The sequence below is a fragment of the Candidatus Pantoea edessiphila genome (assembly GCF_002933355.1).
Classification (GTDB): Bacteria; Pseudomonadota; Gammaproteobacteria; order Enterobacterales; family Enterobacteriaceae; genus Pantoea_C; species Pantoea_C edessiphila.
On the sequence record NZ_PDKU01000002.1, the window covers coordinates 57,672 to 115,342 of the forward strand.

The 57,671-nt window shown below is 28.2% G+C and carries 41 protein-coding genes and 2 pseudogenes (2 of these 43 cut by a window edge); 31 read left to right on the forward strand and 12 right to left on the reverse strand.

The window, feature by feature from the left end; translation table 11 throughout:
* The 8 genes from serB to dnaJ all read left to right on the forward strand — a co-directional run.
* A protein-coding gene (gene serB, locus CRV10_RS01965) for a phosphoserine phosphatase SerB (protein ID WP_136130145.1) crosses the window boundary here: on the forward strand, positions 1-794 show its 3' portion. Its footprint begins 163 nt before the window's first position; only the last 794 of its 957 coding nucleotides appear in the window; its start codon lies off the left edge, out of view; its stop codon occupies positions 792-794.
* 345 nt (positions 795-1,139) lie between these two features.
* Complete coding sequence (sltY, locus tag CRV10_RS01970; protein WP_136130146.1) at positions 1,140-3,080, forward strand: murein transglycosylase; 1,941 nt, start codon at positions 1,140-1,142, stop codon at positions 3,078-3,080.
* 541 nt (positions 3,081-3,621) lie between these two features.
* Positions 3,622-6,075: a bifunctional aspartate kinase/homoserine dehydrogenase I gene (thrA, locus tag CRV10_RS01975; protein ID WP_136130147.1), complete on the forward strand. Its 2,454-nt coding sequence runs from the start codon at positions 3,622-3,624 to the stop codon at positions 6,073-6,075.
* Positions 6,076-6,092: 17 nt separating this feature from the next.
* Positions 6,093-7,022, forward strand: a complete 930-nt coding sequence (gene thrB, locus CRV10_RS01980) for a homoserine kinase (protein WP_136130148.1) — start codon at positions 6,093-6,095, stop codon at positions 7,020-7,022.
* Positions 7,023-7,026: 4 nt separating this feature from the next.
* Entirely contained in the window at positions 7,027-8,310 is a 1,284-nt protein-coding gene (gene thrC / locus CRV10_RS01985) for a threonine synthase (protein WP_136130149.1), read from the forward strand.
* Positions 8,311-8,533: 223 nt separating this feature from the next.
* On the forward strand, positions 8,534-9,094 hold the full coding sequence (gene mog, locus CRV10_RS01990; RefSeq protein ID WP_136130150.1) for a molybdopterin adenylyltransferase: 561 nt from the start codon (positions 8,534-8,536) through the stop codon (positions 9,092-9,094).
* Between the two features lie 272 nt (positions 9,095-9,366).
* Complete coding sequence (gene dnaK / locus CRV10_RS01995) at positions 9,367-11,274, forward strand: molecular chaperone DnaK (protein ID WP_136130151.1); 1,908 nt, start codon at positions 9,367-9,369, stop codon at positions 11,272-11,274.
* A gap of 100 nt (positions 11,275-11,374) precedes the next feature.
* A complete protein-coding gene (dnaJ, locus tag CRV10_RS02000) occupies positions 11,375-12,487 on the forward strand; it encodes a molecular chaperone DnaJ (protein ID WP_136130152.1) in 1,113 nt (370 codons plus the stop codon).
* Between the two features lie 49 nt (positions 12,488-12,536).
* Here the strand turns inward: dnaJ and rpsT are convergent, their stop codons facing one another.
* Positions 12,537-12,836, reverse strand: coding sequence for a 30S ribosomal protein S20 (rpsT, locus tag CRV10_RS02005; RefSeq protein ID WP_136130153.1), 300 nt, complete (start codon positions 12,834-12,836; stop codon positions 12,537-12,539).
* 234 nt (positions 12,837-13,070) lie between these two features.
* On the opposite strand from rpsT, the gene ribF reads away from it, so the two are divergent.
* From ribF to folA, 8 genes are all read left to right on the forward strand, one after another.
* Positions 13,071-14,006 carry a bifunctional riboflavin kinase/FAD synthetase gene (gene ribF, locus CRV10_RS02010; protein ID WP_136130154.1) on the forward strand — a complete coding sequence of 312 codons (936 nt, stop codon included), beginning with the start codon at positions 13,071-13,073 and terminating at the stop codon, positions 14,004-14,006.
* A 24-nt stretch (positions 14,007-14,030) separates the two neighbouring features.
* Positions 14,031-16,841 carry an isoleucine--tRNA ligase gene (gene ileS, locus CRV10_RS02015; protein WP_136130155.1) on the forward strand — a complete coding sequence of 937 codons (2,811 nt, stop codon included), beginning with the start codon at positions 14,031-14,033 and terminating at the stop codon, positions 16,839-16,841.
* Entirely contained in the window at positions 16,838-17,311 is a 474-nt protein-coding gene (lspA, locus tag CRV10_RS02020; RefSeq protein ID WP_241971812.1) for a signal peptidase II, read from the forward strand. Before ileS ends, lspA begins: the two co-directional genes overlap by 4 nt.
* 41 nt (positions 17,312-17,352) lie before the next feature.
* Positions 17,353-18,273, forward strand: coding sequence for a 4-hydroxy-3-methylbut-2-enyl diphosphate reductase (ispH, locus tag CRV10_RS02025; protein ID WP_136130156.1), 921 nt, complete (start codon positions 17,353-17,355; stop codon positions 18,271-18,273).
* A gap of 88 nt (positions 18,274-18,361) precedes the next feature.
* A complete protein-coding gene (dapB, locus tag CRV10_RS02030; protein ID WP_136130157.1) occupies positions 18,362-19,174 on the forward strand; it encodes a 4-hydroxy-tetrahydrodipicolinate reductase in 813 nt (270 codons plus the stop codon).
* A 201-nt stretch (positions 19,175-19,375) separates the two neighbouring features.
* Positions 19,376-20,524 (forward strand): glutamine-hydrolyzing carbamoyl-phosphate synthase small subunit, encoded by a 1,149-nt coding sequence (gene carA / locus CRV10_RS02035; protein ID WP_136130158.1) that lies wholly within the window; start codon positions 19,376-19,378, stop codon positions 20,522-20,524.
* A 2-nt stretch (positions 20,525-20,526) separates the two neighbouring features.
* A complete protein-coding gene (gene carB, locus CRV10_RS02040; RefSeq protein WP_136130159.1) occupies positions 20,527-23,763 on the forward strand; it encodes a carbamoyl-phosphate synthase large subunit in 3,237 nt (1,078 codons plus the stop codon).
* Positions 23,764-23,878: 115 nt separating this feature from the next.
* Complete coding sequence (gene folA, locus CRV10_RS02045; protein ID WP_136130160.1) at positions 23,879-24,367, forward strand: type 3 dihydrofolate reductase; 489 nt, start codon at positions 23,879-23,881, stop codon at positions 24,365-24,367.
* A gap of 26 nt (positions 24,368-24,393) precedes the next feature.
* On the opposite strand, the gene apaH is transcribed toward folA, so the two are convergent.
* The 8 genes and pseudogenes from apaH to leuA all read right to left on the reverse strand — a co-directional run bounded on the left by apaH (position 24,394) and on the right by leuA (position 33,671).
* Entirely contained in the window at positions 24,394-25,209 is an 816-nt protein-coding gene (gene apaH / locus CRV10_RS02050; protein ID WP_136130161.1) for a bis(5'-nucleosyl)-tetraphosphatase (symmetrical) ApaH, read from the reverse strand.
* Positions 25,210-25,644: 435 nt separating this feature from the next.
* Positions 25,645-26,469 (reverse strand): 16S rRNA (adenine(1518)-N(6)/adenine(1519)-N(6))-dimethyltransferase RsmA, encoded by an 825-nt coding sequence (gene rsmA, locus CRV10_RS02055; RefSeq protein WP_136130162.1) that lies wholly within the window; start codon positions 26,467-26,469, stop codon positions 25,645-25,647.
* Positions 26,462-27,450, reverse strand: a pseudogene (pdxA, locus tag CRV10_RS02060) (4-hydroxythreonine-4-phosphate dehydrogenase PdxA). The gene rsmA and the pseudogene pdxA overlap by 8 nt, the downstream one beginning before the upstream one ends.
* Positions 27,443-28,765, reverse strand: a complete 1,323-nt coding sequence (locus tag CRV10_RS02065) for a peptidylprolyl isomerase (protein WP_338419097.1) — start codon at positions 28,763-28,765, stop codon at positions 27,443-27,445. The pseudogene pdxA and the gene CRV10_RS02065 overlap by 8 nt, the downstream one beginning before the upstream one ends.
* Before the next feature lie 230 nt (positions 28,766-28,995).
* Complete coding sequence (gene leuD / locus CRV10_RS02070) at positions 28,996-29,601, reverse strand: 3-isopropylmalate dehydratase small subunit (RefSeq protein WP_136130164.1); 606 nt, start codon at positions 29,599-29,601, stop codon at positions 28,996-28,998.
* Positions 29,602-29,606: 5 nt separating this feature from the next.
* Positions 29,607-31,013 carry a 3-isopropylmalate dehydratase large subunit gene (leuC, locus tag CRV10_RS02075; protein ID WP_136130165.1) on the reverse strand — a complete coding sequence of 469 codons (1,407 nt, stop codon included), beginning with the start codon at positions 31,011-31,013 and terminating at the stop codon, positions 29,607-29,609.
* 4 nt (positions 31,014-31,017) lie between these two features.
* Entirely contained in the window at positions 31,018-32,106 is a 1,089-nt protein-coding gene (gene leuB, locus CRV10_RS02080; protein ID WP_136130215.1) for a 3-isopropylmalate dehydrogenase, read from the reverse strand.
* Positions 32,107-32,108: 2 nt separating this feature from the next.
* On the reverse strand, positions 32,109-33,671 hold the full coding sequence (leuA, locus tag CRV10_RS02085; RefSeq protein WP_136130166.1) for a 2-isopropylmalate synthase: 1,563 nt from the start codon (positions 33,669-33,671) through the stop codon (positions 32,109-32,111).
* 424 nt (positions 33,672-34,095) lie between these two features.
* Between leuA and ilvI the strand changes: the two genes are divergently transcribed.
* From ilvI to CRV10_RS03740, 13 genes and pseudogenes are all read left to right on the forward strand, one after another.
* Complete coding sequence (gene ilvI, locus CRV10_RS02090) at positions 34,096-35,817, forward strand: acetolactate synthase 3 large subunit (protein WP_136130167.1); 1,722 nt, start codon at positions 34,096-34,098, stop codon at positions 35,815-35,817.
* A 3-nt stretch (positions 35,818-35,820) separates the two neighbouring features.
* Complete coding sequence (gene ilvN / locus CRV10_RS02095) at positions 35,821-36,312, forward strand: acetolactate synthase small subunit (protein ID WP_241971813.1); 492 nt, start codon at positions 35,821-35,823, stop codon at positions 36,310-36,312.
* Between the two features lie 278 nt (positions 36,313-36,590).
* A complete protein-coding gene (gene rsmH, locus CRV10_RS02100; protein WP_136130169.1) occupies positions 36,591-37,547 on the forward strand; it encodes a 16S rRNA (cytosine(1402)-N(4))-methyltransferase RsmH in 957 nt (318 codons plus the stop codon).
* 116 nt (positions 37,548-37,663) lie between these two features.
* Positions 37,664-39,190 (forward strand): UDP-N-acetylmuramoyl-L-alanyl-D-glutamate--2,6-diaminopimelate ligase, encoded by a 1,527-nt coding sequence (murE, locus tag CRV10_RS02105; protein WP_422386883.1) that lies wholly within the window; start codon positions 37,664-37,666, stop codon positions 39,188-39,190.
* Positions 39,150-40,493: a UDP-N-acetylmuramoyl-tripeptide--D-alanyl-D-alanine ligase gene (murF, locus tag CRV10_RS02110; RefSeq protein ID WP_136130171.1), complete on the forward strand. Its 1,344-nt coding sequence runs from the start codon at positions 39,150-39,152 to the stop codon at positions 40,491-40,493. The genes murE and murF overlap by 41 nt, the downstream gene beginning before the upstream one ends.
* An 8-nt stretch (positions 40,494-40,501) precedes the next feature.
* The gene (mraY, locus tag CRV10_RS02115; RefSeq protein WP_136130172.1) at positions 40,502-41,578 is read left to right on the forward strand and encodes a phospho-N-acetylmuramoyl-pentapeptide-transferase; all 1,077 of its coding nucleotides are present in this window, start codon (positions 40,502-40,504) and stop codon (positions 41,576-41,578) included.
* Between the two features lie 2 nt (positions 41,579-41,580).
* Positions 41,581-42,921 carry a UDP-N-acetylmuramoyl-L-alanine--D-glutamate ligase gene (gene murD, locus CRV10_RS02120; protein ID WP_136130173.1) on the forward strand — a complete coding sequence of 447 codons (1,341 nt, stop codon included), beginning with the start codon at positions 41,581-41,583 and terminating at the stop codon, positions 42,919-42,921.
* A 248-nt stretch (positions 42,922-43,169) separates the two neighbouring features.
* Positions 43,170-44,228, forward strand: coding sequence for an undecaprenyldiphospho-muramoylpentapeptide beta-N-acetylglucosaminyltransferase (gene murG, locus CRV10_RS02125; protein ID WP_136130174.1), 1,059 nt, complete (start codon positions 43,170-43,172; stop codon positions 44,226-44,228).
* Between the two features lie 36 nt (positions 44,229-44,264).
* Positions 44,265-45,761 (forward strand): UDP-N-acetylmuramate--L-alanine ligase, encoded by a 1,497-nt coding sequence (gene murC, locus CRV10_RS02130; RefSeq protein ID WP_136130175.1) that lies wholly within the window; start codon positions 44,265-44,267, stop codon positions 45,759-45,761.
* On the forward strand, positions 45,748-46,674 hold the full coding sequence (locus tag CRV10_RS02135; protein ID WP_136130176.1) for a D-alanine--D-alanine ligase: 927 nt from the start codon (positions 45,748-45,750) through the stop codon (positions 46,672-46,674). Before murC ends, CRV10_RS02135 begins: the two co-directional genes overlap by 14 nt.
* 299 nt (positions 46,675-46,973) lie before the next feature.
* Positions 46,974-48,122 carry a cell division protein FtsZ gene (gene ftsZ / locus CRV10_RS02140; RefSeq protein ID WP_136130177.1) on the forward strand — a complete coding sequence of 383 codons (1,149 nt, stop codon included), beginning with the start codon at positions 46,974-46,976 and terminating at the stop codon, positions 48,120-48,122.
* A gap of 533 nt (positions 48,123-48,655) precedes the next feature.
* Positions 48,656-51,161 (forward strand): annotated as a pseudogene (secA, locus tag CRV10_RS02145) (preprotein translocase subunit SecA); the annotation flags it as partial.
* Positions 51,155-51,292, forward strand: coding sequence for an SEC-C metal-binding domain-containing protein (locus CRV10_RS03740; protein WP_422386884.1), 138 nt, complete (start codon positions 51,155-51,157; stop codon positions 51,290-51,292). The pseudogene secA and the gene CRV10_RS03740, both read left to right, overlap by 7 nt.
* Before the next feature lie 143 nt (positions 51,293-51,435).
* On the opposite strand, the gene zapD is transcribed toward CRV10_RS03740, so the two are convergent.
* The 3 genes from zapD to nadC form a co-directional block, all read right to left on the reverse strand.
* On the reverse strand, positions 51,436-52,179 hold the full coding sequence (gene zapD, locus CRV10_RS02150) for a cell division protein ZapD (protein WP_136130179.1): 744 nt from the start codon (positions 52,177-52,179) through the stop codon (positions 51,436-51,438).
* The gene (gene coaE / locus CRV10_RS02155; RefSeq protein WP_136130180.1) at positions 52,172-52,801 is read right to left on the reverse strand and encodes a dephospho-CoA kinase; all 630 of its coding nucleotides are present in this window, start codon (positions 52,799-52,801) and stop codon (positions 52,172-52,174) included. The genes zapD and coaE overlap by 8 nt, the downstream gene beginning before the upstream one ends.
* A 189-nt stretch (positions 52,802-52,990) precedes the next feature.
* Positions 52,991-53,887, reverse strand: coding sequence for a carboxylating nicotinate-nucleotide diphosphorylase (gene nadC, locus CRV10_RS02160; protein WP_136130181.1), 897 nt, complete (start codon positions 53,885-53,887; stop codon positions 52,991-52,993).
* Positions 53,888-54,381: 494 nt separating this feature from the next.
* On the opposite strand from nadC, the gene aceE reads away from it, so the two are divergent.
* Positions 54,382-57,045: a pyruvate dehydrogenase (acetyl-transferring), homodimeric type gene (aceE, locus tag CRV10_RS02165; RefSeq protein ID WP_136130182.1), complete on the forward strand. Its 2,664-nt coding sequence runs from the start codon at positions 54,382-54,384 to the stop codon at positions 57,043-57,045.
* A gap of 14 nt (positions 57,046-57,059) precedes the next feature.
* Positions 57,060-57,671, forward strand: partial view of a 2-oxo acid dehydrogenase subunit E2 gene (locus CRV10_RS03755; RefSeq protein WP_136130183.1) — the 5' end (the start) only. Its footprint extends 711 nt past the window's final position; only the first 612 of its 1,323 coding nucleotides appear in the window; it begins with the start codon at positions 57,060-57,062; its stop codon lies off the right edge, out of view.

The following is a 57,671-nucleotide window of genomic DNA, read 5'->3' on the forward strand; positions in this document are numbered from 1 at the left end:
AAGAACTTAAAATTGATTTAATAGTTACTAATTTTTGGATTATTGATGAATATAAAATAGCTTCTATAGGAGGATTAATTACATTATCTGCTATTATATTGGCAAACAAATTAGGATTAGATATAGCACCACTAATGAATATTCCGAGTTTAAAAAAACCCGGATTATTAGTAATGGATATGGATTCAACAGCAATTCAAATTGAATGTATTGATGAAATTGCTAAATTAGCAGGATGTAGTGATGCGGTTGCTAAAATAACTAAACTTGCAATGCTTGGCAAAATAGATATGATTGAAAGTCTTCATCAACGTGTTGCTATGTTGAAGGGTGTTGATATAAGTATCCTTAAAATAATTTTGGATAATTTACCTTTAACTTCTGGTTTAATACAAATAGTTAATAAATTACATTTATTACATTGGAAAATAGCTATTATATCTAGCGGATTTAAATATTATGCTTCTCATCTAGAAAGCAAACTTAACTTATCATATGTTATAGCTAACAATTTGGAAGTATATAATGGAAAGTTAACTGGGAAAATAATTGGTCCTATAGTTGATTCTAGATATAAACTCATAAGTTTAAAAAAAATCGCTCAAAGGTTACTAATACCTTTAGAACAAACTGTAGCTGTAGGTGATGGTTTTAATGATTTATTAATGATAAAATCTGCAGCTTTAGGTATTGCGTATCATGCAAATTCTATTGTAAACAAACAAGTAGAAACAAAAATCGTTCATTCGGATCTAATGGGTATATTTTGTATACTTAGCAGTACTATACACTAACCAATTCCATTAACATCATTACTGATTTTAAAAATCATCCTATTATTAATAACCTTTTTAAATACTATTACAATACATTTCAATTAATTATTTAATAAAAAGAAAACCATTCTCAAACACCATTTCAAAATATTAATGAATTGATACTATACTACCAATTATAATTAACGCAAATGATTTCTAGATTTAACTCGAGAATTCATTATTATTAATATATTGAGGATTAATTAAATTATACAATACTATGTTAATAATACTAAACTTGATTACCTGTAAATATTTTTATTAATTTACTTGATTTCTATTTTTCATGTTAAACATAAATTAAAAAGGAAATTGTAGCAAGTGAAAAATTTATGTAAATATTTTATTTTATTATATTTTATGATTGTATCTAAACTAGTATATGCTGATTTAATTAATCAACAACGTCAAAATTATGAACAAATTAAAAAAGCTTTTGATAAACATAATATACCTATAGTTATTAAATTATTACCTAAACTAAAAAAATATCCACTGTATCCGGATTTAGAATATGAGTTATTAATACAAAAAATTAAACGAAATACTAATGCATTATTAATAAAACACTCAGTAAGTAAATTTATTAAAAAATATTATGATTTACCTTTATCCCGTATGTTAAATAATCATTTTATAAATTTATTAGCTCAGCAAAAAAATTGGAAAACTCTAAGTGTTTTCACTTCAAAACCACCAAGACAAATACAAGCTTTTTGTAATTGGTACTATGCTAAGTGGTATACCAATCATAAATCTATAAATTTTCATAATTCGACAAAAATATTATTAAAACATATAAGTCTACCATCAGATTGTAATAAATTACTTTTTATTACCAAAAAATATAGTAAGACATTCCCATCAATAATCATTGAAAAAATTCGTCTAGCTATGAAAGCTAATAATCAAAAATCAATAAATTTTTTAATTAATATTTTACCATCTGACTATAAAATGATTTCAAATTTAATTTTAGAATTTAAGAGACATCCATTATCTATTATGGATTACATAAAAAAAGCACCTCCTAGCAATTTTAGTTTACAATCAATTAATTATGCTTTATTACATTTATCGCATAAAAATATGTTATTAGCAAAAAAGATACTTCCAACAATCTTAAATATTTATAAGCTGAAAACAACTGATATTCAATTAATAAAAGAAATTTTAGCAAGCAATATGATGCATGAACATATCAATTCCGAATTAAAAACATGGCGAGACTCAGTAATAATGCATAGTAAATCTGCATCATTAATTGAACGTCGTGTGCGTTTATCTTTAATTAGTAAGGATAATTATGGCTTAAAATTTTGGATATCTCGTTTGCCAAAAATAGTAAAAAACAAAGAAGAATGGCAATATTGGCTTGCCAATATTTATTATTTCCAAAGAAATAATAAAAAAGGTGATGATATTTTGCATAAACTAATTAAGAGAAATAGTTTTTACTCATTAGTGTCAGCACAAAAATTAGGTTTAAGTTATTTATTTAAACATGATATATCTCCTTCACCTGACCATACCATATCAAATCTTAAAGAAATTATTAGAATACGTGAATTAATGCATTGGAAAAAATATGATTTAGCAAGAATTGAATGGCATAATTTAATTTCTAATAAGAAGCATACCATTAAACAGAAGAAAATGCTGGCTCGTTATGCTAACGAACAAAAATGGTGGTATTTTAGCGTGCAAGCAACTATTCAAGCTAAAATCTGGAATAATATTAAAGAACGTTTTCCATTAGGATGGAATGATTTATATAAAAAATATACTAATAATAAATATATTACAAAAAACTATGCTATGGCAATTACAAGACAAGAAAGTAGTTGGGATCCGAAAGCATATTCATTAATGAATGCTATAGGACTGATGCAAATTGAACCAAATACTATGAAAGAAATAATAAAAATATATAATATTAAAAATATTTATAATAGAAATATACTGTTCGATCCGGAAACCAATATTTGGATGGGTACAAATTATTTAGAATACATTTTTAAACAACTTGGAAATAATAGGATTTTAGCTGCGGCGGCATATAATGCAGGCTTATCAAATATAAATAAATGGAAGCGTAGGAGTGCAGGTAGGATAGATGCTATAGCATTTATTGAAGCTATTCCTTTTATAGAAACAAGGCAATATGTTAAAAATATTTTATTATACAACGCTTACTATAATTATCTTACTGGTAAACCCGAAAATATTTTAACTTCACTTGAATGGAACCATCGTTATTAACGAATAAAATACTCTTATTTTTTGTCATAGAATTAACTATGGTGAAAATGTTTAAATAATGTTCATTAGGAATTATAAATATCAAGAAATATTATACTACATATCTTATATAATCATAGATTCTTAGATAGAAGAATTTAACCTTGTAAGATGTTTATTTTTTGTTATTTATTATTGTGCTATTAATTATTAATTGTGGTATTAATTAATATTTAGTAAACATGATCAAATTTATTAGAGTAGTTATAATACAATAACGTTATTTATTGATATTCTCATAATAGTCTTTATTTATTTTTAAATTAGATAACTCAATGGAATTGTATTTTATTTACCTGATTATTTTTATAAAAAATTTTAAAATTATAACATATTAATGAATGATTTGTTAGTCAATCCTAAATATTCAGATTAATTTTTAAACACCATTAGCATCGCTTTTACTACATAATAGAGATATTAACCAGTAGAAAAAGAAAAATCACTTATTTCAAGGATATATTACTTATGTTTTTTATTAAGATTCAGGAGATTTTAAATCATGCGAGTGCTGAAATTTGGTGGAACATCAACAGGCGATGCAGAACTTTTAATTCGTGCAGCCAAAATTCTAGAAGATAATGCGAAACAAGGACAAGTTGTTGCTGTAGTATCTTCACCAAATAAAATTACAAATTATTTACTGAAATTTATTGAATATAAAATTAAAAATCAAAATACTTTATTAAGTGTTAAAGATAGAAAGATAGAATGTATTTTTTCAAACTTACTATTAGATTTAGTTAATATTCAACCGAAATTAAATTTCAATTATTTAAAAAATTTCTTAAAATCAGAGTTTAACAAAATAAAAAAGATATTATATAGCATAAAATTATTTAAGCATTGTCCAGATAAGATATATGCTTCTATATTTTATATTAGCGGTAAAATTTCTGTTGTTATTTTAGAAGAAATACTTAAAGTACATAATCATCAAATAAGTATAATTAATCCAGTGAAAAAATTACTAGCATTTGGAAATTATTTAGATTATACAATTGATATTGCTGAGTCTACTCGTCGTATTAAACTAGATCAGATTCCTGAAACGAATATTATTCTTATGGCTAGTGCTATCGCAGGTAATGAAAAAGATGAAATAGTATTATTAGGAAATAATGGTTCAGAATATTCAGCAGTAGTTTTAGCAGCATGTTTTAATTCAAATTGTTGCGAAATATGGACGAATGTAGATGGAATTTACAATTGTGAAGTAAATCAAGTGCCTGATGCACGTTTATTAAAATCAATTTCTTATACAGAAGCAATTGAAATGATTTGTTTTAATTCTAAAATTCTTAGTTTAAAAATAATTAAAATTCTTATTCACTTTCAAATTACTTATTCAATTAAAAATATTACTAATATTAAAGCACATGGAACTATGATTAGTAATTATAGCAATCAATTTAGTAATTCAATTAAAGGAATTTTTAGTTTAAACAATATAGTTATGTTAAATATTTCTGGTCCTTTATTAAAACATGTAATTGGTGCAGCATCAAAAATAATTGATATGATTTCTAAAAATAATATTTTAGGATTTTTATTGATACAAGCTTATTCAGATTATGATATTAATGTCTACGTACTAAAAAATGATCTAGAACAAATAAAACAAACTTTAAAAGAAAAGTTTAAATTTGAATTTACAAATAACTTGCTTAACTCTATAAAAATAATTAAAAATTTAGGAGTGATTTCAGTTGTAGGTGATAGTATAAATACAGGCCTGAATAAAAAAATTTTTTCAGCACTAGCAAATAATAATATTAATACTATAGCAATTTTGAAAAATAATTCTAAAAGTTCAATATCAATTGTTGTAAAAAACAGTGAAATTATTAATGGAGTACGATTAATTTACCGATCATTATTTATAAATCATAAGATAATTGAAGTGTTTCTAATAGGAGTTGGTGGTGTAGGAAACACATTGTTAAATCAGATATACAAGCAAAAAGATTTCTTACAAAAAGAAAAAAAAATAAAATTATGTGTTTACGGTATTGCAAATTCACAAAAATCACTGACTGATTTTAAAGGAATTAATTTAAATAACTGGAAATTTGCTTTAAATAAAACTAAAAAAATATTCAGTATTAGCAAATGGATAAATTTAATTAAAAAACATAATATATTGAATCCAGTTATTGTCGACTGCACTTCTAGTCAAGAAGTTGCAGATCGATATGCTGATTTTTTATCTAATGGTTTCCATGTAGTCACTTCCAATAAAAAAGCTAATACTTCTTCTTGGAATTATTATCAGAAAATACGTAAAATTGCTAATAGTGTAAACCGCAAGTTTTTATATGAGACTAATGTAGGAGCAGGGTTGCCAGTTATTCAAAATTTACAAAATCTATTAAATACAGGAGATCAATTAATAAGATTTTCTGGAATTTTATCGGGTTCTCTTTCATTCATCTTTGGTAAATTAGATGAAGGACTATCTATATCAGAAGCAACCAAAATAGCACGTAATATGGGTTTTACAGAGCCAGATCCTCGAGAAGATCTTAGCGGTATTGATGTTGCACGTAAACTATTAATTTTAGCAAGGGAAATTGGATATCAATTGGAATTAAATGATGTAATTGTTGAGCCTGTATTACCATTAGATGTTATGAATAAAATTCAATGTATTGATAAATTTATGAAATCTTTATCAGAATTTGATGATGTGTTTAAGAATCGTGTAGCTAAAGCTCATACTTGTGGAAACGTTTTAAGATTTGTTGGTAGTATTGAAAAAGGTGGAGTATGTAAAGTCAAAATTGATGAAGTAGGAGCACAAAATCCTCTGTATAAAATAAAAAATGGTGAAAACGCTTTAGCATTTTATAGTCATTATTATCAGCCAATTCCTTTAGTCTTAAGGGGATATGGTGCAGGCAATAATGTGACAGCCGCTGGTGTATTTGCTGATTTACTTCATACTTTATCTTAAAAGTTAGGATTTGAATTATGGTAAAAATTTATGCACCAGCATCTATTGGTAATGCTAATGTTGGATTTGATGTATTAGGTGTAGCAATTACTCCAATAGATGGTTCATTCTTAGGCGATTTTGTTACTATTCAAGCCTCAGATAAATTCGATCTAATTTGTGATGGTTTTTTTGCAAATCAATTACCTAATCTTACAGAAGATAATATTGTTTATCAATGTTGGCGAAGTTTTTGTACAAAAATGAAAAAATTTATACCTGTAAAAATTTTATTAGAAAAAAATATGCCAATAGGATCAGGATTAGGATCTAGTGCTTGTTCGATAGTAGCTGGTTTTATGGCACTAAATGAATTTTATGGTAATCCTTTAAATAAAAATGAATTATTAATGTTAATGGGTTATTTAGAAGGAAAAGTTTCTAATAGTATACATTATGACAATGTAGCTCCATGTTTTTTAGGCGGAATGCAGCTTATTTTAGAAGAAAATAATATAATAAGTCAAAAAATTCCTACTTTTAATGATTGGTTATGGGTAATATCTTATCCAGGTATTAAGATATCCACTGCGCAGGCACGTTCAATTTTACCAGGACAATATTGTAAAAAAGATTGTATTAAACATAGTCAATTATTAGCTGGATTTATTCATGCTTGTTATACAAATCAGCCGTATTTAGCCGCTAAACTTATGAAAGACATAATAGCAGAACCTTATAGAGCTAAATTATTACCAAATTTTATAAAAGTTCAGCAAACTGTACACGAAATAGGCGCAATAGTATCTGGTATTTCTGGATCTGGTCCGACAATTTTCACTATTTGTGATAACATAAATATAGCAAACCAAGTAGCAAATTGGTTACAAAGTAATTATATAAAAAATAATGATGGTTTTGTTCACATTTGTAGAATAGATTATTTTGGTGCACGTAAATTAGGATAAACATATGAAGTTATATAATCTTAAAAACCATAATGAACAATTAAGTTTTATTGAAGCTACTAAAATTGGTTTAGGATCTCAACAAGGATTGTTTTTTCCTTTAGAGCTTCCTAAGTTTAATATAAAAACTATTAACAGTTTATTAAACTTAGATTTTATCAGTCGCAATTATGAAATTTTATCGACTTATATAGGTAAAGAAATATCATCAAGCAAATTAGCAAATTGTATCGAAAAAGCCTTTTCATTTCCTGTACCAGTAAAATATGTAACCAATAATATTTACTGTATAGAATTATTTCATGGTCCAACTTTAGCTTTCAAGGATTTTGGTGGTAGATTTTTAGCACAAATATTATCACATGTTATTGATGAAAATGAAAAAATTACTATTTTAACTGCAACTTCTGGAGATACTGGAGCAGCAATATCACATGCATTTCATGGAATGAAAAATATTAGAGTTGTAGTTTTATATCCCAAATATAACATTAGTATTTTACAAGAAAAATTATTCTGTACTATAGGAGACAATATTGAAACAATTGCTGTAGAAGGTGATTTTGATATTTGTCAATCACTAGTTAAAATGGCATTTAATGATAAAGATTTGAAAAAATCAATCTTTCTTAATTCGGCAAACTCTATTAATATTTGTCGTCTTTTAGCGCAAATTTGCTATTACTTTGAAGCTGTATCCTATTTTCCAGAGGAAATAAGAAATGATGTAGTCATATCAGTACCAAGCGGAAATTTTGGTAATTTGACAGCAGGATTATTAGCAAAATCACTTGGTTTACCGATTAAACGATTTATAGCTGCTACAAATATAAATGATACTGTACCGAGATATTTATCTAATGGGATCTGGAAGCCAAAGAAAACTATTTCTACTATATCAAATGCAATGGATATTAGTCATCCTAACAATTGGTCAAGAATAGAGGAATTATTTTGTCGTGAATCTTGGAATTTAACTGATTTAGCTTACGGTTCAGTATCAGATCAAACAACTAAATCCTCTATTCTGGAATTAGCAGAAAAAGGATATATTTCAGAACCTCATTCTATTATAGCTTGGTATTTACTACAAAAAAATATCAAAAACAATGAATTTGGTTGTTTTCTTGGAACTGCACATCCTGCTAAATTTCAAGATACTATAGAAAAGATTATAAAAAAACAAATAATCTTACCTCCTGAATTACTCAAATATATTAGTCTACCCATATTATCATATGATATAAAACCAACATTCAAAAATTTATGTGATGTCTTGTTAAAATAATTCTCATGAATACAAACTTTATTTTAATTACGATTATATAATTTTTATAACATAAATAAATATTATTGTGCTTTTATGATTGTTTCTATCTAAAAAGTAGATAATTTATTATCATTCATGTTTACATCAATTTTTATTAAATTAAAATCTTTATATTGATAATATGGATAATGATATAATCAATATTTATCATTAAATTTGATCACATTTATAGTATAAAAATATGAAAACAATAATAATTGGATTAATTTCTGTTTCAGATCGCGCATTTACAGGTGTTTATGAAGATAAAAATACATTAATTTTAAAAAAATGGTTAAATAATGCTATTATTACACCATTTAACTTAGAATGTCGTTTAGTACCAGATGAAAAACATTTGATCAAACAAACAATTTGTCAATTAGTTGATAAATGCAATTGTAATTTAATATTCACTATGGGTGGGACTGGACCAGCAAAACGTGATGTTACACCCGATGCTACTTTAGCAATAGCTGATAGAGAGCTTCCTGGTTTTGGAGAACAAATGCGTCAAATTAGCTTACAATTTGTACCTACTGCAGTACTATCACGCCAAGTTGGTGTTATTCGTAATAAATCATTAATAATTAATCTCCCTGGTCAAACAAAATCTATTAGAGAAACATTAGAAGGTGTTAAAGATGAAAAAGGCAATGTAAAAATACATGGTATTTTCTCTTCTATACCTTATTGTTTAGAGTTATTAAATAATCCAAGTATTGAAACTAATCCAAATATAATAGTATCATTTCATCCTTAAATAAGGTGTTTTAGAAATTATAAGTTGTTATGTTTGTTTTAAATTAAAAAATTTATCATGGAATAATATAATTTTTTAACAAAAATATTTACAAACATAAATATTTTTTATATTAACCCTTGATGGTTATGTAACCTATCCCCATCTACCTTTACATTAGATGTTGTGAAACTGATTAAAAAGCGTATGAAGATAGGTTGAAAGTTAATGACCCGCCCTCATATATAAGGCTCACAACCCAATTTGACAACAGTTAAAGGGGAGACGTTTAGATGGGTAAGATTATTGGTATTGACCTAGGTACAACCAACTCTTGTGTAGCCATAATGGATGGTAATCAAGTTCGCGTGTTAGAAAATGCTGAAGGCGATCGTACAACTCCTTCTGTTATTGCTTATACGCAGGATGCCGAAATTCTGGTCGGTCAACCGGCTAAACGTCAGGCAGTTACTAACCCACAAAACACCTTGTTTGCGATAAAAAGATTGATTGGTCGTCGCTTTCAAGATGAGGAAGTACAGCGTGATATTAAAATCATGCCTTATAAAATTGTTAAAGCAGATAATGGTGATGCTTGGCTAGAAGTAAAAGGTCAAAAAATGGCTCCTCCTCAAATCTCTGCTGAAGTATTAAAAAAGATGAAAAAAACAGCGGAAGATTTTCTTGGTGAATCTGTTAATGAAGCAGTAATTACTGTTCCTGCTTATTTTAATGATGCACAACGTCAAGCAACAAAAGATGCAGGTAAGATTGCTGGTCTAGAAGTTAAACGCATAATTAATGAGCCGACAGCAGCTGCTTTAGCTTATGGTTTAGACAAGGCTAAAGGGAATAAAACTATAGCAGTATACGATTTAGGTGGCGGAACTTTTGATATTTCTGTTATTGAAATAGATGAAGTTGATGGGGAAAAAACTTTTGAAGTTCTGGCTACAAATGGTGATACTCATTTAGGTGGAGAAGATTTTGATATTCGTTTAATCAATTACCTAGTTAGTGAATTTAAAAAAGATCAAGGAATTGATTTACATAAAGATCCTTTAGCAATGCAGCGATTAAAAGAAGCTGCAGAAAAAGCAAAAATTGAACTTTCTTCAGTACAGCAAACTGATTTGAATTTACCATACATTACTGCAGATTCTTCTGGTCCTAAACATCTAAATATTAAATTAACTCGTGCAAAATTAGAATCGTTAGTAGAAGATTTAGTTGAGCGTTCTATTGAACCGTTAAAAGTTGCACTTAAGGATGCGGGTTTATCTGTGTCTGATATAAATGATGTGATTTTAGTAGGTGGTCAAACACGCATGCCTTTAGTTCAATTAAAAGTAACTGAATTCTTTGGTAAAGAACCGCGTAAAGATGTAAATCCTGATGAAGCCGTTGCAGTTGGTGCAGCTGTTCAGGGTGGTGTTTTAGGTGGAGATATCAAAGACGTTCTGTTATTAGATGTTACTCCTTTATCATTGGGTATTGAAACAATGGGAGGAGTAATGACCTCTTTAATTAGTAAAAATACCACTATACCTACTAAACATAGTCAAATATTCTCAACAGCAGAAGATAATCAATCTGCCGTAACAATCCATGTGCTTCAAGGAGAGCGCAAGCGTGCTAATGATAATAAATCTCTAGGACAATTTAATCTAGATGGTATTCAGCCAGCACCCAGAGGTATGCCGCAAATAGAAGTTACATTTGATATTGATGCTGATGGTATTTTACATGTTTCTGCTAAAGATAAAAATAGTGGTAAAGAACAAAAAATAACGATTAAGGCTTCTTCTGGTTTAAACGATCAAGAAATAGAAAAGATGGTACGTGATGCAGAAGCAAATGCTGAAGCTGACCGTAAATTTGAAGATTTGGTTAAGGTTCGTAATCAAGGTGATCAAATCGTTCATAGCACTCGTAAACAACTTGATTCTATTGGGGATAAAATATCTCTTGACGATAGAAATGCTATTAAAACACCTTTATCTGAATTAGAGAATGCGTTAAAAGGTGAAAATAAAGTTGAGATTGAAGCCAAAATACAAGCATTGATACAAGTATCAAGTAAGTTAATGGAAACATCACAACAAACTGAAAATAGCAATGTAAATACAAACACTACAACAAAAAAAGATGATAATGTAGTAGATGCTGAATTTGAAGAAATTAAAGATAATAAGAAATAATGATTTCTAGTAATATTATTATCTTATTAAAATTTTCACGGACGTAAGATGAACTTCATACGTCCGTGAAATATATTAGGATATTAAGGATTGTGGAAAAATGGCAAAAAAAGATTACTATGAAATTCTGGGTATTGATAAGTCAGCTGATGAACGTGAAATTAAAAGGGCTTATAAAAGACTAGCAATGAAGTTTCATCCAGATCGCAATCCTGGTGATAAAAAGGCTGAGGCTAAATTTAAAGAAATTAAAGAAGCTTACGAAATCTTAACAGATTCAAATAAAAGAGCTGCCTATGACCAATATGGTCATTCTGCATTTGAAAAAGTTAATATGGGTAGTAGCACAGATTTTAGCGATATTTTTGGGGATGTTTTCGGTGATATATTTGGCAATAACCGCCGCCAGCGATCATCTAGGGGTGCAGATTTACGTTACAATTTAGAACTTACTCTTGAAGAAGTAGTTTTAGGTGTAATGAAAGAAATTCATATTCCTAATTTAGTGGAATGTAAAGCATGTAAAGGTAGTGGAACAAAGATAGGAACCAAACCGCAAACTTGTCACACCTGTCATGGTTCTGGGCAGATTCAAATGCGTCAAGGTTTTTTTACAGTTCAACAATCCTGTCATAGCTGCCATGGAGTAGGTTCAATTATAAAAAATCCTTGCAATATTTGTCATGGTCAAGGACGTGTTGAAAAATCAAAAACATTATCGGTAAAAATTCCAGGAGGAGTAGATACAGGTGATCGTATTCGTTTAAATGGAGAGGGAGAGGCTGGAAAAAATGGAGCTCCATCAGGAGATCTATATGTTCAAATATCTGTTAAAAAACATTTAATTTTTGACCGAGAAGAAAACAATCTTTATTGTGAGGTACCAATAAATTTTGCAATGGCTGCTTTAGGTGGTGAAATCGAAGTTCCAACTTTAAATGGTAGAGTAAAATTAAAAATTCCTTCTGAAACACAAACCGGTAAGTTATTTCGTATACGAGGAAGAGGTGTAAAATCAGTTAGAAATGGTGTATTAGGAGATTTATTATGTCGTGTTGTAGTAGAAACTCCTGTTAGTTTAAATGAAAATCAGAAACAACTGCTGACTGAATTAGAAAAAAGTTTCGGTGGACCTACTGGTGAACGCAACAGCCCCCGTTCTAAACGTTTTTTTGATGGTGTAAAAAAATTTTTTGAAGATTTAACACATTGAAGATTCAACACATTATAGTGTTATACGAATGTTTAAGATATCCCTTTTATTATTCTGTATTATTACTTGAACTTGATTCTTGATTATCGTGCATTTTATTAATAAGTGAAGTTAATTTAGATTTATAGCGAGCAGCTTTATTTTTGTTAATAAGTCCCTTGGAAGCTTGCCTATCAATTATTGGTTGCATGGTATCAAATGCTTTTTGCGCAACAAATTTATCCTCTTTGTCTATAGCTGAATAAACTTTTTTAATAAAAGTACGTACCATAGAACGGTAACTGGAATTAATTTTACGACGCTTTTCAGATGTTATAACTCTCTTTTTAGCTGATTTAATGTTTGCCAAAATATTTTTCCTGAATAAAATAGTACAAAAAAGCAAGATTTAATTATCTACTTTATATATTTTTTTGTCAATATTTTTCTTGATAAAGTTAAAATGTTATTGTTTAATTAAAACCGCATTTTTGTATAAATAAATATTTGTTACGGATATAAATAAAAGATAATCTTTAGATATTATATGGTTATATTATTATCTAATTTTAGCTAATACCATTTAAAGTTAATAGAGTTAATTATGCATCTAATTAGAGGTATTCATAATATCAAAAAACATCATCATGGTTGCGTATTGACAATAGGTAATTTTGATGGTGTACACAAAGGTCATCAAACTTTACTAGTGAAACTACGGCAAGAAGCACTTAAATATAAACTACCAATGATGGTTATGTTATTTGAACCACAGACAATTGAACTGTTTGCTAAAAAAAACACACCTATTACACGCTTGACATCTTTACGTGAGAAATTAAGATATTTATCAGAAGCGGGTGTTGATAATGTACTTTGTGCGCGTTTTAATTACGATTTTGCTAAAATGTCAGCAAATTGTTTTATTTCTGAACTATTAGTTAGTAAATTAGGAGTGAAATATCTTGCCATAGGTAGTGATTTTCGTTTTGGTTCAGGTGGTCAAGGAAATATTTCGTTATTGAAAAAAGCTGGTAATAAGTATAATTTTAATGTAACAATTGTTAAAACATTACATGATGGTATGACTAGAATTAGTAGCACTTCTATACGTTATGCTCTTACTACCGGTAACTTAAAATTAGCAGAGTCGTTATTAGGTCATCCTTTTATTATTTCTGGTAAAGTGATACATGGAAATTCATTAGGGAAAGTATTAGGTTTTCCCACTGCGAATGTTAATTTGAACCGTAAGATATATCCGATAAATGGAATTTATGTAGTTAAAGTGTATGGTCTATCTTTAAAACCTATGTTTGGAGTTGCAAATATAGGCACGCGTCCTACATTAAAGGACTATTATTATCAATTAGAAGTTCATTTGTTTGATATAAAACTAAATTTATATGGTAAACGTATAGATGTAATGCTAATACATAAATTAAGAGATGAGAAATGTTTTATATCATTAGAAGATTTAAAAAAACAAATTGCAAAGGATATAATAGCTGCTAAGAAGTTTTTTTCCTTGACATCATAATAACAAAATGGAATTCAAAATATAATGATTGATTATAAATCCACCTTAAATCTACCTAAAACCAATTTTCCTATGAAAGGCAATCTTATTCATAAAGAACCAGAAATATTAAAGCGATGGCATGACAGCAATCTATATGAAATACTTAGAAAAGTAAAGAAAGGAAAGAAAAGATTTATTTTACATGATGGACCTCCATATGCTAATGGTCAAATTCATATTGGTCATGCTGTTAATAAAATTTTGAAAGATATAATTATAAAATCTAAAGGAATGTCAGATTATGATGCTCCCTATATACCGGGATGGGATTGCCATGGTTTACCTATTGAACATAAAATTGAACAGATATTTGGTAAACCAGGAAAAGAATTAAGCTTTTTAAATTTTCGCAATTTATGTCGTGATTTTGCAAATGAGCAAGTTGAAAGACAGAAAGTCGATTTTATACGTTTAGGTGTATTAGGTAACTGGAAAGATCCTTATTTAACAATGAATTTTGAAACTGAAGCTAATACTATTCGAGTATTAGGTAAACTTGTCAGAAAAGGATATGTATATAAAGGTGAAAAACCAGTTCATTGGTGTATAGATTGTCGTTCATCATTAGCAGAAGCTGAAGTTGAGTATTATGATAAGATTTCATCTTCTATAGATGTAATGTTTAAATTTATTAATTCTGATATGATTTGTCGTATATTTAATATATCACAAGTAATTAATAGTCCTATTTCACTTGTTGTGTGGACTACTACTCCATGGACTATACCAGCTAATTGTGCCATATCATTACATCCAGAATTTTGTTATCAATTAATAAAATCTAATAATTTATTTTTAATTTTTGCTAAAAATTTAACAGAAAATTCATTAAAACGAATTGGAATTAGTGAATGGACTGTACTTGGTGAATGTATGGGTAAACAACTTGAATTCAAAAATGTTCAGCACCCTATTTTTAACAATATTTCTCAAGTAGTTTTAAGTGAACATGTTACGTTAAATATGGGTACTGGAGCAGTCCATATTGCACCAAGTCATGGTATGGATGATTATTATATTTGTAAAAAATATAATATTGAAAATGTAAATTTAGTTGGTCCGGATGGATTATACTTGAAAGGCACTCATGTATTACTAGATAACATTAATGTTTTTGAAGGTAATAATATAGTTATTAATTTATTAAAAAATAAAGGTGCACTATTAAGTCATAAAAATTTTTCACATCAATATCCTCATTGTTGGCGTCATAAAACTCCTATTCTTTTTCGAACTACACCTCAATGGTTTATTGATATGGATCATAAAGAGCTTCGGAATAAATCTTTACAAACAATTAAAGGTGTAAAATGGATTCCAAGTTGGGGGCAATCATGTATGGAATCTATGTTATCAAATCGTCCGGATTGGTGTATATCACGTCAGCGCACTTGGGGTGTACCTATTCCTTTATTTGTAAACAAAAAAACTGGAGTATTGCATCCAGATACAAATTCCATAATAGAAAAAATTGCATTACTAGTTGAAAAATATGGCATTCAAGTATGGTGGGATCTAGATCCAAATAATTTTATTACACAACCTGGTGATTATTTTAAGGTAACTGATGTTCTTGATGTATGGTTTGATTCCGGTTCTACTATTTTTAGTGTAGTTAGTACACGTTTAGATTTAAGAGATAAACAAACTGACATGTATTTAGAAGGATTAGATCAATATCGTGGATGGTTTATGTCTTCTCTAGTTATTTCTAGTGCTTTGAGTAACAGAGCCCCTTATCGTCAAGTATTAACACAATGTTTTACCGTAGATGGTAATGGACGTAAAATGTCAAAATCAATAGGTAATGTCATTTCCCCAGAAAAGGTAATAGAAAAATTTGGAGCTGATATTTTAAGATTATGGGTTGCATCAAGTGATTATTCAAATGAAATGACGATTTCCGATTCTATTTTACAATGTTCAGCTGATGTGTATAGGAGAATTCGTAATTTCATACGTTTTTTATTAGCTAACTTAAATGATTTTAATCCTATAGTAAATTTAGTAAAATCAGATGATATGTTAATCTTAGATAGATGGGCAGTAAGTCGTGCCTATGAAGCTCAAAAAGATATTATTAATTTTTATGAAGAATATGATTTTCATAATGTTATTCAACGTCTGATGTCTTTTTGCTCTATAGAAATGAATTCTTTTTATTTTGATATAGTTAAAGATCGTCTGTATACTATGAAAAAAAATAGTGTAGCTCGTCGAAGTTGTCAAACAGCTCTATGGCATATAATAGAAGCATTTGTTAGATGGATAGCACCAATTTTACCTTTTACATCTGATGAAACTTGGAGTTATTTATTAGGTAATCGTTCATCTCATATATTTATTGAAACATGGTATACAAACCTTCTAAATCTATCAGAATATGATATCTTGGGTAATAAATATTGGAGTAATCTTATAAAAATAAAGAGTGATGTTAATAAAGTAATAGAAATAGCAAGAAAAGATAAAATAATTGGCAGTTCATTAGAGGCCGATATTAAATTTTATGTAAATGGGGAATTATTTAACAAATTACAGATATTAGGTCGTGAATTAAAGTTCGTTTTCTTGATATCTGATTTTCAAATTTTAGATTATGAACTTGCTAGTAATCAAGCATATCAAAGTGAAATATTTGAAAATCTAAAAATAGAGTTTTATAAAGCGAAAGGCCAAAAATGCCCTAGGTGTTGGAATTATAATGTTAAAAATAATATTTCTAATATCGATATATGCGACCGATGTTATTTAAACATAACTAAAAACGGTGAGGAACGCAAATTTGTATGATGAAAAATTCTACCAATACACTGAAAATAAGTTGGTTGTCTTTAGCATTTATGATAGCTATCATAGATAATGTTGTTAAACAAGTAATAATGCATAATATAATTTTGAAAGAAACATATCAATTAACATCATTTTTAAATTTATTTTATTGTCATAATTATGGCATAGCATTCAGTTTTCTATCTGATGGTAATAAGTGGCAACATTGGTTGTTTATAATTATTACTATTATTATCATAATTACTTTGTTAGTGTCCATGTATTATAGTAATAATGTTAACAATATGATATATATTTCCTATACGTTTATTATTGGCGGTGCATTAGGTAATTTATTTGATCGCTTTTATCATGGTTTTGTAGTAGATTTTATTGATTTTCATATACAAAAGTTTCATTTTGCTACTTTTAATATTGCAGATTGTTTTATATTTATAGGTTTAATATTCTTTGTGTTGAATGAATGTTAATATCTTGATTCAGATGTTAATTATTAAAATTTGGAGTGATCATGCAAATTCTACTAGCAAATCCTCGTGGTTTTTGCGCTGGTGTTAAGCGAGCAATTAGTATTGTAGAAGTAGCACTAAAGAATTATGGTGCACCAGTTTATATTTATAATGAAATAGTGCATAATCATTATATAGTTAATCGTTTACGTAAGATTGGTGCTATATTTGTTAAAAATATTACAGAAATACCTAATAATTCTGTTGTGATATTTTCTGCACATGGTGTATCACAAGAAATAAGAAAAAAAACTAAAAAAACTAATCCTAGAGTTTTATTGGACGCAACATGTCCTTTGGTAACAAAAATTCATATGGAAGTAAAACAAGCTAGTCGTAAAGGTATAGAAGCTATATTAATTGGTCATTCAAATCATCCTGAAGTACAAGGTACTATGGGACAATATGATAATAAAATTGGTGGTATTTATTTAATAAATTCAATAAAAGATATATCTAAATTAAAAGTAAAAAACAAACAAAAAATTAACTTTATGACACAAAGTACCCTGTCAGTTGATGATACTGCCAAAATTATAGATGAATTACGTCATTGTTTTCCATCAATTACTGGTCCACGCAAAGAAGATATTTGCTATGCTACTACTAATAGACAAGAAGCAGTAAAAAATTTAGCACAATATGCAGAATTAATATTAGTTATTGGTTCAGCAAATTCTTCTAATGCTAATCGATTGGTTGAAGTAGTACAAAATATGGGTAAAGTAGCTAAATTAATAAATTCAGCTATAGATATTCAAACACACTGGTTAAGTAATATTAATTATGTTGGTATTACAGCAGGTGCTTCAGTACCAGATATCTTAGTCAATGAAGTAATAGAATATTTAATTCAATTAGGTGGAAGTTATGTTACAGAACTAATAGGAAAAAAAGAAAAAATTGTATTTAATATTATGTAATATTTAATTTTTAAATAAAACTATTAATAATTTAATATATTTCATTCAAGATGATTTATTATTATAGCAATTTATAAAGGATATTATTATGAATCAGATTAGAGTTGCTATTGCAGGAGCTCAAGGTAGAATGGGACGTGAGTTAATTAAAGCTGCTAACAAAGAAGATATTAATTTAAGCAGTGTTTTAGTTAAAGCTGGATCTTCAATGGTTGGTTGCGATGCTGGAATATTAATAAATTCTTCTCAAATAAATATAACAATAACAGATAATATACATAATATAATTGATTCTTTTGATTTATTGATAGATTTTACGACTCCACAATCAACTATGGAATATTTAAGTTTATGTAAACAACATAAAAAATCTATGGTTATTGGTACTACAGGTTTTAATCAAAAAGAATATAAATTAATTGATCTCGCATCAAAAGAAATTGCTATTGTCTTATCAGCCAATTTCAGTATAGGAATGAATGTAGTATTAAAATTATTAGAAGCTACATCTAAAATAATAGGAAATGATTCGGATATCGAAATCATTGAAGCACATCATCGAAACAAGATTGATGCCCCTTCGGGCACAGCCTTATCTATGGGTAAAATAATAGCTAATACAATGCATTGGAAATTTGATGAAAGTGCAGTATACAAACGTGAAGGAATTATTGGAAAAAGAAAAGAACAATCAATTGGTTTTTCTACAATAAGAGGTGGAGATATAATAGGTGAACATAAAGCAATATTTGCAAGTATAGGTGAACAAATAGAAATCACTCATAAAGTCAGTAATCGTATGAATTTTGCTTTAGGTGCAATTAAAGCAACAAAATGGCTAAAACATAAAAAATCCGGTCTTTTCAACATGTGGGATGTGCTTGGTTTATCAAGTTTATAATATTCCACTATCACAATATGCAAAAGATATAAGATTTTATCTTTTTCAATACTGATTAAATTAATTAATAAATAATTTTCTTAATTTAAATTTTATATTAATAACGATAGTAAACATTAATATCCAATTAAATTGGATATTAGTATTAATTTATATATCAATTATTTATATGTTATTTTTTATTATCTTTAGGAGGATATTTTGATTAAATCCGCTCTTTTAACATTAGAAGACGGTACTCAATTTTACGGTCGTTCTATTGGGGCCATAGGTTCAGCAGTAGGGGAAATTGTATTTAATACATCAATGACAGGTTACCAAGAAATTTTAACTGATCCTTCATATTTTATGCAAATTATTGTTTTAACCTATCCTCACATTGGTAATGTTGGTACTAATTCTGAAGACGAGGAATCAAATCGAATTTACGCTCAAGGTTTAATTATTCGGGATTTATCATTATTAGCTAGTAGTTTTCGTAATAAAGAAAGTCTATCAAAGTATTTAAAACGTAAGAATATTGTAGCAATTGCAAATATTGATACTAGAAAATTAACTCGTATAATACGTAAGAAAGGTAATCAAAATGGTTGTATTATGACACATAACAATATAAATAATTCAAAAGCTTTACATAAAATTAAATCGTTTAAAGGATTAGAAGCAATAGATATATTAAAAGAAGTTACTACTACTTACAGTTACACATGGAATCAAGGGAATGTCTCGTTAAAACCACCGTTTTTAAAAAAACAAAAATCAACAAAAAGTCCTTATCATGTAATTGTTTATGACTATGGTGTTAAACGCAATATTTTACGTATTCTCGTAGACAAGGGTTGTCAATTGACAGTGGTACCAGCAAAAACTTCTGCTAAGGAAGTAATTGATATGAATCCTGATGGCATTTTTCTTTCTAATGGTCCTGGAAATCCTCAATCATGTGATTATGCTATTGATTATATTAATTATTTTTTAAAAATAAACATTCCAATATTTGGTATTTGTCTTGGTCATCAACTTTTAGCTTTAGCTAATGGTGCAAAAATTATAAAAATGAAAACAGGACATCATGGTGGAAATCATCCAGTAAAAAATCTTAGTAATAATAAAATAATGATAACTGCACAAAATCATTGTTTTGTAGTAGATAAACTTAGTTTACCTATTAATTTACGTGTAACACATATTTCATTATTTGATAATACAATACAAGGTATTCATCATATCGATAAACCAGCATTTGGATTTCAGGGGCATCCAGAAGCAAGCCCAGGACCATCTGATGCAATTTTATTGTTTGATCATTTTATTGAATTGATTAATCAATTTTACTTAATCAGGAGTTAATAATGCCAAAACGAATAGATATAAAATCCATCCTGATTCTTGGTGCTGGTCCAATTATAATTGGACAAGCTTGTGAATTTGATTATTCTGGTGTACAAGCTTGCAAAGCTCTTAAATCTGAAGGGTATCGTATCATCCTAGTAAACTCTAATCCAGCAACTATTATGACTGATCCAAATATAGCTGATATTACTTATATTGAACCAATACATTGGAAAATAGTAAAAAAAATAATTGAAAAAGAAAAACCAGATGCATTACTTCCTACTATGGGAGGACAAACGGCATTAACTTGTGCGTTAGAATTAGATCGTCAAGGTATACTAACGATGTTTAATGTAATTATGATAGGTGCAAATGCTGATAGTATTGATAAAGCAGAAAATCGCCAGCGCTTTGATACAATCATGAATAATATTGGTTTAGAAACAGCTCGTTCTAGTACTGCAAAAACAATGGAAGAAGCTTTAATTATCTGTGATTATGTTGGCTTCCCATGTATTATTCGTCCATCATTTACTATGGGTGGAGCTGGAGGTGGTATTGCATATAACTATTGTGATTTCAAGGAAATATGTAAACAAGGTTTTGATGTTTCACCTACTAATGAATTATTAATTGATGAATCATTAATTGGTTGGAAAGAATATGAAATGGAAGTATTACGGGATAAAAATGATAATTGTATAATAGTCTGTTCAATAGAAAATTTTGATGCAATGGGAATCCATACTGGTGACTCTATCACAGTTGCGCCTGCTCAAACATTAACAGATAAAGAATATCAAATTATGCGTAATGCTTCTATATCAGTAATGCGTGCAATAGGTGTAGAAACTGGTGGATCTAACGTACAGTTTGCAATTAATCCTAAAAATGGTCGTCTAATAATCATTGAAATGAATCCACGTGTGTCACGTTCATCAGCATTAGCTTCAAAAGCTACTGGTTTCCCCATTGCGAAAATAGCTGCTAAATTAGCAGTAGGTTATACTCTTGATGAACTGAAAAATGATATTACTGGAAATAGAATACCTGCTTCCTTTGAACCTTCTCTTGATTATATTATAACTAAAATACCACGTTTTAATTTCGAAAAGTTTCCTGGTTCAAATAATATTTTAACAACTCAAATGAAATCTGTTGGTGAAGTAATGGCTATAGGTCGTACTTTTCAAGAATCATTACAAAAAGCATTACGCAGTTTAGAAGTTGGAGTTAATGGTTTAGATTCTAAATTTAATGCAAGCTGTAATAAAAATATGAATGATATTCGTAATGCACTTAAAATAGCTAGTTCAGATAGAATCTGGTATATTGCTGATGCATTTCGGGCAGGTATGTCTGTATATAGTGTATTTAAGCTTACTAATATTGATAAGTGGTTTTTGATTCAAATTAAAGAATTAATTAATCTAGAAAAACAGATAGTTGTCAAGGGTTTGAATTGTTTAAATAAATCATTTTTATATATGTTAAAACGTAAAGGTTTTTCTGATGCGCGTCTATCCAGTTTAACTGGATTAAAAGAAAATGATATTCGTCAGCTTAGATATTCTTATAACATTCATCCTGTTTATAAACGTATTGATACTTGCTCTGCTGAATTTGATACTAATACTGCATATATGTATTCAACTTATGAAGAAGAATGTGAATCTGATCCAAACGAAAATAAAGAAAAAATTATGATAATAGGAGGAGGACCCAATCGCATAGGTCAAGGAATAGAATTTGATTATTGCTGCGTTCATGCTTCTTTAGCATTACGTGAAAATGGTTATGAAACTATTATGGTAAACTGTAATCCGGAAACTGTGTCAACAGATTATGATATTTCTGACCGTCTTTATTTTGAACCGATAACATTAGAAGATATACTCGAAATAGTAAGAATTGAAAAACCTAAAGGAGTTATTGTTCAATACGGAGGTCAAACACCATTAAAACTAGCTAGGTTATTAGAAACCTTTGGTGTACCAATTATTGGTACAAGTACAGATTCTATTGATTGCGCTGAAAATCGTAATAGATTTCAACAATTAGTTAAAAGACTTAATCTAAAACAACCAGATAATGCTACTGTTATAACATTAGAGCAAGCTATAAATAAAGCTACAGATATTGGTTATCCATTACTTGTGCGTCCTTCATACGTTCTAGGTGGACGTGCTATGGAAATCATTTATGATGAATTTGATCTTAAGCGTTATTTTCAATCAGCTATATTTATAGCTGATGATAATCCAATATTATTAGATCATTTTATAGAAGATGCGATTGAAGTTGATGTGGATGCAATTTTTGATGGTCATAATTTACTAATTGGTGGTATTATGGAACATGTAGAACAAGCAGGAGTACATTCAGGTGACTCTGCATGTTCGCTTCCGGCTCATACTTTAAACAATGACATTCAAGACACAATACGTCATCAAATAAAGAAATTAGCTGTCGAGCTAAAAATCAATGGTCTTATGAATGTTCAATTTGCGATTAAAGATAATAATGTGTACTTAATTGAGATTAATCCACGAGCTGCACGTACTATTCCATTTGTATCTAAAGCCACTGGTATTCCGTTAGCAAAAGTTGCTGCATTAGTAATGATAGGAAAAACTCTATCGCAACAAAAAATGACTAAAGAAATAATTCCGCATTACTATTCAGTTAAAGAAGTAGTTTTTCCATTTGTTAAATTTCAAGGATCTGATCCTATTTTAGGTCCAGAAATGCGTTCAACTGGTGAAGTCATGGGTATCGGTAGAACTTTTGAACAAGCTTTTGCTAAAGTAATGTTAGCTATTCAATGTAATATGAAAAGAAATGGCAGAGCATTATTATCGGTTAGAAAAAATGATAAAAAACGCATTGTTGATCTTGCAATAAAGTTAAAACATTTTGGATTTGAAATAGATGCTACACACGGCACAGCATTAACATTAGAAAAAGCAGGGATTGATGTTTGTTTAGTTAAAAAAGTACATGAAGAAGGTTATCCAAATATTCAAGACCGTTTAAATAATGGAGAATATACTTATATTGTCAATACTGCTTCTGGTCGTCAATCTATTGAAGATTCAAGAATGATTAGATATAGTGCTTTAAGATCTAATATATACTATAATACTACTTTAAATGGAAGTTTTGCTACATTAATGGCATTAAATGCTGACGCAATAGATGAGATTATTTCTATTCAAGAATTACATTTACAATTAAATAATAAAATTAAATAATTTTTAAAAATAATTTAAATTGCATGTATAATTAATTCAAACTAATTTTAACTACATGTAAATGTAATAAAATGTTTGGATAAGTCTTCAATGAAGAAATAAAATAATAGAACACATGATCAGTATTATTGCTGCATTTGAATATAACAGATTTATAGGTTTAAAGAATAACCTGATGTGGAGGCTTCCTGTAGATTTATCTTGGTTTAAGAAAAATACTATCAATAAACCGGTCATAATGGGTAGACTTACTTTTGAATCTATTGGACGTGCGTTGCCGAAAAGGTTAAATATTGTTGTTAGTAAACGTTATAGTAAATCTAAAAATGTTATTTGGGCTTCATCTTTAGATGAAGCAATTAATATCGTTAATACGTCTAATGAAATAATGATTATTGGTGGTGCTAGCATATATGAACAAACTATCAATTATGCTGATGCACTTTATTTAACTCATGTTAATACAACTATTGATGGTGATAAAAAATTTCCTTACTATAATCCTTGTGATTGGAACCTAATTTTTAATAAATTTCATGATATTGATAAAGAAAATATTTATAGTTGTAATTTTGAAATTCTATATCGCAAATCAAAAAAATAAATCTTAAGGATAATATTTTTATTATATCAATTTACTATTTTATTAATTCTATAATATTTACTTTCTTCCCAATGTAAAAGTGTAAGAGTTCCTCCCCAGCAACAGCCTGTATCTAAAGGAATAATTTTTTCTGGGGTACCTTTACCTTTTAGCGCAGACCAATGACCAAACACTATTGTATAATTATTTGTTAATTCAGTTTTAATATTAAACCAAGGTGTTATTGATAAATGATTTTTTCCTATAATATTTTTAGAAAACATTTCTAATTGACCATTTTTAAAACAATATCTCATTCTTGTTAACACATTGGTGATAAAACGCAATCTAGCTAACCCACTAAGTTTTTCATCCCAATTATTAGGCATATTCCCATACATAGAGTTAAGAAATAATGGATATACATTGCTGGATAGTACTTTTTTTATTTCATATGCACATTTTTTTGCCGTTTTTAAATCCCACTGTGGAGTAATTCCAGCATGTGACATAATTATTTTATTTTTTTCATCTATTTGTAGTAGCGGTTGACAACGTAGCCAATAAATTAAGTTATCAATATCCTTAGCTTCTAAGAGATGTGTCAATTGATCTTTGGGTCTATCGATATTAATTCCAGAATAAATTGCTAACAGATTTAAATCATGATTACCTAAAACTAATCGGATAGATGTTTCAATAGATTTTACATAACGTAATACATCTAATGAATTAGGCCCGCGAGCTACTAAATCACCAGTCAACCATAAAATATCTTTTTTAGGATTAAAATTTACTTGATTCAATAAAATACGAAATTCTTCATAACAACCATGAATATCACCAATTAGATATGTACTCATAGATTTTAAAATCCACTTTAAAATTATCATTTAGTTAATGAAATTATTGTACTAAATAGATATAAATCTTATTGCAAATTTGGAGTTTTGGAATTAATTAATCATGATGTATGATTTATTCCACTACTTATAATATTAAGTTGTAGCAAATGTGATATTTTAATCAATATATATCTAATGATTTCATTAAATTTACTAACTGATTAAATATGTAACGTTCTGTTTATTTATTTATATTGTATTATAAATTTCTATTTATTAAAAATTGTTATTAGTAATTTGAAACTTCATTAATTTAATAAAAGGTTTATTTTGTTAATATTATTGATATTACAGATGATAACAAAATAATTAGGTATTTCCTTGTTACCTTTAATTTTGTGTGTAAAATTTGATCTAAATAAATAATATATTGTAATTTATATTTATTTATTATTAAGTTGAAGAATTATAATTTTTATCATTAGCTAACCAATTCGCTAAACTACAATATTCTGAGACTGAAACATTTTCTGCACGTAGGGAAGGATCAATATACAGTTCTTTAAGAATACTTATAGGAATTATTTTATTTAAACTATTTCTCAGTGTCTTACGACGTTGACTAAAAGCTATAGTAGTGATGTACTTAAGTAAGTTTAAATTATTTACTTGATGTATTAGTGTTTTATGAGGAACTAACCGAATAAATGTAGAATATACTTTCGGTGCTGGTATAAAAGATATGGGATTTACTTCTAATAACGAAATAATTTTACAGTAGTATTGTGTCATTACACTGAGACGGCCATATTTTTTATTACCTGGACCAACAATCATACGATCAGCTACTTCTTTTTGTAGCATAAAATGCATGTCTTTAATGTATTTAACGTATTTAAAGAGATAAAATATAAGTGTAGTAGATATATTGTAAGGTAGATTTCCAAATATACGAATTGGTTTTTGTCTTTCTAAAGATAATGCTTTAAAATCAAATTTCAAAGCATTATCTCGAAAAATATTTAACTTATATCTTAATTCATTATCTTCTTTTAATTTTTTTATAAGATTATTATCTAATTCAATTACAATTAATTTATTAATATTTTCACAAATTTGTTTTGTTAAAGCACCTAAACCTGGTCCAATTTCTACTAATAATTGATCATTATTAGGATTAATAGCTGATATTATATTAGCAATCACATTATGGTCAGATAAGAAATTTTGTCCTAAATTTTTTCGGACATAATGTCCTTGATATATAACGCTATTCATTATTAATTTTAATCATATTAATTGCAAGATTAACTGCCATAAAAAAACTTTCTGAGTTAATTTTTCCTTTAGAAGCTAATTCAACTGCAGTTCCATGATCAACAGAAGTTCTAATAAAAGGTAAACCAAGGGTAATATTTACTGCTTTATTAAATGAACAAAATTTCAAGACTGGTAACCCTTGATCATGATACATAGCTAAAATTACATCAGCATTATTTAAGTACTTGTCTTGAAAAATAGTGTCTGCTGGTAATGGTCCTGTTATGTTTAGACCTTCTTTTCTAAGATTATTAATGACAGGAATAATAATTTCAATTTCCTCTTTACCGATATAACCACCTTCACCTGCATGGGGATTTAATCCACAAACGTAGATAGAAGGATCTTTAATAGAAAATTTTTTTTTAATTCATTATGTAAAATATTAATGATTACATTTAAATTATCTTTCGTAATAGCATCAGCAACATTTTTTATTGGCAAATGAGTAGTTGCTAGAGCTACACGCAAATTATTATTTACTAACATCATAACGACTTTATCAACACCTGTGCGATTAGCAAGAAATTCAGTATGACCAATAAAAGGTATTCCAGCCTCATTAATAATACTTTTATTTACCGGTCCTGTAACCATTGCTTTAAATCTTCCTTTTAAACATTCATCACATGATTTTATTAAAGTTTTTATTACATAATTACTATTATCTATTGATAATTTACCTGGAGTTACCTTTTTCGATAATTCTATAGGAATTATAGCTAAACTACCTTTTTTTTTCTTTCTATTGCTATTAGAATTATATTCATACAATGATATAGGTAAATGTAGCTGAGAAGCACGTTGATATAGTAAATCTGCGGAAGCACATACTACTAATTCAACAGGCCAATTTTTTTGAGCTAATTGTATTGTAATATCAGGACCAATCCCTGCAGGCTCACCTGGAGTTATAATGATACGAGGATAATTAATCATTATTATGTTTTATAATTTTAATATAAGACTTTGAAATTTTTTGTTGTATTAAATATTCAAGTTCTTCATATATTTTATTATTAATAATATTCATAAAAGAAAGTTTTTTTTGTATTGTATTATGATTACTTATTGTATTCATATCTGATTTATAAAGGATATACCATCCTGAATTAAAGAAAATTGGTTGAGTTATTTGATTATTTTTTAAATTTTTTAAGGTATTATTAATATTTTGAACAGAACTGTTATTAAATAATATCCATCTTGAATTAATATTTTTATCTACAAAAAATAAATTTTTGTATAACTGTTTAATTGTATTTTTAAGATTGATTTCTTTTGAATTAAATTTAGATATAATATCCTTCAGCTGTATTAAAAATTTTTTCTTTTTTATAGTATCTGAATTTAATTTTTTAAAGAATACTTTAATTTGCATATCGTTTGAAGTAATATTGTTATTACTATCTAAATCATTTATTTTTAAAATATGAAAACCAATTCCAGAACGGATTGGACCAACTATATCACCTTTTTTTGAATTCATTATTTCTTTAACAAAAATACTTGGTATTTTTTTTATTTTACTCCAGCCCATATTTTCTATATTTATTGAATATGGAATATTTTTTTTTAATTCGTAAATATTATTATTTCTTTTAAGTTTAATAACTAAATTTCTAGCTATATTTTCTTTTTCATATAATTGATGTTTATTTGGATTTTCTGGTAAAGGTACAATCACTTGACTTAAGTTTATTTCTCTCTCATTAAATTTATTTAAGAAAACCTGATTAGCTAATCTAGTTATTTCTTGAGGATAAACAATAATTCTATTTATTAACTCTTTACTACTAATAATGGAAACTATTATTTGCTTTTTTATTTGTTTTCGATATGAATCGTAATCAATATTATTACGTGATAAAGTTTCAAAAAATTGATTCATACTAGTATGATGCATAGTAGATATTTTTTTTATAATCATATCTATTTTATCATTTGTAACCATTAGCCCTATTTGTTTTGCCATTTGAAAAATAATTGTATCTACTATTTTTTTTTGAATAATCTGATTACGTAATGCGTCATAGTCAGGAAATTGTTCACCTTCAAGATAAAATTCAGATTTTAATCTTTGTATATAACTGGTTATTTCGCTTTCAAGAATTATATCGTTATTGACTATTACTGCTATTTTATCTTCTAATTTAGTTGCTGCAAATAAATTTAAGCTTATTAATATGTTAATAATTAATATTCCTAATTTTTTCATGTTATATCTTATCCGCTGTAATATACTATATATTATATACTATATATTTAAAGTTATTATATTGAAAATAATGTGTTACTGAAATCTTGAGATGTCAATATTAAATTTATTAAATTATATATTTTTATAATTGATATTCAGTATTTCTGCAATAATACATATAATCATGTTATTACAAATAAATATTAAAAATATATAGAGAGATTATGAATTTAAGAATAATATATAAATAATATACGAATATAAAATAAATAACACGATTAGATCTAATTCATAAACTTAAGATTATTTTTTTCATACTGTGAAATTAATGGTTCATATTGTAACGTTAATCGAATATTGTCAATTCCATTAACAATACATTCACGATGATATTTATCAATATGAAAAGAATAGATGTTATTTTCTGTAAATATATTAGATTTCTTAATATCAATACTAAACATAATACCGCTATTATTATTAACCAAATAAAACATTTCATCTATTTCTTTATCTTTTAATATTATGGGTAATAATTGATTATTAATACTATTTTTATAAAAAATATCTGCAAAACTAGGTGCTATAATAATACGAAATCCAAAATCTACTAAAGCCCAAACAGCATGCTCTCTTGATGAACCGCAACCAAAATTTTCGCGAGTTAGTAATATACTTGCAAATTTAAATTCTGGTTTGTTAAGAACAAAATATAAATTTGGTATCTTACCAGACATATCTTTATAACGCCAATAATGAAACAAATTTTTACCAAAGCCAATACGTGAAATTCTATGTAAAAATTGTTTAGGAATAATTGCATCGGTATCTACATTAGCTATATCTAAAGGTGCAACAATTCCAGTGTGTTGAATCAGCTTTTTTAACATTTTCATTAGCTCCTGATATTTAATTCACGAACATCAACAAAATGACCGTTTATAGCAGCTGCTGCAGCCATTAAAGGGCTAACAAGATGTGTTAATCCTCCACGACCTTGACGACCTTCAAAATTTCTATTACTTGTAGAGGCACAACGTTCACCTGGATTTAAACGATCTTCATTCATAGCTAAGCACATTGAACATCCTGGCAAACGCCATTCAAAACCAGCTTCTAAAAAAATCTTATCTAAACCCTCAGATTCTGCTTGTGCTTTTACGATTCCGGAACCTGGAACTACTATTGCTAAAACACCTGATGCAACTTTTTTACCTTTTATTACCATAGCTGCTGAACGTAAATCTTCAATTCTAGAATTAGTACAGGATCCAATAAATACTTTGTCAATATTAATATTTGTTAACTTTGTATCTGGTTTTAACTTCATATAATTTAATGCTTTTTCAGCTGATATTCGTTCAATTGGATTAGAAAATAAACTAGGATTAGGTACTGATTGATCAATTGATATGACTTGACTCGGATTTGTACCCCATGTTACTTGAGGTGCTATTTCTGAAATGTTAACTTCTATTATAGAATCAAAATTAGCATGATGATCCGATTTTAATGTACGCCAGTATTCAACTGCTTTTTCCCATTCTTTACCTTTTGGAGAAAATTTACGATTTTTTAAATATGTAAAGGTAATATCATCTGGTGCTATTAAACCTGCTTTTGCACCCATTTCAATTACCATATTACATAAAGTCATTCGACTTTCCATGCTCATCTGATTAATAATAAAACCAGAAAATTCCACGACATATCCATTTCCTTTACTACTACCTAAATGTCCAATAATTGCTAAGATTATATCTTTTGCAGTGATACCAACTGACATATTACCTATCAAATGAATTTTCATTGTTTTAGCTCTATCTTGTTTTATAGTTTGTGTCGCTAAAACATGTTCTACTTCTGACGTACCAATACCGAAAGCAAGAGCACCGAAAGCACCATGAGTTGATGTATGAGAATCACCACAAACAATAGTCATACCTGGCAAGGTTATACCTTGCTCTGGACCCATAACATGTACTATTCCTTGAAATGGATGATTAATATCATACAATTGAATCTTGAATTCTTTACAATTTTTTATCAGTTCTTGCATTTGGATACGTGATAACTTTCCTGATGCATTGATATCTTTAGTGATTGTAGAAACATTATGATCCATAGTTGCAAAAGTTTTACATGGCTGACGTACTTTTCTTAGGTTTGTTCTAAGATTATTAAAAGCTTGAGGTGAAGTAACTTCATGAATTAAATGTCTATCTACATACAATAATGGTATGTTATCAGTTGTGTTATGAATAATATGAGCATCGAATATTTTTTGATATAGTGTTTGCATGACTTTAGATTCCTAATATTATGTTTTTAATAATAACATTACCAATTTCTTCTGTAGTCATTGGATTGTTACTTGATATATCTCTGGTGTAATATCCCTTTTTTAAAACATTATACACAGCTCTTTCAATACTTTTAGCTGCATCTTCTAATTTTAAACTGTAACGTAATAGTAATGCTAAAGATAAAATTTGCGATATAGGATTAGCAATATTGAGACCAGCAATATCTGGAGCTGAACCTCCAGCTGGTTCATATAATCCAAAACCATGTTCATTCAAACTGGCAGATGGTAATAAACCTATAGAACCAGCTATCATTGCGCATTCATCAGAAATGATATCTCCAAATAAATTGGAACACAGTAAGACATCAAATTGTGATGGATCATTAATTAATTGCATAGCAGCATTGTCAACATACATATGATTTAATTTCACATCAGGATATTGTTTCGATGTTTTTTGTACTACTTCTCTCCACATAATAGATGTTTGTAATACATTAGCTTTATCAATAGAAGTTACATGTTTACGGCGTTTACGTGCAGATTCAAACGCTACTTTAGCAATTCTTTCAATTTCAAAACGATAATAAATTTCTGTATCAAATGCATATTCATATTTACCATTACCCTTACGTCCATTAGGTTTACCAAAGTAAATACCACCAGTTAACTCACGTACACATAGAACATCAAAACCTTTTTTAGCAATATCAAGACGTAAAGGACATAAATGTTCTAAACCATGGAATAATCTTGATGGACGTAAATTACTAAATAATTTAAAATGTTTACGCAATCTTAATAAAGAGCTTCTTTCTGGTTGATCGTTAATAGGTAGATGTTGCCATTTTGGTCCTCCTACAGACCCAAACAGAATTGCATCAGCTTTTTCACAACCATGAATAGTTATTTCAGGTAAAGCGCTTCCATAACGATCTATAGCAATTCCTCCTACATCATATTTTGTTATATTAATGTTAATGTTAAAGCATGAACATATTTCTTCTAATACTTTGATAGCTTGAGACATGATTTCAGGACCTATGCCATCCCCTGGCAACACTGCTATGAAATACTTTTTTAATATTGTCATGTTATTCCTTTTAGTTTTTTTAATTTACGTTCTAGTTCTTTTTCAACTTGTTTAGAACGCCAAATATTATTCAAAGCATTGATCATAGCTTTTACAGAAGATTCAATAATATCAGTTGCTAAACCAATGCCATGAAATTTTCTTGTTTTATAGTTAACTAATATGTCTACTTGACCTAATGCATTTTCTCCATGGCCTTTAGATGTTAATTTATAATTTAAGAGTTCAGCATTAAACATAGTTATTAAGTTAATAGCTTGATATACAGCATCTACTGGACCGTTGCCAGTTGCTGTTTTTAATTTTGTATTAAGACCACACATTAAACTTACGCATGCTTTAGCAACTTTGTTAGATCCTGATTGTACATTAAAATAATTTAACCTATAATATTCCGGATCCTCATTTTGCTTGTTAATAAATGCTAACGCTTCTAAATCATAATCAAAGACTCGTCCCTTTTTATCAGCTAATCTTAAAAAAGCATCATACAAAGCATCAAGATCATAATCATTTTCTTTATATCCCATTTCTTCCATTCTATACTTGACAGCAGCACGACCTGAACGTGATGTAAGATTCAATTGAATCTTATGTAATCCAATACATTCTGATGTTATAATTTCATAGTTTTCACGGTTCTTTAATACTCCATCTTGATGAATACCAGAAGAATGAGAAAAAGCATTAGAGCCAACTATTGCTTTATTTGATGGAATAGGCATATTACATATTTGGCTAATTATTTGACTGGTTCTGTAGATTTCTTGAAAATTAATATTGGTATTTAATTTTAGTATTTCTTGGCGAGTTTTGATTGCCATGACAATTTCTTCTAATGCACAATTACCTGCGCGTTCACCTAAACCATTTATAGTACATTCGATCTGTCGTGCTCCAGCTTTCAATGCTTCTATTGTATTTCCTGTAGCCAGGCCTAAATCATCATGAGCATGAACAGATAATATAGCTTTATTTATATTTGGAACTAAATTAATTAATTGAGTAATAATACCTGCATATTCGCTTGGAGTTGTATAACCAACAGTATCTGGAATATTAATTGTTGTAGCACCTGAATCAATTGCGACCTCAACTATACGACATAAATCATCAATTGGCGTACGACCTCCATCTTCACAAGAGAATTCAACATCATCGGTGTATTTACGAGCATATTTAATCATATATGACGCTCTTTCAATTACTTTTAGTAGGGTACTACGGAGTTTAGTTGCAATCTGTGTAGGAGATGTAGATATAAATATATGAATACGAAATCTTTCAGCAACGCATAAGGAACTATTAGCTACATCTATATCTTTTTCAAGACATCGTGCTAAAGCACAAACACAACTGTTTTTAATAGTTTTTGCAATTAATTGGACAGATTTGAAATCTCCAGGAGAAGATATTGGAAATCCGACTTCTATTATGTCAATTTGCATCCTTTCTAGAGCCAAAGCAATTTGTAATTTTTCTTTGAAATTTAAACTAGCTTGTAATGCTTGTTCTCCATCACGCAAAGTAGTGTCAAAAATAATAACGTTATCGTTCATTATTTTATCCTTAATCCTTTTATATAAAACAATTAAAAAACCCGCGACAAGCACGGGCTTTTTAATTTAAATTTACGTTTGAATTATTGAACTTATTAATAACAACAGGAAAATATGAAGTTAAATAAAAACATATCTGAAAAAGTAATCTATTGAATAATTTTGAATGATCTATGATCATAAAATTATTTATAAACAACTAATTAACAGTAAATTATTAATAATAGATAACCTTCTGATTATTTATAATAGTCATTAATTATCTACATTAAAATAATTTTATTCTTATATGTTAAGTATAAATTTTTATTTAAATTTTTTAAAAATAAAAATCTATCAATTGATATTATACGTAGTTACATTAAGTTAAATGATACATAAATACTATTGACATGTGTGATATTTTTTTAAGCTTGGAGGCAAAATGGATATGTTGTCAGGAGCTGAAATGGTTGTTCGTTCATTAATAGATCAAGGTGTAAAACAAATTTTTGGCTACCCAGGTGGGTCAGTATTAGATATTTATGATGCTTTGCAAACTATTGGAGGTATTGATCATATTTTAGTAAGACATGAACAAGGAGCTGTACATATGGCTGATGGTTTAGCTCGTGCAACAGGTGAAGTAGGTGTTGTTTTGGTAACATCAGGACCAGGAGCAACTAACTCTATCACTGGCATCGCAACAGCATATATGGATTCAGTTCCATTAGTCGTTTTATCTGGTCAAGTTTCTTCTTCATTAATTGGATATGATGCTTTTCAAGAATGTGATATGATCGGTATTTCTAGACCAATTGTTAAACATAGTTTTTTAGTAAAATATACCAAAGACATTCCGATCGTATTCAAGAAAGCTTTTTGGTTGGCTTCAACAGGTCGTCCAGGACCTATAGTTATAGATTTACCTAAAGATATACTAGATCCTAATAATAAGATTCCTTATAAATGGCCGAAATCCATAAATATTCGTTCTTATAATCCTATTGTTCCAATAAATAAAGCACAAATCAAACGTGCATTAATAAAACTTATTAATGCAAAAAGACCAGTTATCTATTCTGGTGGAGGAGCTGTTAATTCTAATTGCGAAAATGAATTGCTAATGTTAGCTAATTATTTAAAGAGTCCTGTAACTACTTCTTTGATGGGTTTAGGATCATTTCCAGGCACTCATGATCAATCTATCGGTATGTTAGGTATGCATGGTACCTACGAGGCTAACATGGCAATGCATAATTCCGATTTTATTCTTGGCATTGGAGTTCGTTTCGATGATCGCACTACTAACAATATAGAAAAGTATTGTCCTAATGCTACTATAATGCACATTGATATAGATCCTACTTCAATATCTAAAACTATAACGTCAGATATTTCCATTATAGGTGATATAAAGCAAATTCTACAAGTCATGCTGAAATTACTTGAAACAATCGAATTTAAATATAAAAATCAACTAGAAAATTGGTGGATAGCTATTAAAAATTGGCGTAATAAACAATGCCTATCTTTTGATCGTACAAGTAAAAAAATTAAACCACAATTAGTAATAGAAACTATTTTTCATTTAACAAAAGGCAATGCTTATGTAACCTCAGATGTAGGTCAACACCAAATGTTTACAGCCCTTTACTATTATTTCGATAAACCTCGTCGTTGGATTAATTCCGGAGGACTTGGGACTATGGGTTTTGGTTTACCTGCTGCATTAGGCGTTAAGATTGCTTTACCAAAAGAAACTGTTGTTTGTATTACTGGAGATGGCAGCATTCAAATGAATATTCAAGAACTTTCAACTGCATTGCAATATAATTTATCTATTTTAATTTTAAATTTAAATAATAATGTATTAGGTATGGTAAAACAATGGCAAGATATGATTTATTCAGGAAGACATTCCCAATCATATATGAAATCATTACCTAATTTTGTTAATTTAGCAGAATCTTATGGTCATGTTGGTATTAACATTAATCATTCTTTAGAATTGAAAGATAAATTAGTATTAGCACTAGATATTCTATCTAAAGGTAAATTAGTTTTTGTTGATATTAATATTGATGAAAATGAGCATGTGTACCCAATGCAAATTAGGGGTGGTGGTATGAATGATATGTGGTTAAGCAAAACGGAGAGAACTTAAATTATGCGTCGTGTTTTATCAATTTTAATAGAAAATGAATCTGGTGCATTATCTCGTGTAGTTGGATTATTCTCACAACGGGGTTATAATATTGAAAGTCTAACAGTAGCTCCTACTGATGATCCTACTTTATCACGTATGACTATTCAAACTTTTGGTGATTTAAAAGTATTAGAACAAATTGAAAAACAACTACATAAATTAATTGATGTTCTAAATGTTTTTGAATTAAGTGAAAAAAATTGTGTTGAACGTGAAATTATGCTAATAAAAATAAAAGCGAGCGGATATGAAAGAGAGGAAATAAAAAGAATTGTAGAAATTTTTCGTGGTCAGATTATTGATGTTACTAAAATAATGTATACAGTTCAACTCGTAGGCACTACTAATAAATTAGATGCATTTTTAAATATTATCAGAAATATAGCAGAAATTATTGAGATGGTTCGTTCTGGAATTATAGGAGTATTGCGTGGCAATTACATTATTCGCTAATGTGTTTCTATGTATATATATATACATCATACAAAATCATGAAATGTTTTTGATTCTATTTTATTATTTAAAGTAAATTACAATATTTATTTGCAATAGTTTTAATTGAAATAATATCTGTTTAAATATAATTAATACAAATAAAATATTAACACAAAAAATCAATAAGTGAATGTTAATTTTTTACTTTGAATATCGTTTTATTTATATTTAAAAATTATTTCTAAATTTATATTAATATTCATTAATCAATTATTTTATTAACAAGTAAATAAAAAATGATAAAAACATTTAGCAAAAAGTATTACAAACATAATACTGTTTTATTACATGAAGCAGTTGATAGCTTAAATATTAAAGAAAATGGTATTTATATAGATGGAACTTTTGGTATGGGAGGACATTCGCGTTTAATTCTTTCAAAAATTGGGTTGCAAGGAGGACTAATTGCAATAGATCGTGATCCGCATGCTATCATAGAAGCTATGGATATAAAAGATCAACGTTTTACAATTATTGAAGGAACTTTTTCTAAACTAGAAACATATGTTTCTAGTTTAAATTTAATCGGAAAGATTGATGGAATACTGTTAGATCTTGGTGTTTCTTCTCTTCAATTAGATAATAATGAACGTGGATTTTCTTTTATGAATGATGGACCATTAGACATGCGAATGGATCCTAATTGTCAATATACAGCATCAGATTGGTTACTGAATGCAGATGAAAAAGAGATTGCTTATGTATTAAAATTATATGGAGAAGAAAGATTCGCTAAGCGTATAGCTAGTGCAATTATAAAACGTAATCGTAAATTACCAATTACAAGAACAAAAGAATTAGTTGAAGTAATTGAATTAGCTATTCCAGTGAAAGATAAATTTAAACATCCTGCTACACGTAGTTTTCAAGCAATACGTATATGGGTTAATAGAGAATTAGAAGAACTAAAAAATATATTAAAATGTTCTATTAAGATACTTGCTCCCAAAGGACGTTTATCTATTATTAGTTTTCATTCATTAGAAGATAGAATGGTTAAATATTTTATGCGTGAAAACAGCAGCCTTTTACAAATTCCACATGGATTACCAATTACAGAAGCGCAATTAATCGATATGAGTAATTGTAAACTTAAATTATTAGGTAAGTTGATTCCAAGTAATTTAGAAATAAAAAATAACCCAAGGTCAAGAAGTTCTATATTACGTATAGCTGAAAAAATTCATTTATAATAAATAAATCTTCTGTATGAATATAAAAGATTTATTTATTATAAATTCTGTACTTAGCTTTAGATAATATATATATACATTAATATAAAAATTGCTATTAATACATGAGAAAATTAGTGAAAACACTTAACAATCTTCATTATTTACTTAAAAATTGGGTTCCTAACGCACCTCTCTGTTTTTTTAATACAATAAAATTAGATAGTCGTAAAATAGTAAAAGGAGATTTATTTATTGCTGTTTTAGGATGTTTCAATGATGGCAGAAATTTTATTTTAGAAGCAATAAGTAATGGTGCTGTTGCTATCTTAGCAGAAGCAAACGGTAAGACTCATCATGGAAAACAATATGTAGTAAATGGGATACCTGTTATTTACTTATCAGATTTAAATAAAAAATTATCAACTTTAGCTAAAATATTTTATCGAAATCCAGGAAAAAAACAAAAAATCATTGGAGTAACGGGAACAAATGGAAAAACTACTGTTACTCAATTAATAGCACAATGGGTAAACCTGATAGGTGAAAAAAGTGCAGTAATGGGGACTATGGGTTATGGATTACTTGGGCACCTAAAAACTACAAGCAACACTACAGAATCTGCAATTAATGTTCAAAAAATACTATACTTGTTAGATAAGGAAAAAGTCAATCTAACATCAATGGAAATATCTTCGCATGCTTTATTACAGCATCGTGTATCTGATATAAACTTTTCTGCTGGCATATTCACTAATTTAAGTCACGATCATCTTGATTATCACAATAGTATGGAAAGTTATAAAACAGCTAAATGGTCTTTTTTTACGCAACATAAAATCAAACAAGTTATAATTAATATAGATGATAAAATTGGTAAAAAATGGCTAGAAAACATTCCTAATGCAGTTGCAGTTAGTATAAACCAGAATATCAAGATTAACATAGGTAAATATTGGTTAAAAGTTGTTAAAATACATTTACATAAAGATATATCAACAATTTTTTTTAATTCAAGTTGGGGACAAGGTACAATTAATACTATATTGATTGGAGATTTTAATATTAGTAATTTAATGCTTGCATTGGCAACCTTATTAACTCTTAAATATCCATTAGATTCGTTATTAAGAGTGGCTTCTAAATTACAACCAATTCATGGTCGTATGGAATTGTTTTTTCAAAAAGGTAAACCCAAATTAATTCTTGACTACGCACATACTCCTGAAGCGCTTAAATTAGCCTTAATAGCGGCTCGTAAACATTGTACGGGTAAACTTTGGTGTTTATTCGGTTGTGGTGGTGGAAGAGATAAAAGTAAAAGGCCAATTATGGGATCAATTTCTAAACAATTTGCTGATATCAGCATCATTACTCAAGATAATCCACGTACTGAAGATCCAGATAAAATCATTAATGATATTTTAAGTGGTATGAAAGATCTATCTGATATTTATGTAATAAATGAACGTATAAAAGCAATTGTTCAGTGTTTTATTACAGCTGAACCTAATGATTTAATTTTAATTGCAGGTAAAGGTCATGAAACATATCAAATTATAGGTGATAATTACTTTCAATATTCAGATCAAACTATCATTAAACATTTATTAGAAGAAAAATATGATTCCAATTTTCTTAAGTACATTAGCAAAAATAACTAAAGGTAAATTGTATGGAAAAGATACATTACTAGATAATATATCTATAGATACAAGCAAAATACAATTAGGTACCTTATTTATAGCTATTATCGGCAAACAATTTGATGCGCATAATTTTGTTGATCATGCAATTAACCAAGGTGCAAAAGCTCTGTTGGTAAACAGATATTTACCAATCTCAATACCGCAAGTAATTGTTAAAGATACTAGTTTAGCACTTGGAACATTATCATCTTGGGTACGTAATCAAGTAAAAACACGTGTTGTTGCTTTAACTGGATCTGCAGGTAAAACATCTGTTAAAGAAATGACTGCTTCTATTTTTCGTCAGTGTGGTAAAACTCTTTGTAATAAAGATAATTTAAACAATAAATTTGGAGTATCTTTAACTTTATTACAACTTTCAACAGAACATAAATATGCAGTAATTGAATTAGGAGCAAATCATCCAGGTGAAATTGATTATATAACTAAAATAACATGCCCTGAAAGCGTATTAGTAAATAATATTGCAGAAGCACATCTCGAAGGCTTTGGATCTATGGCTAATATTGCAAAAGCAAAAGGGGAAATATTTTATCATTTGCATGAAAAAGGAACTGCAATCATTAATGATGATAGCCATGGTATGCTACACTGGAAAAAATATTTAAATAATAAGAAAACATGGACTTTTTCTTTAAAAAAGAATACAAGTGATTTTTTTGCTTATAATATTAAAATAAATAAAAACTACACTAGTTTTTGTATGCATACTCCTGATGGTTTAGTTAAACCAAACATTCCTATAACAGGGACACATAATATATATAATGCATTAGCTGCATCTGCACTATCACTATCCATAGGTATTCCTTTAGATGCAATAATTAGCGGTCTTGCAACTTTTAATCCTATCCCAGGTAGATTATTTCCCATTTATTTATCTAAAAATAAAATATTATTAGATGATAGTTACAATTCTAATATAGGGTCTATGAAGGTTGCAATAGAATTATTATCATCTATGCCAGGATATCGTGTTATGGTAGTTAGTGATATTGCGGAATTAGGTTTAGAAAGTGAGAGGTTACATCGTAAATTAGGTGTTTATGCTAAAAATATGGCAATAGATCTTGTCATAAGCATAGGCACTTTAAGTTATTTAATAAGTCAAAATAGTAAAATAGGTAAACATTTCACAAGTAAAAAATTAGTGGTTAAATATCTAAAATTATTATTATTTAAATATGAAAATATTACTATTTTAATTAAAGGTTCAAGGAATGCTAATATGGAAGAAGTAATAAAAGAATTATTATAGGGAAAATTATGCTCGTTCTATTAGCAAATTATTTTACTAATGTTTATTCCAATATATTCTTACATTTAATATTTCGTGCTACTAGTAGTTTATTGACATCTTTGTTAATTTCTTTATATATAGGACCGTATTTGATTAATTGGTTAAAAAAGCTACAAATAAATCAAGTAGTGCGTAATGATGGTCCTGAATCTCATTTGAATAAGTATGGTACCCCAACAATGGGTGGTATTATAATTATCATCTCAGTGTTTATTTCAACATTAATTTGGTCCTGTTTATCTAATATTTATATATGGTATTTATTAATAGTATTTATTGGATATGGTATCGTTGGTTTTATAGATGATTACTACAAGGTTATATATAAAAATTCTACAGGGTTAGCGGCAAAATGGAAATATTTATGGATGTCTATTATCGCAATAATTATTGTAGTATTATTATATCTAACAAATAATAATGCTTCTTCAACACAATTACTAATTCCCTTCTTTAAAAATTTTATGCCGCAATTAGGAATAATATATATCGTGTTAGCTTATTTTGTTATAGTTGGTACAGGCAATGCAGTCAACTTAACTGATGGTTTAGATGGTTTAGCAATAGTACCTATAATATTTGTAACTTCTGGTTTTAGTATAGTATGCTGGTTAACTGCTAATATAGCACTTGCTCAACATTTTTATATACCTTATATCAAAAATGCAGATGAAATAATAATTTTTTGTACTGCAATTATTGGTTCTGGTATTGGTTTTTTATATTTTAATATTTATCCAGCAAGAATTTTTATGGGTGATATTGGTTCGTTAGCACTTGGGGGAGCATTAGGTACTATTGCTGTATTAGTACATGAGGAATTATTATTATTCATAATGGGAGGAATATTTGTAATTGAAGCTTGTTCAGTTATATTACAAGTATGTTCATTCAAATTATTAGGTTTTAGAATTTTCCTTATGGCACCTATTCATCATCATTATGAATTAAAAGGATGGTCTGAGTATCGTGTTATTGTAACTTTTTGGATTATCTCATTAATATTAGTTTTATTAGGTTTAATAATATTAAAGATACGTTAATTATGATTGAATACAAAGGTAAAAAAGTTGTTATTATTGGTTTAGGTTTAACCGGACTATCTTGCGTTAAATTTTTTTTGAAAAAGGGTGTCATACCCCGAGTAATTGATACTCGTTTATGTCCTCCTCAACTAAAACAATTACCTAAAAATGTTGAGTTTCATTTAGGTGAATTTAATACTGATTGGTTATTTCAAGCTGATTTAATTATTACAAGTCCAGGAATTGATTTATCATGCCAAGAATTACAACAAGCCCTTAATAAGGGAATAGAAATTTTAGGTGATATAGAATTATTTTGCCGTGAATTAACTGTGCCTATAATAGCTATTACCGGATCAAATGGTAAAAGTACAGTTACTGTTCTAATAAAAGAAATGGCAAAAGCAGCTGGTTATCAAGTAGGTGTTGGAGGTAATATTGGTTTCCCTGTCCTTGATTTGTTAAATGAACCTATAAAACAATTATATATTTTGGAAGTATCTAGTTTTCAATTAGAAGTTACTAACAGTTTACGAGCTAATGTAGCTACTATCTTAAATGTATCAGAAAATCATCTAAATCGTTATCCATTAGGTATTAATCAATATCGTAATGTCAAAATGCGAATTTATCAAAATGCGTTAATTTATGTAATTAATAAAGATGATCCATCAATTATACCTGAAAATAGCAATAATCAAAATTCTATTAGTTTTGGTATTAACAAAGGTGATTATCATCTTGTTAATAATAAAGATGAAATTTATATAAAAAATATTTATTACGATCAAAATTTTAATATTGAAAACATAAAAATTACTGGTCAACATAATTATATTAACATTCTTGCAGCTTTAGCATTAGCAGGTGCAATAGGATTGCCATATAATTCTAGTTTAGAAACATTATGTTCGTTCAAAGGCTTAAAACATCGTTTTCAGTTAATAACTGAACATAAGGGCATTAAATGGATTAATGATTCTAAATCAACAAATATAAAAAGTACTGAAGCTGCACTATTTAGTTTAAATTCCAGTTTAAAATTTAAAGGTACGATATGGTTGTTACTAGGTGGTGATGGTAAAAATGCTGATTTTTCTTCTTTAAGAAGATACGTTATTAATAAAAATATAAGGTTCTTTTGCTTTGGCAAAGATGGAAAAAAGATAGCTTCCATGAATCCTGAAATTTCAACGTATACCAAAACAATGCAGCAGGCTGTTATGCAAATTGCATCTTTAGTTAAAACTAATGATACTGTACTTTTATCACCAGCATGTGCTAGCCTAGATCAGTTTGATAATTTTGAACATCGCGGTAATATTTTTATTAAATTAGTCAAAAAAATTATCAATGAGTAATAAAATCTTTTATCATAAAGACTAAATGCTTGATGTTTACAGTATACTAAAAACGACTATAATTTATATCATTGGGTAATTAAATATTTATTTATTTAAGTTATAATAACTATTAATATTATTAGTTAATAATTCGATTCAAATATAATAGAGTAAATCATGAACAAACAGTATTATTTCAATAATTTCATAGTGTATCATAATTTCATTCTTAAAAGCTTGAAAAAAGTTATAATCTGAGGTAGTCAATGAGCAAAACATTGATGGTTATGGCCGGAGGTACTGGAGGACATATTTTTCCTGGATTAGCTATCGCTAATTATATGATAGAACAACTAAATTGGAATGTGTGTTGGTTAGGCACAATCAATCATATGGAAAGTAATATAGTTCCAAAACATAATATAAAAATTTATTTTGTTAAAATACAAGGATTACGTGGTAAAAATATTAGAACTAAATTACTAGCCCCTATCTCTATCTTCAATGCTTTAATGCAAGCAAGAAACATTATAAAATTGTGCAAACCAAATGTAGTATTAGGCATGGGAGGTTATGTATCAGGACCTGGTGGTTTAGCTACATGGAGTTATGGTATACCTTTATTAATACATGAACAAAATAGTGTTGCTGGTTTAACGAATAAGTGGTTAGCAAAGATAGCTACAAAAGTTTTACAAGGTTTTCCAAATGCTTTTCCTAATGCAGATATAGTTGGTAACCCTTTACGTAAAGATATATATAAAGTACCTATACCAGAAAAGCGTTTTATAGGACGCACTGGACCCATTAGGGTTTTAGTGGTAGGTGGAAGTCAAGGTGCTAAAATTATTAATGATATTGTATTAAGAGTTGCATTTTGTTTAGAAAAAAAAATCATTATATGGCATCAAACTGGAATTAATGAGAAACAAAAAGTTCAGGAAATATATAGACGATTAGGCCATACACAGCATATCGTAACAGAATTTATTGAGGATATTTTTTCTGCTTATTCATGGGCTGATGTAATTATTTCTAGATCAGGAGCACTCACGGTTAGTGAAATAGCTGCAGTGGGACTAGCGGCTATTTTTATACCATTCAAACATAAAGACCGCCAGCAATATCTAAATGCTTTAAACCTTGTACAAATAGGTGCTGCTAAAATATTTGAGTCTGAACAACCGATTGCAGATGATATAGTTAAGACAATTCTTTGTTGGAATAGATCTATATTACTCCATATGGCACAAAATGCAAGAAAATTAGCTTCTTATAATGCAACTGAACGAATTTCTAAAGAAATAACATATATATCCAAATAATAAACTTAACTGAAAGTAAAAAGTCAAATATTAAAGATGGATAAAGAAAAATCAATAAAAATATATTCTATGAAATCAAAAATGCACCAAATTAATCATATCCATTTTATAGGTATTGGTGGTTCTGGTATGGGGGGAATTGCAAAAATATTAATTTGTGAAGGATATCATATTAGTGGTTCTGACATATTTCCTAATGTAATTACCCGATATTTATCTACGTTGGGAGCAAAAATTTATTTTAATCATAGAAGTGAGAATGTAAATAATGCCAATGTTGTAGTGATTTCTAGTGCAATACCATTTAATAATCCAGAAATTCTTTCTGCAAAGAAACAAAATATTCCTATAATAAGCCGTGCTGAAATGCTAGCTGAATTGATGCGTTTCCGCTATGGCATCGCTATTTCAGGCACTCATGGAAAAACTACTACTACTTCTATATTATCAAGTATATATATTGAAAGTGGCTTGAATCCGACATTTATTAGTGGAGGTATAGTAAAGAAAAGAAATGTTTTAGCAAACTTAGGTGATAGTAACTACTTAATAGCCGAAGCTGATGAAAGCGATGCATCTTTTTTACATTTAAATCCGATGGTTGCTATTATAACAAATATTGATCTTGATCATATGGATACTTATCAAGGTGAAGTTGAAAATCTTAAAAAAGCTTTTGTTGATTTTTTACATAATTTACCTTTTTATGGATATGCTGTTGTATGTATAGATAATAAGATAATACGTGAGATTATTCCTAATATAAATCGTCAAATTATTACTTATGGTTTTAATGAAGACGCTGATTTTAAGATTGACAATTATGTACAATACGGTTTGCAAAGCCATTTTAATTTGATAATAAAAAATCAATTATGTTTAAAAATAATTTTGAATACTCCAGGACATCATAATGTTCTAAATGCGACAGCTGCCATTGCTGTATGTTATAAAGAAGGTATTCATGAAAAATATATTATTGACGCTTTAAAAAATTTTGAAGGAACTGAAAGACGTTTTGATTGTCTAGGTATATTTCCAACACAACCTATAAACGGTAATATTGGAAATGCTATATTAATAGATGATTACGGTCACCATCCAACTGAAATTAATGAAATAATTCAAACTATGCGATCTGGATGGCCAAGTCGACAATTAATCATGATTTTTCAACCACACAGATATACACGCACTAGAGATCTATTAAACGATTTTGTTGCTGTTTTATCAAAAGTTGATATATTGCTAATATTAAATGTATACCCAGCAGGAGAAAAAATAATTTCTGGTGCTAGTAGTTCTTGTTTGTGTAACTTAATTCAAAGCATTAGTAAAATAAATCCTATCTTAATTACTGAAAACAATTGTATACCAGAAACTTTAGCATTATATATTTCTGGTAATGATATAATTTTAATTCAAGGAGCTGGTGATATTAGTCAGGTTGCACTTGACCTTGCAGAATATAAATTACAACCAAAATATAAAGTACAAAGTTATAAACTTGAAGAACAATATGAACAGAAATGACAAAATAGCTGTATTGATGGGAGGGAATTCATCAGAACGTAAAATTTCACTAATGTCAGGAAATGCAGTTGTAGCTGGCTTACGTAATGCGAAAATCAATGCTGATGCTATTGATGTAAGAAATTATTCAATATTAAATATAAAAAAACAAGGTTTTAACAAGGTTTTTATTGCTTTACATGGTCGTGGTGGTGAAGATGGAAGAATACAAGCAATTTTAGAATTTTTAGATATACCATATACTGGAAGTAGAATTATGGCTTCATCTATTGCTATAGATAAAATAAGAACTAAATTGTTATGGAAAGGATTCGGATTAAAATCAAGTAATTTTATCTGGCTTTCACATAAACAGATAAGACAAGGTTTAGACAGAAAAATTAAAAATGATATTTCTATGCTAGGTTTACCTCTTTTTGTTAAGCCTAATCGTGAAGGATCAAGTATAGGAATTAGTAAAGTAAATAAAATTAGTGAATTACCACAGGCTTTAGAAAATGCATTACAGTATGATAAGGATATTATTATTGAACAATTCCTATGTGGACAAGAATATTCTGTTGGCATTTTAGGAGATACAACACTACCCACAGTAGCAATAAAAACTAATAATAAATTTTATAATTATGAAGCAAAATATTGTTCTGACAATACTGAATATTGTTTTTCTAATGATTTAAGTTTTGATCAAAATTTAAAGTTAAAAAAATTGGTATTATCTGCTTGGCATTCTTTAGGATGTAGAGGATGTGGTCGTATAGATTTAATGACAGACAGTAATGGAGAATTCTATTTGTTAGAGATTAATACTTCTCCAGGAATGACTCATACTAGTTTAGTTCCGTTAGCTGCTGAAAAAGCAGGAATATCGTTTTCGCAGTTAGTCACTAATATACTAGAATTAGCTGTTTGATTTAAATGTCTTTATCTATTATATAATTTCATTTATATTGATACAGCATTAATATAATTTATTATTTAATAAAAAATTAAAAATCATTATCTTAAGGTAGGAAATAAAACATAAATACAATTATTCATTGTAATTATATAATAATGTAATTATATAAACATAAAATGTATCCAAATAAAATAATAAATGCGGTTAGTGTTGCAATATAAAAATATTTATAATTATGCAAAAAAAAATCTGTAATTCATGTCTATTCAAAATGAATAATCTCTTAATAAAATACGTTCAGGAGAAAATAAATGGTAGAGACTAATGAATTAAACAATGAAGCAGTAATTAAAGTAATAGGTGTAGGTGGTGGTGGTGGTAATGCTGTAGAACATATGGTACGTGAACGTATTGAAGGTGTAGAATTTTTTATCGTAAATACAGATTCACAAGCGTTACGTAAAACAGCTGTAGGCAAAACTATACAAATCGGTAATAAAATTACAAAAGGCTTAGGTGCAGGTGCAAATCCAGAAGTAGGACGTAATGCTGCTGAAGAGGATAGAGAATCTCTTCGTGCTTCTTTAGAAGGTGCAGATATGATATTTATTACAGCAGGTATGGGAGGGGGTACTGGTACAGGTGCAGCACCTGTTGTAGCTGAATTAGCAAAGGATCTAGGTATTTTAACTGTTTCAGTCGTAACTAAGCCATTTAATTTTGAAGGTAAAAAACGTATGGCTTTTGCGGAAAAGGGCATAACAGAATTATCTAAATATGTCGATTCTTTAATTATAATACCAAATGATAAATTATTAAAAGTATTAGGACGTGGTATTTCATTACTAGATGCTTTTGGTGCAGCTAATAATGTACTTAAAGGAGCTGTACAGGGGATAGCAGAGCTTATTACTCGTCCTGGACTTATTAATGTTGATTTTGCTGATGTACGAACTGTAATGTCTGAAATGGGATATGCAATGATGGGTTCTGGTATATCATGTGGTGAAGATCGTGCTGAAGATGCTGCTGAAATAGCTATTTCTAGTCCACTATTGGAAGATATAGATTTATCTGGTGCCCGCGGAGTATTAGTTAATATTACTGCTGGTTTTGATTTACGTCTAGATGAATTTGAAACTGTTGGTAATACTATTCGTTCTTTTGCTTCTGATAATGCAACTGTAGTAATTGGCACCTCATTAGATTCAGACATGAATGATGAATTGCGTGTTACTGTTGTGGCAACAGGTATTGGTAGTGACAAACATCAAGAAATTAAGTTAGTATCTAATAAAACATTAAATAAATCAATTTTAGATTGCCGATATCAACAACATGGAATATCAGTTGTACAAAAAGAACAAAAATCTGCAAAATTACTTAATCAAATACAAAAAATTAACAAAGATCCTAATTACTTAGATGTTCCAGCTTTTTTAAGGAAGCAATCTGACTAATAATATTGATATAATATCATATATTGTAAATGAAATTTTGGAAGTAAATGTAAATAATGATAAAAAAGAAGATGGATTAATTACTAATTTCATAAAGATTGCTTTTGAAAATTTTTATACTAAAAATTCAAATTGAACATTACTAATATTCTAATGCTTACTATATTAATTTAGTGTAATCATATGACTTAATAATTATTAAAATTAGTGTCGTGATTATTAAAATTAGTGTCGTGATTATTAAAATTAGTGTCGTGTGAAATATTTAATTGATTATATAAATTGCAGATTTTACATTAAATAATTTTTAAAGTCAATTAATTACACGTAATAGTTACATAATTATTTTTAACTTGCTTGGCAGTATAAAATACTAAAATTTTTTGAAATAAATTTATTAAATTAAATATTGTAATTATAGTACTGTATGGTTTTTGTTAATCTCATCCATGATTTCTTTTTTTTATTAATAGTTTTAATTTTATATACATCAAAAAACATGTATCAATAAAATTGACATTGAGAATAAATTCATGAATTTAATAAAATTATTAACTAATTTTTTTCTTAGTAGCAATGATCGAATTCTTCGTCGTTTAAGTAAAATAGTTCACAGTATTAATAAATTAGAAACTAAATTTGAAAAACTTTCTGATCGCGATCTTAAAAATAATAGTGAAGTTTTTCGTAAAAAACTAAAAGAAGGAGAAACATTAGAAAATTTAATTCCAGAAGCATTTGCTACCGTACGTGAAGCTAGTAAACGTGTATTTGGAATGCGTCATTTCGATGTGCAATTAATAGGTGGTTTAGTGTTAAATAGTCGTTGTATTGCTGAAATGCGTACTGGTGAAGGAAAGACACTTACCTCAACATTACCTGCTTATTTAAATGCTTTAATGGGTCAAGGAGTTCATATAGTTACTGTTAATGATTATCTTGCTAAACGAGATGCAGAAAATAATCGTCCTTTATTTGAATTTTTAGGATTAACTATAGGTATCAATTTAGCAAACATGTCTGTAGAAGATAAGCGTTTAGCTTATTCTGCTGATATTACTTATGGTACTAACAATGAATATGGTTTTGATTATTTACGAGATAACATGGCAATTCTTCCAGAAGAACGTGTACAAAGAAAACTATATTATGCAATAATAGATGAAGTGGATTCTATTTTAATTGATGAAGCACGTACACCATTAATTATTTCAGGTCCTTCTGAAAATAGTTCAGAACTGTATATTAAAATAAATCAAATAGTTCCCTACTTAATTCGCCAAGATAAAGAAGATTCAGAAACATTTCAAGGAGAAGGTGATTATTGGGTTGATGAAAAAATGCGTCAAGTCCAAATATCTGAACGTGGTTTAATAAAAATAGAAAAACTACTAGTTGATAAAAATATCATAGATGCTTCAGAATCACTTTATTCTGCAATGAACATAATATTGATGCATCATGTTAACGTTGCTCTACGTGCTCATGAATTATTCATAAAAAATGTTGACTATATTATAAAAAACAATGAAGTAGTTATTGTTGATGAACATACTGGTCGTATTATGAAAGGTCGTCGTTGGTCTGATGGTCTTCATCAAGCTATAGAAGCAAAAGAAAATGTCACAATACAAAACGAGAATCGTACATTAGCATCAATTACTTTTCAAAATTATTTTCGTCTTTATGATAAATTGGCTGGTATGACTGGAACTGCTGAAACAGAAGCATTTGAATTCAATTCTATATATAAATTAAATACAGTAGTAATTCCTACTAATCGTCCTATGATAAGAAAAGATTTGCCTGATCTTATCTATATGACTGAAACAGAAAAAATAAATGCTATTATAGAAGATATTCGCAAGTGTATAGCGCGGGAACAACCAGTATTAGTTGGTACTATTTCAATTGAAAAATCTGAAATCATATCTAATAAATTAAAAAATGCTGGTATCAAACATAGCGTTCTTAACGCTAAATTTCATGCCCATGAAGCAGACATAATCGCACAAGCTGGTAAACCAGGAACGGTAACTATTGCTACTAATATGGCTGGTCGTGGCACTGATATTGTATTAGGTGGTAATTGGCGTACAGAAATATCTAAAATAAAAGAATTGTCTGAAGATAAAATTAAAGAAATTAAATCATCTTGGCAGATAATTCATAATGCTGTGATATCTTCTGGGGGATTACATATTATAGGCACTGAGCGTCACGAATCTCGTCGTATAGACAATCAATTACGTGGTAGATCTGGCCGTCAAGGAGATATTGGATCTTCCCGTTTTTACTTATCAATGGATGATTCATTAATGCGAATTTTTGCCTCTGATAGGATTGCAAATGTAATGCGTAAATTAGGAATTCAAGAAGGAGAAGCAATTGAACATCCATGGGTTACTAAAGCTATTGCTAATGCTCAACGTAAAGTCGAAAATCGTAATTTTGATATTCGCAAACAGTTACTTGAATATGATGATGTAACAAATGAACAAAGGATTGCGTTTTATCATCAGCGTAATAATATTTTAGATGTATATGATATTAGTGAAACTATCAATGATATTCGTAAAGATGTTTATAAAAAAATTATCGAAGATTATATTATTATGCAATCTGAAAATGATTGGGATCTTTCAGTGTTAGAAAATCAGTTGAGGGTGGATTTTAATTTAAATATCAATCTTACAGAATGGTTCAATAAACATAAAGAATTAAGTGTAGAAGAAGATATTTTATGTATTTTATTAAATTATATTAATAATATTACAATTGAAAATTATATACGAATAGAAAATAGTATTGGATCTAATATGATGCGTATTACAGAAAAAAAAATAATGTTACATACTTTAGATTCAATGTGGAAAGATCATTTAGCAGCTATGGACTATTTGCGTCAAGGTATTCATCTGAGGGGATATGCACAAAAAGATCCAAAACAAGAATACAAACGTGAATCCTTTTTAATGTTCACTTACATGTTAGAAAATATAAAATATGAAGTTATTAGTGCTTTAAGTAAGTTGCAATTAGAAAATGATAAAAAAGATAAATGTATACAAAAAAATATTAATATTTTTAATAATAAAATTAGACGTAATGATCCGTGTCCATGTAATTCCGGTAAAAAATATAAACGTTGTCACGGTGCTTTACTTTAAAATATAAAAATATTATTAAATTATTTTTAATAAATGAAAATCATCAAGAATAAAAAAATACAGTATTTTTTGCTCAACTTTAAAAATCATAAAAAAATGAGCTAATTATTTTTTAATATTATTATGGCTTGTAGTGTACTTATTTAACAACATGCAATTTGGAAATTAAATTTGATTGGTATAATACTGTGTTCTTTGTCTAAAGCTACAAAACGAATCGAATAACGACTTCTATGTCCAGAAATTTTTGGGTATATAAAATTTTCCATTGCCAGTTGTAAACGTAATAAATCAGCACCTACAGCATTATCTTGATAAAAACCATTTAAGCTAGTTTGAGTACGGAAAGTGCCTGCTTGTCTAATTAAATTTAAAATTGTGGATAAAGTTTTATGTACTGGTGATAAAGTTTCAATCCAATTGTTAACTTGATTATCACGTGTTTCTTGTAAAGAATTTAACCAAATATGTAAACCTGGTAAATCAAAACTACAACATCCACCGGGAATATTTAATCTTTGACGTATAATTCCAATTAAATGATCTTCTCTTAAGATTTGACCTATTCTTGGTGATTTCATTAATTGATCTGCATGAATTTTTAATTTTCGATGTATAGTATCAACTATTCCAACGTCTACACCTGGAATGTTAGCCCATGTGATCAATTTTTGCTTTTGACGTTCTAATTCTTTTAATAATTGAGTTCTTATATCTCCACGTTCAAAAATATCTAATAATTCATCAATAAACCTAAAGAAAATTAATGCATTAACAGTCTTATTAATAGGAATTGTTTCATCAATTTGATTCATGAGAAACTCTATTCTTAGCCATGTTCTCATTTTTTCACTTAGCGGGTGCTCGAATAGTACAGCGTTACTCATGATACTTATCCTGTTTTATTTTTGCTAAATTAAGATAGAATTGATGTAGTTTAGCAACTTGTAAAAAGGTATTTTCTATTGTGCCCATATTATTTATAATATCATCAGCAAAGAATAGACGTTGACTTGCTGTAGCTTGTATCGCAATTATTTTTTCTACCTGTGAAATTGGAACATTATCACGAATATGTACTCTTTTTAATTGTATTGCCTCATTGACATTAACTACTAATATACGATCAGCCTGATATTGTAATTTATTTTCTATTAACAGAGGAATAACCCATAGAATATATGGAGATTTTGATGATTCTTGTAATTTTTTAGTTTTTATATTAATAAGTGGATGTAAAATATTATTTAACCAAAATCTCTCTTTATTATCTTGAAAAATTATTTGACGTAAATTAGAACGCAATAGCATACCTTGTTCACTTATAATTGAATTACCGTAACGTCTAATAATTTTTTTAAATGCATGTGATTTGGGTTTAACTACTTCACGAGCAATTGCATCAGAATCAACAATATTAATATTGAATTTAGAAAAAATATTAGAAATGGTACTTTTACCACTACCAATTCCACCTGTACAAGCTACTATATACGGAAGATTTTTCACTGAAAAGCTCTTTTAAATAAAATCAATATAGTACTCTAGTTAAAAAATTATATGAATAAAAATACAACCAATCCATCATTTATTAATTATTAACTATTGATAGTTTAATTTATTTATTAGATAATTTCACTAATAATTAATATTAATTATAACATCTAATACTAGTAGACTTATTCCTTTCAAAAAATATTATTTTATCTTTAGTCTCATTGACATATCTAGTGAACATATATTTTTAGTGAAATCGCCAATTGAGATATAATCTATCCCAATTTGTGCAAGCTTACTTATTAAACAATCATTTATATTACCAGATAGCTCTAGAGGTACGCGTTTATTATTAATTTTTATAGCTTGTTTTGTTTTTTCAAAGTCAAAATTATCTAGCATTATAATATCTGCTCCAGCATTTATAGCTTGGATTAATTCAGCTATCGATTCCACTTCTACTTCAATAGTATTATCAGGTAACATAGAGCGGGCGCTTTCGATAGCTTTTTGTATAGATCCAATAGCAATAATATGATTTTCTTTAATTAAAAAAGCATCTGATAATCCAACACGATGACTATTGCCTCCTCCACATATCACAGCATGCTTTAAAGCAGTACGTAATCCTGGTAAAGTTTTACGTGTATCTAATAATTTCGTATTAGTATTATTTATCAATGAAACATAATGACTAACTTTAGTAGCAACACCAGATAAAGTTTGTATAAAATTTAATATAGTACGTTCAGATGTAATAATTGCACGTGATGATCCTTCAATTTCAATTAGTAATTGTTTAGGTTTTATTTTTTGTCTTTCTTCAACATGCCAAGTTAAATTGACTGATTGATGTAATTGTTTAAATATTTCTTTAACCCAATCAGTACCACAAAAAATACCTTCCTCGTTAGTAATAATTTGAGCATATGCTTTACTATTTTTTGGTAATATATTAACAGTAATATCATTATTAATATTAATTTCTCCTCCTAAATCTTCTTCTAGAGCTCTCATAACAGTCTTTGGAATATCTTTTTTCACTAATTTCGTTAATTCAATATAATGATTATCTGATTCGCATATATGATTATACATATCGGTTCTATCATTCCTATAAAATAATATATATGATATAATCATATATAGTGTTGAAATTATTCATGATAATGTAATCTTCAATTATCCAATAGTTACTGTTATAACATGTAATGTTATTGTTAATAATAATTTATATAAAAATATTTAAAGAAACATTCTTTCAGTAATATGAAAACATATTTAATTATATAAAACAATTAATTGGATTTTGAAAAAACATATAAAATATTACACGTTAATATTTTATATGTTTTTTCAAAATAATTATCACAAAAAAATAGTTTCATTAAATTCACGAATAAAAATTATTGGGTTAATCGAATAAATAATATAATGTAACAACATTATCAATTAATTATCTAAAAACAGTGTTACTTTAAATTAATAACTGATAAAATCATTTTGGTAAAGATACTCTATCAGTTATCAATTAAATGCTTAAATATAAATTTATTTACTTTTTAATTATAATAAATACATAAGGAAATACCATGTCAGATGATCTGTATAATGACGTGGATCCGATTGAAACTCGTGAATGGTTACAGGCGATTGAATCGGTTATCCGTGAAGAAGGTATTGAACGGGCACAATACTTAATTAATCAAGTTTTGATAACAGCTCGTAAAAGCGGAGTACAAGTTAATTCGAGTGCGTTTATTAGTGATTATATAAATTCCATTCCTGTTGAAGATGAACCTGATTATCCAGGTGATGTTTTCCTTGAACGTCGTATTCGATCTGCAATTCGTTGGAATGCTATTATATCTGTATTAAGAGCTTCAAACAAAAATCTAGAGCTCGGTGGCCATCTTGCATCTTTTCAATCTTCTGCTACTATCTACGAAGTTTGTTTCAATCACTTTTTTCGTGCACCTAACAACAAAGATGGTGGTGATTTAGTATATTTCCAAGGACATATATCTCCAGGTATTTATTCTAGGGCGTTTTTAGAAGGTCGTTTAACTGAAGAACAAATGAATAATTTTCGTCAAGAAGTATATGGTAATGGTTTATCCTCTTATCCTCATCCTAAATTAATGCCAGATTTTTGGCAATTTCCAACTGTTTCCATGGGTCTTGGTCCTCTATCAGCAATTTATCAAGCTAAGTTCTTAAAATATCTTCATCACCGTGGTTTAAAAGATACATCAGCACAAACTGTTTATGCTTTTCTTGGCGATGGAGAAATGGATGAACCGGAAGCAAAGGGTGCTATTACTATTGCAACTCGTGAACAACTAGATAATTTAATTTTTATAATCAATTGTAATTTACAACGATTAGATGGACCAGTTATCGGTAATGGAAAGATAATTAATGAGCTTGAAGGAATTTTTATCGGAGCAGGATGGGAAGTGATTAAAGTAATTTGGGGTGGTCGTTGGGATAAATTATTAAATAAAGATACTACCGGTAAATTAAAACAATTGATGAATGAAACTGTTGATGGTGATTATCAAACTTTTAAGTCACGTAATGGTGCTTATGTACGTAAATATTTTTTTGGTAAATATCTAGAAACAGCTAATCTTGTTAAAGATATGTCTGATGATGAAATATGGGCATTAAATCGAGGAGGTCATGATCCTAAAAAAATTTATGCTGCACTAAAGAGAGCAAAAAATATAAAAAATAAACCAGTACTAATTTTAGCTCATACCATAAAAGGTTATGGTATGGGAGATATTGCTGAAGGTAAAAATATTGCTCATCAAGTCAAAAAACTGAACTTGGATAATCTTCGTTATATTAGAGATCGATTTAATATTGAAATAGAAAATGAAAAAATTGAGCAACTTCCATATATAACTTTTGAACCAAATTCAAGTGAATATAATTATTTACATCAACAAAGAAAACAATTAGGTGGTTATTTACCAACACGTAAGTCTCAATTTACAGAAACTTTAGATATTCCAGATCTAGAAGAATTTAAATCTTTATTGCAAAAACAAAACAAAGATATTTCAACTACAATAGCTTTTGTACGTGTTTTAAATATAATGTTAAGAAATAATTCAATTAAAAGTAGAATAGTTCCTATTCTTGCTGATGAAGCACGCACTTTTGGTATGGAAGGTTTATTTCGTCAAATTGGTATTTATAATCCAAATGGTCAGAAATACATACCTCAAGATCATGCACAAGTTGCATACTATAAAGAAGATAAAAAAGGGCAAATTTTACAAGAAGGAATTAATGAATTAGGTGCAGGTTCATCTTGGTTAGCTGCTGCAACTTCATACAGTACTAATAATTTACCAATGATTCCATTTTATATCTATTATTCAATATTTGGATTTCAGCGTATTGGTGATTTAATGTGGTTAGCAGGAGATCAACAAGCTAGAGGTTTTTTAGTTGGAGCCACCTCTGGCAGAACTACTCTCAATGGTGAAGGTCTACAACACGAAGATGGTCATAGTCACATTCATTCCTTAACAATACCAAATTGTGTATCTTATGATCCTGCATACGCTTACGAACTAGCTGTTATTATGCATGCCGGTTTAGTACGTATGTATGGAAAATCTCAAGAAAATATTTATTATTATATTACGACTTTAAATGAAAATTATCATATGCCAGAAATGCCTCAGGGAGTTGAAGAAGGGATATGTAAAGGTATTTATAAACTAGAAAGCATAGGAAGAAAAAATATTGAAGTTCAACTATTAGGTTCAGGTTCAATATTAAGACATGTACGTGAAGCTGCTAAAATTTTATTAAAAAATTATAATATTAGTTCAGATGTATATAGTGTCACATCATTTACTGAATTAGCTCGTGATGGTCAAGATTGTGAAAGGTGGAATATGCTACATCCAAATGAGAAAGCTCGAATTCCATATATTGCTCAAGTAATCAAAAATATACCAACTGTTGCATCAACAGACTACATAAAACTATTTGCTGAACAAGTTCGTAACTATATTCCTACAAGTAATTATAGAGTTTTAGGTACAGATGGTTTCGGACGTTCTGATAGTCGTGAAAATTTACGTCATCACTTTGAAATTGATACTTCTTATATTGTGGTTGCAGCATTAGCTGAACTAGCTAAATGTGATAAAATTGATAAAGATGTAGTAGCAAAAACCATTAATCAATTTAATATTGATCCTGATAAAATTAACCCACGTTTAGCTTGAGAGGTGATATAGGAATGAATGTTAATATCAATATACCCGATATTGGAGATGGTGAATTTGAAGTAACTGAAGTTTTAGTTAAAGTTGGTGACATAATAGATACTGAGCAATCATTGATAACAGTTGAAGGAAATAAGGCTTCAATAGAAATACCTTCTCCACATAAAGGAATAATACAGAATATTAATCTTATTCCTGGCGATAAAGTCAAAACTGGTTCTTTAATTATGGTATTAAAAAAAATAAATGGAATGCCCATTAATATTGATCAGAATAAAAAAGAAATAATATCTTCTGAAGTAAAAAAAGAAATAATATCTTCTGAAGTAAAATCTGAATCCGAATATATTTTAACTAATAATATAGATCATTTATGTAATAAAAAAAATGATAAAGTTGATAATAAAATTTATGTTCATGCTTCTCCTGTAGTTCGTCGTATAGCACGTAAATTTGGTGTTAATTTAGCTAAGGTAAAAGGTACGGGCAGAAAAAATCGTATTCTTAAAGAATGTATTTATAATTACATAAAAGAAGCAGTTGAATTTGTTGAAACTAAGTTCACATCACATAATTTTAAAGATACATATAAAAATAATGATTTAATCAAAAATATTAGTAATATT

Coding starts and splice junctions, on each gene's coding strand:
- thrA (WP_136130147.1), top strand. CDS start 3,622: ATGCGAGTGCTGAAATTTGGTGGAACATCAACAGGCGATGCAGAACTT.
- thrB (WP_136130148.1), top strand. CDS start 6,093: ATGGTAAAAATTTATGCACCAGCATCTATTGGTAATGCTAATGTTGGA.
- thrC (WP_136130149.1), top strand. CDS start 7,027: ATGAAGTTATATAATCTTAAAAACCATAATGAACAATTAAGTTTTATT.
- mog (WP_136130150.1), top strand. CDS start 8,534: ATGAAAACAATAATAATTGGATTAATTTCTGTTTCAGATCGCGCATTT.
- dnaK (WP_136130151.1), top strand. CDS start 9,367: ATGGGTAAGATTATTGGTATTGACCTAGGTACAACCAACTCTTGTGTA.
- dnaJ (WP_136130152.1), top strand. CDS start 11,375: ATGGCAAAAAAAGATTACTATGAAATTCTGGGTATTGATAAGTCAGCT.
- ribF (WP_136130154.1), top strand. CDS start 13,071: ATGCATCTAATTAGAGGTATTCATAATATCAAAAAACATCATCATGGT.
- ileS (WP_136130155.1), top strand. CDS start 14,031: ATGATTGATTATAAATCCACCTTAAATCTACCTAAAACCAATTTTCCT.
- lspA (WP_241971812.1), top strand. CDS start 16,838: ATGATGAAAAATTCTACCAATACACTGAAAATAAGTTGGTTGTCTTTA.
- ispH (WP_136130156.1), top strand. CDS start 17,353: ATGCAAATTCTACTAGCAAATCCTCGTGGTTTTTGCGCTGGTGTTAAG.
- dapB (WP_136130157.1), top strand. CDS start 18,362: ATGAATCAGATTAGAGTTGCTATTGCAGGAGCTCAAGGTAGAATGGGA.
- carB (WP_136130159.1), top strand. CDS start 20,527: ATGCCAAAACGAATAGATATAAAATCCATCCTGATTCTTGGTGCTGGT.
- folA (WP_136130160.1), top strand. CDS start 23,879: ATGATCAGTATTATTGCTGCATTTGAATATAACAGATTTATAGGTTTA.
- apaH (WP_136130161.1), bottom strand. CDS start 25,209: ATGAGTACATATCTAATTGGTGATATTCATGGTTGTTATGAAGAATTT.
- rsmA (WP_136130162.1), bottom strand. CDS start 26,469: ATGAATAGCGTTATATATCAAGGACATTATGTCCGAAAAAATTTAGGA.
- leuD (WP_136130164.1), bottom strand. CDS start 29,601: ATGTTAAAAAAGCTGATTCAACACACTGGAATTGTTGCACCTTTAGAT.
- leuC (WP_136130165.1), bottom strand. CDS start 31,013: ATGCAAACACTATATCAAAAAATATTCGATGCTCATATTATTCATAAC.
- leuA (WP_136130166.1), bottom strand. CDS start 33,671: ATGAACGATAACGTTATTATTTTTGACACTACTTTGCGTGATGGAGAA.
- ilvI (WP_136130167.1), top strand. CDS start 34,096: ATGGATATGTTGTCAGGAGCTGAAATGGTTGTTCGTTCATTAATAGAT.
- ilvN (WP_241971813.1), top strand. CDS start 35,821: ATGCGTCGTGTTTTATCAATTTTAATAGAAAATGAATCTGGTGCATTA.
- rsmH (WP_136130169.1), top strand. CDS start 36,591: ATGATAAAAACATTTAGCAAAAAGTATTACAAACATAATACTGTTTTA.
- murF (WP_136130171.1), top strand. CDS start 39,150: ATGATTCCAATTTTCTTAAGTACATTAGCAAAAATAACTAAAGGTAAA.
- mraY (WP_136130172.1), top strand. CDS start 40,502: ATGCTCGTTCTATTAGCAAATTATTTTACTAATGTTTATTCCAATATA.
- murD (WP_136130173.1), top strand. CDS start 41,581: ATGATTGAATACAAAGGTAAAAAAGTTGTTATTATTGGTTTAGGTTTA.
- murG (WP_136130174.1), top strand. CDS start 43,170: ATGAGCAAAACATTGATGGTTATGGCCGGAGGTACTGGAGGACATATT.
- murC (WP_136130175.1), top strand. CDS start 44,265: ATGGATAAAGAAAAATCAATAAAAATATATTCTATGAAATCAAAAATG.
- CRV10_RS02135 (WP_136130176.1), top strand. CDS start 45,748: ATGAACAGAAATGACAAAATAGCTGTATTGATGGGAGGGAATTCATCA.
- ftsZ (WP_136130177.1), top strand. CDS start 46,974: ATGGTAGAGACTAATGAATTAAACAATGAAGCAGTAATTAAAGTAATA.
- zapD (WP_136130179.1), bottom strand. CDS start 52,179: ATGAGTAACGCTGTACTATTCGAGCACCCGCTAAGTGAAAAAATGAGA.
- nadC (WP_136130181.1), bottom strand. CDS start 53,887: ATGTATAATCATATATGCGAATCAGATAATCATTATATTGAATTAACG.
- aceE (WP_136130182.1), top strand. CDS start 54,382: ATGTCAGATGATCTGTATAATGACGTGGATCCGATTGAAACTCGTGAA.